Source organism: Bacillus sp. 105MF (genome assembly GCF_000374885.1).
GTDB classification, from domain to species: Bacteria; Bacillota; Bacilli; order Bacillales; family Bacillaceae_G; genus Bacillus_A; species Bacillus_A pseudomycoides.
Genome location: NZ_KB895568.1, coordinates 115,344 through 173,014 on the forward strand (window position 1 = coordinate 115,344; position 57,671 = coordinate 173,014).

50 protein-coding genes are annotated in these 57,671 nt (G+C 37.8%); 37 read left to right on the forward strand and 13 right to left on the reverse strand.

The window, feature by feature from the left end:
- Window positions 1-149: 149 nt before the first annotated feature.
- Complete coding sequence (hemQ, locus tag C564_RS0107415) at window positions 150-893, reverse strand: hydrogen peroxide-dependent heme synthase (protein ID WP_018764886.1); 744 nt, start codon at window positions 891-893, stop codon at window positions 150-152.
- A gap of 380 nt (window positions 894-1,273) precedes the next feature.
- On the opposite strand from hemQ, the gene pta reads away from it, so the two are divergent.
- Window positions 1,274-2,245 (forward strand): phosphate acetyltransferase, encoded by a 972-nt coding sequence (gene pta / locus C564_RS0107420; protein ID WP_018764887.1) that lies wholly within the window; start codon window positions 1,274-1,276, stop codon window positions 2,243-2,245.
- Between the two features lie 32 nt (window positions 2,246-2,277).
- Here pta and C564_RS0107425 read toward each other — a convergent pair whose 3' ends face one another.
- On the reverse strand, window positions 2,278-3,123 hold the full coding sequence (locus tag C564_RS0107425; protein WP_018764888.1) for a lipoate--protein ligase family protein: 846 nt from the start codon (window positions 3,121-3,123) through the stop codon (window positions 2,278-2,280).
- A gap of 65 nt (window positions 3,124-3,188) precedes the next feature.
- Here C564_RS0107425 and C564_RS38400 point away from each other — a divergent pair, with 65 nt between their 5' ends.
- Window positions 3,189-3,338, forward strand: coding sequence for a lipoprotein BA_5634 family protein (locus C564_RS38400; RefSeq protein WP_371410354.1), 150 nt, complete (start codon window positions 3,189-3,191; stop codon window positions 3,336-3,338).
- A 231-nt stretch (window positions 3,339-3,569) separates the two neighbouring features.
- Here the strand turns inward: C564_RS38400 and C564_RS0107435 are convergent, their stop codons facing one another.
- The gene (locus tag C564_RS0107435) at window positions 3,570-4,235 is read right to left on the reverse strand and encodes an RsfA family transcriptional regulator (RefSeq protein ID WP_006096703.1); all 666 of its coding nucleotides are present in this window, start codon (window positions 4,233-4,235) and stop codon (window positions 3,570-3,572) included.
- Window positions 4,236-4,687: 452 nt separating this feature from the next.
- Between C564_RS0107435 and C564_RS0107440 the strand changes: the two genes are divergently transcribed.
- The 6 genes from C564_RS0107440 to C564_RS0107465 all read left to right on the forward strand — a co-directional run bounded on the left by C564_RS0107440 (window position 4,688) and on the right by C564_RS0107465 (window position 10,706).
- The gene (locus C564_RS0107440) at window positions 4,688-4,912 is read left to right on the forward strand and encodes a DUF1450 domain-containing protein (RefSeq protein ID WP_003202417.1); all 225 of its coding nucleotides are present in this window, start codon (window positions 4,688-4,690) and stop codon (window positions 4,910-4,912) included.
- A gap of 324 nt (window positions 4,913-5,236) precedes the next feature.
- Window positions 5,237-6,292, forward strand: coding sequence for a FecCD family ABC transporter permease (locus C564_RS0107445; RefSeq protein ID WP_003202419.1), 1,056 nt, complete (start codon window positions 5,237-5,239; stop codon window positions 6,290-6,292).
- Window positions 6,289-7,305, forward strand: a complete 1,017-nt coding sequence (locus tag C564_RS0107450; protein WP_018764889.1) for a FecCD family ABC transporter permease — start codon at window positions 6,289-6,291, stop codon at window positions 7,303-7,305. The genes C564_RS0107445 and C564_RS0107450 overlap by 4 nt, the downstream gene beginning before the upstream one ends.
- Before the next feature lie 15 nt (window positions 7,306-7,320).
- Window positions 7,321-8,133: an ABC transporter ATP-binding protein gene (locus C564_RS0107455; RefSeq protein ID WP_003202423.1), complete on the forward strand. Its 813-nt coding sequence runs from the start codon at window positions 7,321-7,323 to the stop codon at window positions 8,131-8,133.
- A 200-nt stretch (window positions 8,134-8,333) separates the two neighbouring features.
- Window positions 8,334-9,275, forward strand: coding sequence for an ABC transporter substrate-binding protein (locus tag C564_RS0107460; protein ID WP_018764890.1), 942 nt, complete (start codon window positions 8,334-8,336; stop codon window positions 9,273-9,275).
- Between the two features lie 126 nt (window positions 9,276-9,401).
- Window positions 9,402-10,706: an HD domain-containing protein gene (locus tag C564_RS0107465; RefSeq protein WP_016112734.1), complete on the forward strand. Its 1,305-nt coding sequence runs from the start codon at window positions 9,402-9,404 to the stop codon at window positions 10,704-10,706.
- A 41-nt stretch (window positions 10,707-10,747) separates the two neighbouring features.
- Here the strand turns inward: C564_RS0107465 and C564_RS0107470 are convergent, their stop codons facing one another.
- Complete coding sequence (locus tag C564_RS0107470) at window positions 10,748-10,933, reverse strand: 2-hydroxymuconate tautomerase (protein WP_001147172.1); 186 nt, start codon at window positions 10,931-10,933, stop codon at window positions 10,748-10,750.
- Between the two features lie 112 nt (window positions 10,934-11,045).
- Here C564_RS0107470 and C564_RS0107475 point away from each other — a divergent pair, with 112 nt between their 5' ends.
- Together C564_RS0107475 and C564_RS0107480 are read left to right on the forward strand one after the other, a co-directional pair.
- Window positions 11,046-11,720, forward strand: a complete 675-nt coding sequence (locus tag C564_RS0107475; RefSeq protein WP_003202430.1) for a site-2 protease family protein — start codon at window positions 11,046-11,048, stop codon at window positions 11,718-11,720.
- 25 nt (window positions 11,721-11,745) lie between these two features.
- Window positions 11,746-12,255, forward strand: a complete 510-nt coding sequence (locus tag C564_RS0107480; protein WP_003202432.1) for a YwhD family protein — start codon at window positions 11,746-11,748, stop codon at window positions 12,253-12,255.
- Between the two features lie 142 nt (window positions 12,256-12,397).
- On the opposite strand, the gene C564_RS0107485 is transcribed toward C564_RS0107480, so the two are convergent.
- On the reverse strand, window positions 12,398-14,449 hold the full coding sequence (locus C564_RS0107485) for a transglycosylase domain-containing protein (protein WP_018764891.1): 2,052 nt from the start codon (window positions 14,447-14,449) through the stop codon (window positions 12,398-12,400).
- Window positions 14,450-14,534: 85 nt separating this feature from the next.
- Window positions 14,535-15,260: a glycerophosphodiester phosphodiesterase gene (locus C564_RS0107490; protein ID WP_018764892.1), complete on the reverse strand. Its 726-nt coding sequence runs from the start codon at window positions 15,258-15,260 to the stop codon at window positions 14,535-14,537.
- Window positions 15,261-15,411: 151 nt separating this feature from the next.
- Between C564_RS0107490 and C564_RS0107495 the strand changes: the two genes are divergently transcribed.
- The 4 genes from C564_RS0107495 (at window position 15,412) to speB (ending at window position 19,193) form a co-directional block, all read left to right on the forward strand.
- Window positions 15,412-15,819 carry a MerR family transcriptional regulator gene (locus C564_RS0107495; RefSeq protein WP_018764893.1) on the forward strand — a complete coding sequence of 136 codons (408 nt, stop codon included), beginning with the start codon at window positions 15,412-15,414 and terminating at the stop codon, window positions 15,817-15,819.
- Window positions 15,820-15,824: 5 nt separating this feature from the next.
- Window positions 15,825-16,988: an MFS transporter gene (locus tag C564_RS0107500; RefSeq protein WP_006096692.1), complete on the forward strand. Its 1,164-nt coding sequence runs from the start codon at window positions 15,825-15,827 to the stop codon at window positions 16,986-16,988.
- Between the two features lie 186 nt (window positions 16,989-17,174).
- On the forward strand, window positions 17,175-18,002 hold the full coding sequence (speE, locus tag C564_RS0107505) for a spermidine synthase (RefSeq protein WP_003202439.1): 828 nt from the start codon (window positions 17,175-17,177) through the stop codon (window positions 18,000-18,002).
- 318 nt (window positions 18,003-18,320) lie between these two features.
- Window positions 18,321-19,193, forward strand: coding sequence for an agmatinase (gene speB, locus C564_RS0107510; RefSeq protein ID WP_003209245.1), 873 nt, complete (start codon window positions 18,321-18,323; stop codon window positions 19,191-19,193).
- Window positions 19,194-19,528: 335 nt separating this feature from the next.
- Here speB and C564_RS0107520 read toward each other — a convergent pair whose 3' ends face one another.
- Entirely contained in the window at window positions 19,529-20,566 is a 1,038-nt protein-coding gene (locus C564_RS0107520; protein WP_018764895.1) for a PTS sugar transporter subunit IIC, read from the reverse strand.
- 225 nt (window positions 20,567-20,791) lie between these two features.
- Between C564_RS0107520 and C564_RS0107525 the strand changes: the two genes are divergently transcribed.
- Window positions 20,792-21,154: a YxeA family protein gene (locus tag C564_RS0107525; protein WP_018764896.1), complete on the forward strand. Its 363-nt coding sequence runs from the start codon at window positions 20,792-20,794 to the stop codon at window positions 21,152-21,154.
- 26 nt (window positions 21,155-21,180) lie between these two features.
- On the opposite strand, the gene C564_RS0107530 is transcribed toward C564_RS0107525, so the two are convergent.
- Window positions 21,181-22,167, reverse strand: a complete 987-nt coding sequence (locus tag C564_RS0107530) for a S66 family peptidase (protein ID WP_018764897.1) — start codon at window positions 22,165-22,167, stop codon at window positions 21,181-21,183.
- Window positions 22,168-22,370: 203 nt separating this feature from the next.
- Here C564_RS0107530 and C564_RS0107535 point away from each other — a divergent pair, with 203 nt between their 5' ends.
- The 3 genes from C564_RS0107535 (at window position 22,371) to C564_RS34485 (ending at window position 29,755) form a co-directional block, all read left to right on the forward strand.
- Complete coding sequence (locus C564_RS0107535; RefSeq protein ID WP_016112723.1) at window positions 22,371-22,808, forward strand: DUF1934 domain-containing protein; 438 nt, start codon at window positions 22,371-22,373, stop codon at window positions 22,806-22,808.
- On the forward strand, window positions 22,808-24,478 hold the full coding sequence (argS, locus tag C564_RS0107540) for an arginine--tRNA ligase (protein WP_003202452.1): 1,671 nt from the start codon (window positions 22,808-22,810) through the stop codon (window positions 24,476-24,478). The genes C564_RS0107535 and argS overlap by 1 nt, the downstream gene beginning before the upstream one ends.
- A gap of 1,695 nt (window positions 24,479-26,173) precedes the next feature.
- Complete coding sequence (locus tag C564_RS34485) at window positions 26,174-29,755, forward strand: Cna B-type domain-containing protein (RefSeq protein WP_018764899.1); 3,582 nt, start codon at window positions 26,174-26,176, stop codon at window positions 29,753-29,755.
- A gap of 417 nt (window positions 29,756-30,172) precedes the next feature.
- On the opposite strand, the gene C564_RS0107560 is transcribed toward C564_RS34485, so the two are convergent.
- Both C564_RS0107560 and map read right to left on the reverse strand, forming a co-directional pair.
- Window positions 30,173-31,573, reverse strand: coding sequence for a M28 family metallopeptidase (locus C564_RS0107560; RefSeq protein WP_018764900.1), 1,401 nt, complete (start codon window positions 31,571-31,573; stop codon window positions 30,173-30,175).
- Window positions 31,574-32,012: 439 nt separating this feature from the next.
- Window positions 32,013-32,810, reverse strand: coding sequence for a type I methionyl aminopeptidase (gene map, locus C564_RS0107570; RefSeq protein WP_026008493.1), 798 nt, complete (start codon window positions 32,808-32,810; stop codon window positions 32,013-32,015).
- 171 nt (window positions 32,811-32,981) lie between these two features.
- Here map and C564_RS0107575 point away from each other — a divergent pair, with 171 nt between their 5' ends.
- From C564_RS0107575 to C564_RS0107605, 6 genes are all read left to right on the forward strand, one after another.
- Window positions 32,982-33,884, forward strand: a complete 903-nt coding sequence (locus C564_RS0107575) for an ABC transporter ATP-binding protein (protein ID WP_018764903.1) — start codon at window positions 32,982-32,984, stop codon at window positions 33,882-33,884.
- A complete protein-coding gene (locus tag C564_RS0107580) occupies window positions 33,881-34,615 on the forward strand; it encodes an ABC transporter permease (protein WP_018764904.1) in 735 nt (244 codons plus the stop codon). Before C564_RS0107575 ends, C564_RS0107580 begins: the two co-directional genes overlap by 4 nt.
- Entirely contained in the window at window positions 34,616-35,743 is a 1,128-nt protein-coding gene (locus C564_RS0107585; RefSeq protein WP_018764905.1) for a sensor histidine kinase, read from the forward strand.
- A complete protein-coding gene (locus tag C564_RS0107590) occupies window positions 35,740-36,342 on the forward strand; it encodes a response regulator transcription factor (RefSeq protein WP_018764906.1) in 603 nt (200 codons plus the stop codon). Before C564_RS0107585 ends, C564_RS0107590 begins: the two co-directional genes overlap by 4 nt.
- Window positions 36,343-37,049: 707 nt before the next feature.
- Complete coding sequence (locus C564_RS0107600; RefSeq protein ID WP_018764908.1) at window positions 37,050-37,940, forward strand: helix-turn-helix domain-containing protein; 891 nt, start codon at window positions 37,050-37,052, stop codon at window positions 37,938-37,940.
- 265 nt (window positions 37,941-38,205) lie between these two features.
- Window positions 38,206-38,343, forward strand: a complete 138-nt coding sequence (locus C564_RS0107605) for a quorum-sensing peptide PapR (RefSeq protein ID WP_018764909.1) — start codon at window positions 38,206-38,208, stop codon at window positions 38,341-38,343.
- Between the two features lie 177 nt (window positions 38,344-38,520).
- Here the strand turns inward: C564_RS0107605 and uvsE are convergent, their stop codons facing one another.
- Together uvsE and cls are read right to left on the reverse strand one after the other, a co-directional pair.
- Complete coding sequence (uvsE, locus tag C564_RS0107610; protein WP_018764910.1) at window positions 38,521-39,474, reverse strand: UV DNA damage repair endonuclease UvsE; 954 nt, start codon at window positions 39,472-39,474, stop codon at window positions 38,521-38,523.
- A 45-nt stretch (window positions 39,475-39,519) separates the two neighbouring features.
- Complete coding sequence (gene cls, locus C564_RS0107615) at window positions 39,520-40,713, reverse strand: cardiolipin synthase (protein WP_018764911.1); 1,194 nt, start codon at window positions 40,711-40,713, stop codon at window positions 39,520-39,522.
- Window positions 40,714-40,917: 204 nt separating this feature from the next.
- Here cls and C564_RS0107620 point away from each other — a divergent pair, with 204 nt between their 5' ends.
- The 8 genes from C564_RS0107620 to pyrG all read left to right on the forward strand — a co-directional run bounded on the left by C564_RS0107620 (window position 40,918) and on the right by pyrG (window position 50,976).
- A complete protein-coding gene (locus C564_RS0107620) occupies window positions 40,918-43,029 on the forward strand; it encodes a (Fe-S)-binding protein (RefSeq protein WP_018764912.1) in 2,112 nt (703 codons plus the stop codon).
- 9 nt (window positions 43,030-43,038) lie between these two features.
- A complete protein-coding gene (locus C564_RS0107625) occupies window positions 43,039-44,322 on the forward strand; it encodes an acetyl-CoA C-acetyltransferase (protein WP_026008494.1) in 1,284 nt (427 codons plus the stop codon).
- An 18-nt stretch (window positions 44,323-44,340) separates the two neighbouring features.
- Window positions 44,341-45,192, forward strand: coding sequence for a 3-hydroxybutyryl-CoA dehydrogenase (locus tag C564_RS0107630; protein ID WP_006096674.1), 852 nt, complete (start codon window positions 44,341-44,343; stop codon window positions 45,190-45,192).
- A gap of 89 nt (window positions 45,193-45,281) precedes the next feature.
- Window positions 45,282-46,412, forward strand: a complete 1,131-nt coding sequence (locus C564_RS0107635; RefSeq protein ID WP_018764913.1) for an acyl-CoA dehydrogenase — start codon at window positions 45,282-45,284, stop codon at window positions 46,410-46,412.
- A gap of 27 nt (window positions 46,413-46,439) precedes the next feature.
- Window positions 46,440-47,579, forward strand: coding sequence for an acyl-CoA dehydrogenase AcdA (gene acdA, locus C564_RS0107640; RefSeq protein WP_018764914.1), 1,140 nt, complete (start codon window positions 46,440-46,442; stop codon window positions 47,577-47,579).
- A gap of 63 nt (window positions 47,580-47,642) precedes the next feature.
- Window positions 47,643-48,272 (forward strand): TetR/AcrR family transcriptional regulator, encoded by a 630-nt coding sequence (locus C564_RS0107645; RefSeq protein WP_018764915.1) that lies wholly within the window; start codon window positions 47,643-47,645, stop codon window positions 48,270-48,272.
- A 323-nt stretch (window positions 48,273-48,595) separates the two neighbouring features.
- On the forward strand, window positions 48,596-49,111 hold the full coding sequence (rpoE, locus tag C564_RS0107650) for a DNA-directed RNA polymerase subunit delta (RefSeq protein ID WP_018764916.1): 516 nt from the start codon (window positions 48,596-48,598) through the stop codon (window positions 49,109-49,111).
- A 257-nt stretch (window positions 49,112-49,368) separates the two neighbouring features.
- Window positions 49,369-50,976: a CTP synthase gene (pyrG, locus tag C564_RS0107655; RefSeq protein ID WP_003202338.1), complete on the forward strand. Its 1,608-nt coding sequence runs from the start codon at window positions 49,369-49,371 to the stop codon at window positions 50,974-50,976.
- A 35-nt stretch (window positions 50,977-51,011) separates the two neighbouring features.
- On the opposite strand, the gene C564_RS0107660 is transcribed toward pyrG, so the two are convergent.
- Window positions 51,012-51,539, reverse strand: a complete 528-nt coding sequence (locus C564_RS0107660; protein ID WP_018764917.1) for a DUF2529 domain-containing protein — start codon at window positions 51,537-51,539, stop codon at window positions 51,012-51,014.
- Window positions 51,540-51,744: 205 nt separating this feature from the next.
- On the opposite strand from C564_RS0107660, the gene spo0F reads away from it, so the two are divergent.
- The 5 genes from spo0F (at window position 51,745) to rho (ending at window position 57,503) form a co-directional block, all read left to right on the forward strand.
- Window positions 51,745-52,113 carry a sporulation initiation phosphotransferase Spo0F gene (gene spo0F, locus C564_RS0107665; protein WP_000398590.1) on the forward strand — a complete coding sequence of 123 codons (369 nt, stop codon included), beginning with the start codon at window positions 51,745-51,747 and terminating at the stop codon, window positions 52,111-52,113.
- Window positions 52,114-52,323: 210 nt separating this feature from the next.
- Entirely contained in the window at window positions 52,324-53,181 is an 858-nt protein-coding gene (locus C564_RS0107670) for a class II fructose-bisphosphate aldolase (RefSeq protein ID WP_018764918.1), read from the forward strand.
- Window positions 53,182-53,569: 388 nt separating this feature from the next.
- A complete protein-coding gene (gene murA, locus C564_RS0107675; protein WP_018764919.1) occupies window positions 53,570-54,859 on the forward strand; it encodes a UDP-N-acetylglucosamine 1-carboxyvinyltransferase in 1,290 nt (429 codons plus the stop codon).
- 189 nt (window positions 54,860-55,048) lie between these two features.
- Window positions 55,049-56,014: a class II fructose-bisphosphatase gene (gene glpX, locus C564_RS0107680; protein WP_003209232.1), complete on the forward strand. Its 966-nt coding sequence runs from the start codon at window positions 55,049-55,051 to the stop codon at window positions 56,012-56,014.
- A gap of 217 nt (window positions 56,015-56,231) precedes the next feature.
- On the forward strand, window positions 56,232-57,503 hold the full coding sequence (rho, locus tag C564_RS0107685; RefSeq protein WP_003202242.1) for a transcription termination factor Rho: 1,272 nt from the start codon (window positions 56,232-56,234) through the stop codon (window positions 57,501-57,503).
- Window positions 57,504-57,671: the final 168 nt, after the last annotated feature.

Sequence of the window (57,671 nt, forward strand, 5' to 3'; positions counted from 1 at the left end):
GCATAATTTTGAATATAAGAAAGTTATAATTTAACAGGGAATTTGACGATTTCTTGTCTAATATTGTTTGAATTTGACGAAAAAAGAGGATTTTGAAGAGTTTTGATAGGATATTAAGAAAAAGGAACGAATTTCGTTCCTTTTTTGTACTATACGTATAAAAATTTTGCTACTTTTTCGCGTGGTAAGATGTTACCAACAAAGAATGTTCCGAATTCACCATAGCGAGCACTTACTTCATCAAAGCGCATTTCATATACAAGCTTTTTAAATTGAAGGATGTCGTCAGCGAATAGCGTTACACCCCACTCGTAATCGTCAAAGCCGACAGAACCTGTAATAACTTGACGTACCTTACCTGCATATTGACGACCAATTTTACCATGGCTGTACATAAGTTTTTTGCGTTCTTCCATTGGAAGCATGTACCAGTTATCATCACCTTGACGACGCTTGTCCATTGGATAGAAACAAATATGATTTGCTTCTGGTAATTCAGGGTATAAGCGTGCTAGGATTTGAGGGTTTTGGTATGGATCTTCATCAGCTGGAAGGTAGTTACTTAACTCAACAACAGATACGTAAGAGTATGCAGGAACCATATATTCAGCTAATGTTGTTTTATTTAATTCTGTTTCAATTTCATTTAATTCTTCCATTGTTGGACGTAAAATCATAAACATAATATCCGCCTTTTGACCAACGACTGTATACATTGCATGACTACCTTGTTTTGAGGATGCGACCTTGTTCCATTTTTCGATGACGTTTAAAAATTCAAACATTGCTTGTCCGCGTTCGTCACTAGATAATGTTTTCCAAGCTGACCAGTCGATAGAACGTAAATCATGTAAACAATACCAACCATCTAACGTTTTTGCTGCTTCACTCATTCTATTCACCTCAGTTAATGATATTTTACACGTTAACTATAGCATATATAGGTTTAAAGTTACCTGTGTAAAGCTTAGGTGCATAAAATTGTCACATTTTAAAAATGCTAGGAAGAGAATATGTATAAATCCATTTTGTTTTCACTTGGCATGGGGTGGAAAAATTTCCTGATTGCTTCTATGCATAGCCGGATGCTCTCTCCCATCTAAAAAGAAAGGTTTTTCATCAATGTTTTATAACAAATTAACCATGCTGAATTTTATGAAAATATAATCATTTTTATTTTATCTATTTTTTAGGAGCTATAAGTTTAAAATATAGATGAAAAGAAGTATTCTTAAAAGTAGAGTTTTTTTAACATTTGTAGGAGGGTTTATTCGTGAGCGATTTATTTACAGCAGTAAAAGAAAAAGTTCAAGGAAAAGGTATTTCTATCGTACTTCCTGAAGGAACTGATGAAAGAATTTTAGGCGCTGCAGAGCGTTTAGCAAAAGAAGGGTTAGTAAAGCCAATCTTAGTTGGGAATAAAGAAGAAATTAGCGCAAAAGCTGCTAGCATGAACTTAACATTAGCAGGTGTTGATATTTATGACCCAGCTACATATGAAGAAATGGATGCAATGGTAGCATCTTTCGTTGAACGCCGTAAAGGGAAAGCGACAGAAGAAGATGCACGTAAAATCCTTAAAGACGAAAACTACTTCGGTACAATGCTTATATACATGGGTAAAGCACACGGTTTAGTAAGTGGTGCAGCTCATTCTACAGCTGACACAGTTCGTCCAGCACTTCAAATCATTAAAACAAAACCAGGTGTTACAAAAACTTCAGGCGTATTCATCATGGTACGTGAAGATGAGAAGTATGTATTCGCTGATTGTGCAATCAATATTGCACCAAACAGCCAAGATTTAGCTGAAATTGGTATTGAAAGTGCGAAAACTGCTGAGTTATTCGGCATCGATCCACGTGTTGCAATGTTAAGCTTCTCTACAAAAGGTTCTGCGAAATCTCCAGAAACAGAAAAAGTTGTAGAAGCAACTCGCATTGCGAAAGAAATGGCTCCTGAATTAACATTAGACGGTGAGTTCCAATTTGACGCTGCATTCGTACCATCTGTAGCTGAGAAAAAAGCACCAGGTTCTGTTATTAAAGGTGATGCTAACGTATTTGTATTCCCAAGCTTAGAAGCTGGTAATATCGGTTACAAAATTGCACAACGCCTAGGTAATTTTGAAGCAGTGGGACCAATCTTACAAGGCTTAAACATGCCAGTAAACGATTTATCTCGCGGTTGTAACGAAGAAGAAGTGTACAAGCTAGCTTTAATTACAGCAGCTCAAGCACTATAATTAAAAAGCCCCGCTATATAGCGGGGCTTTTATTACTTTTCGAGATCAAGTGCTTTATTATTGCGATCGATGATACGTTGTAAATTCATTTCGTACAAAGGAACTTCATCAACTGTTAATTGTGATGGTGTTAATTTGGGTGCGAAATGCTGTAATGTTTTTAACAGGCGCATCATTAAGTCTTGAACGGTAATCGTTTCACCAAGTAGTTCAGACAATGAGGCCATTGTACTTGGAACAATTTCAGGATACGTGAATCTTGTTTCTTTTCCTTGAATTGCTAAGTTGTAGAAATCACGAACAAGTGCCGCGCGTTCGGAGCCACTGCCTGTAGCACATAAATAAATTTGTACGGCAATCCCTCCGCGAATGCGGCGCTGTGAAATACCTGCGAATTTTTGATCGCGAATACTTAAATCATAGCTACCTGGACAATAAGAGCCAACGATTTCTTTTGCCTCGATATCGACATCGTAATCTTTTAACATTTCCTTAATTAAATGCCACATCGTATCGTATCCAAGATCGATATCAATTCCTTTTTCTGTTTCTTGGAATAGAAGTGATATATTTAAAACCCCTTCATCAAGTACGACTGCAAGACCACCTGAATTGCGGACAATGACATGGAAGTCGTTCTTTTTTAAAAAGGAAATCCCCTCATTTAAATGAGGAAGGCGAGAATCTTGAATGCCAAGAACAATTGTATTGTGATGAACCCAAGAGCGCATTGCTGAAGCAGATGTACCATTTCCGATTGTTGTACATAGCGTATCATCCATTGCAAATGACTGTAGAGCATGAAAAGTCTGGCCTAAACTAGACTGATCTACGATACGCCACTCTGGTTGAGATAAAATCGAACGGGAATTGCTCATATAACTAACCCCTTATCTATAAAATGACAATCTTTATTATAGCAAACATGGAGCAAAATGATGTAGTGGTTGACGGAAAGAAAATGAAATATGAAGGTAATGTAATTATTGGCGATGCACGTAAATATGCAGATATGTACACAATCGTAAGCGATGTATCATATCAAACAATTAGTCAGTCAGTCAGTAAAAACAATTGGGGTAGTAGCATGTAAAGGAAATCCGAAAAAAAGAGATTTCCCAGATATAAAGAGAGAGTCTAAAATATATAAATTCATTTTGATTTTTCAACATATAAGTCGCTGCCTCGAAGAATAAAAGGTGACCTGCACTTGCTCTCTCTCACCTAAAGATTAGGTTTTATGTCGGTTTTTCAATTTGTACTTATATAGAAGAAGCTTATATGATTGAATCAAAATAAAAAGGATGCGTTCATCGCATCCTTTTTATTCTGCAATTTTTTCTAAATTACCGTTTCGATCCATGCGAAATGAGGTTTGCGTTTGCTCTTCATCATCCATTAATGCTAATTTACGAGCACGGTTCATAATATTCATGAGCGTTTCGTAGTCTTCTTGTACTGTATTAGATTGTTGTTCTAGCTTTTCTAGTTTCTTCTCTAATTCTTCATTTCGAAGCATTTGCGCCTTAATTTCTTGTTTCAATCTCACATTCTCATTTTCAAGAGCTGTTACTTTTACGCTTGAAGACCCTACCGTTTGTAAAAAGTAAATTACATCTTGCATTGTTATAGAGGTACTAGATACAGCTGGTTCCGAACGTGGAACGGTGTTATTTACGACTGGCTCTTCATCGACTGTAATTACTGCTGAAGCTGATGGCGTATAAAGCAGGCGTTTTTTCGCATGTTCACCACTAGCAGCTCTCATTTTATCTTTTCGATGTCTTTTTGCTAGTTGCAGCGCCTGTTCATAGCTATAACGAACGACAGCATTCCAACGAAAACCACAAGCAGCTGATGTGCGATTTAACTGATCGCCAACTTCTTCAAATGCATTTAATTGTGTACTTCCTTCTCGAACATGACGTAGTACGGTTTCAGCGAGTAATAAATCATCTTCGTCTGTCCAAGCATCTTGTCTTACTTTCATAGATTCAACTCCCTTTCTTTTTATAAACTTCCTATTTTTATAATGGACAAAAGAAATTGCTTTTATACAAAGCTTTTAAAAATATGGTAGATTTTGATAAAGAAGAATTTCTATACAAATCCATTTTGATTTTCCAACATAAAAGTCGCGGTTATGAAGATGCACTCGTTTTCTCTCTTTGTTTTTACTTGGCATGGGGCAGGAGACCGCGCCTATGCATGGCCGGATGCTTTCTCCTACCTAAAAAGAAAGGTTTTTATATGGTTTTTTTAATTTGTACTTATATATGTGGATGAATTGTGCTTATAAAGAGAGGGATAACGAGAAAATATTAGAAATGAATCGTACAGAGGAAAACTTGCATCAACCTTCAAAGAGCGGTAAAATACCATTTAGTGTTTATTTTTAAATGTACTTGTGAAAAGTTGAAAATAGAGGAAGTGTTATATAGAATGGGAAATGAATTTCGTGTGTGTGATGATTGTCAGGCAACGAATATTAAGACGCTGATACCACGACTCAAAAAGGTAGATTCATGTGCAAATATCGAAGTTGGATGTCAATCATATTGTGGACCGGGACGTAAAAAGTCGTTCGCTTTTGTTAATAATCGTCCAGTTGCAGCACCAAATGAAGATGAACTGATTAAAAAAATTGAAGCAAAACTAAATAAATAAGAAAAAGAAGAGTAAACAATCTACTCTTCTTTTTTATGTTCTAAAAAAGAAAAATTATTTTTAAATAAGGAAAGGTAGAGGACTGTTATTGGGTCATTTACTAGTGGATAAACTTCCTATTATGATATCGGTTTCGTATGAACTACATTAGTTTTATATAGCAAAATAATGGTTGACAGCCTTTTGTAATGGTAGGTAGAATAGAAAATGTGATTCTGATAATCATTATCAAAAAGGGTGGATACACCCAATTTTCTTTTTGCTGTTTCTTGAGAATAAATCTCATTTTGTTAAATATATGTTGTTGGTTAGGATGGTTGAGGGATGGAAGCTAGTGCGAGGAGTATAGAACAACAAGAAGTAAATGTGAAAGAGATTAAGAGCAGACCGCTTATTGCTTCTATTATTTTAATAGCGGGAACAATTTTATTAGCTTTAAGTATGGCAACTTCAATTTCATTTGGTGCAGCGGATATTAGTTTAAAGACTGTATGGCAAGCTGTCTTTCAGTTTGATGGTTCTTTGACGCATCATAATGTGATTTGGGAGCTGCGCATGCCTAGAGCAATTGGCGGTGTTGTTGCTGGTGCGTTTTTAGCGGTATCCGGTGCCATTATGCAAGGAATGACGCGAAACCCGCTCGCATCTCCATCATTAATGGGGATTACTGATGGGGCTGTGTTTGGAATTGCAATTATGTATGCGTTTTTTCCAAATTCACCGTATTTAATGTTTGTTATCGCTTCTTTTGTTGGAGCAGCATTTGGTGCAAGTATTGTATACGGCATTGGAGCTTCTTCACCAGGAGGATTAACACCTGTTAAGTTAGCGTTAGCTGGAGCGGCAATTAGTGCTTTACTTGGGGCTATTTCATCTGGAATCGCTTTGTATTTCAATCTTGCTCAAGAGGTGAGTATGTGGAATGCAGGCGGTGTTGCTGGTGTGAAGTGGCAAAGCATTGATATGTTATTGCCGATTGGACTTATTTGTCTCGTTATTGCGATTATGATGTCCAGGTACATTACAATCTTAAGTTTCGGTGAAGAAATTGCGATTGGACTTGGACAAAATACAACATTAATTAAATTTATCGGAACTGTACTTGTTCTTGTTTTAACAGGTTCAGCCGTATCTATGGCAGGATCCGTTGGGTTTGTTGGGCTTGTAATCCCCCATATGACACGTTTTCTTGTCGGTTCAGATTATAGATGGGTTATTCCATGTTCTGCTATATTAGGCGGATTGTTAATTGAATGTGCGGATATGTTATCTCGTATTATTAATCCGCCGTTTGAAACACCAATCGGTGCGATTACAGCACTAATTGGCGTTCCATTCTTCCTCTACTTAGCACGTAATGAAGGGAGAGGAAAAATGTGAGAACAAGCGTCTTAACAAAAAAGAACATTTCAATTGTAACGATTTTGGCTGGATTAATCTTTTCAGTATTCCTTATTAGTTTAAATACAGGAACGTTTAAAATTCCACCAATGGATGTGTTAAAGTCATTGGTCGGGCTAGGAGCAGAAGATCAGTCCGTTATTTTATTCGAATTTCGTATGCCACGTATGGTTATTGCCATCTTAGTTGGTTCAGCATTAGCGGTATCCGGTGCCATTATGCAAGGATTATCACGAAATCCACTTGCTGATCCTGGAATTATTGGTATTAATGCCGGGGCGGGATTGACAGTTGTTGTTTTCGTATATTTCTTTTTTGGAAAAGTCGGGACGGGTACACTTCTATCTGTATTCATTCTTCCATTCTTTGCATTAGTTGGTGCAGTGTTAGCAGCAGTTATCATTTATGCACTGGCATGGAAGGACGGCGTTTCATCAACTCGTTTAATACTTGTCGGTATTGCAGTAGCAGCTGGGTTTAGCGCTGTTAGCTTAATTTTTTCAATGAAAATGACATCGAATGATTTCCGTTTTGCAACGATTTGGTTAGCGGGAAGTTTATGGGGAACAGATTGGAAATTCGTATTAAGCGTACTTCCATGGATGCTCATCTTTTTACCAATTGCGATTCGGAAAGCGCATGTGTTAAATGTAATGAATTTAGGAGATGCAGCGGCAGTTGGACTTGGTGTAAACGTAGAGAAAGAAAGACGCAAATTATTATTCATTGCTGTTTGTTTAGCGGGAGCATCTGTTGCGGTTGCTGGTGGAATTGGTTTTATTGGTTTAATGGCACCGCATTTAGCAAGGCGACTCGTTGGCGGAAAGCATCAAATTATGTTGCCTACAGCGGCATTAATTGGAACGCTCTTGCTGTTATTTGCAGATTTAATTTCACGAAGTGTGTTAACGACATCAGAAATACCGGTCGGTCTTGTTATTTCTGTAATTGGTGCACCGTATTTCATTTATTTACTTATGAGAACAAAATAAAGGGAGGCATTTTGTATGGCAACTTTAGCGGTTGATTCGGTATCTGTTGGTTATAATGAAGGATTAATTATTGATGGATTGTCAGTTGAAATTCCAGAAGGGAAAATTACAACAATTATTGGGCCGAATGGATGCGGAAAATCCACATTGTTAAAAACAGCTTCTCGTATTTTGAAAGCAAAACGAGGTACTGTTTACCTAGATGGAAAAGCAATTGAGAAACAGCCAACAAAAGAAATCGCAAAGAAAATGGCGATTTTGCCACAAACTGCAGAAGTGCCAACTGGTCTTACTGTGTTTGAACTTGTTTCTTATGGCCGTTTCCCTCATCAAAAAGGGTTTGGCACGTTGAAGGAAGAAGATTATCGCTACATCCACTGGGCACTTGAGGTAACAGGGATGACAGAATTTGCGAATCGTTCAGCAGAAGCCTTATCGGGTGGTCAACGTCAACGCGTTTGGATTGCAATGGCTCTTGCGCAAGGTACGGATTTACTCGTACTAGACGAACCAACTACATACTTAGATATGGCTCACCAACTGGAAGTATTAAATTTATTAAAAAAATTAAATCAAGAAGAAGGCCGCACAATTGTCATGGTTATTCATGATTTAAACCATGCTTCTCGTTTTTCAGATCATATGGTTGCTTTGAAAGCTGGTAAGTTAATGAAGCAAGGGACACCAGATGAAGTAATGACAAGTGAAACGCTTCGCAATGTGTTTGAAATAGAAGCACAAATTGTTCCATGTCCTGTAAACTGTAAACCAATTTGTTTAACATACGATTTAATGATGATTAATAATCAGTTACGTGAGAAAGCATAGATGGAATCTTCCCCTTTTACTTTGATAGAGGGGAGGGATTCTAATGGACGTTGAGCTTCTCATTCGAGCTGGGAAGTTGAACGCCCGTTAGAACGGGTTATATATAACGATTAATAAATATATAGTAATAAATTGTTGGTTGTAGTTTCTTATAGTGATATGTAGCTTATAAGAGAAATACATCCAGAAGGAGTGGGAATATGAAGAAATTCAAAGCGACGTTACTAGCAATGGTACTAGTAGTTACTTCTGTACTATTTGCAGCTTGTTCTTCTGATAAGAAAGAAGAAAAGAAAGCAGATGCGAAAGTTGAAGAGCGCACTGTACAACATGCAAAAGGGGAAATTAAAATTCCTGCAAATCCAAAGAAAATTGCTGACCTTAGTGGTTCAACAGAAGAATTATTAATCTTTGGAATGAAACCAATCATTACTGCAAATACGTCTCAAGAGAAAATCGATGCACATATTGCAGATAAATTAAAAGATGTAAAACCAGTTGGCTCTGCATGGGGCGATAAAATTAACATTGAAGCAGTAGCTGCTACAAAACCAGATTTAATTCTTGTGAACAACCGCCAGGAAAAAATTTATGATCAATTATCTAAAATTGCACCAACAGTTATGTTAAAAACTCCATTAGATCAATGGCGTCCAAAGTTTGAAGAACTAGGTAAAATCTTCGGTAAAGAAAAAGAAACAACTGCATGGTTCAAGGAATATGATGAAAAAGCAAGTAAATTACACGATAAAATCGTTGCAAAAACTGGTGATGCGAAGTTCATGAAGATGGCTGCATATCCAAATGCATTCCGTGTATATGGTGACTACGGTTACGGTAGCGTACTCTTTAAAGATTTAAAATTATCAGCTGTTCAAGGTACACCAACTGATAAACCGCTAGTACAAGTACAAAAAGAAGCTTTAATTGATTACAACCCAGACTACTTATTCGTATTTACAACTGGTGATGGTTCTCAGCGCTTAAAAGAATTCCAAGAAGAAACAATTTGGAAAAACATGAACGCTGTTAAGAACAACCACGTATTCACAATCAAAAACGAAGACCTAAACAAAGGGTACTTCCCACTTGGTAAAGAAATGATCTTAGACGAAATTGCTGAGTTTGTTTTAGGAAAATAATATATACAGAAAAATCACTTTCGTTTTGGCGAAGGTGATTTTCTGTATATAGGGGAATTTTATGCATTTCTATAGTCTTTCGTTTATAATAAAGATAAGAATGTAGTAAGGAAGGAGGGTGTCGATATGGTATATTTAAACGACAAACTCAGCGAAACAAAAGTGTTTAAAGACCCAGTACATAAATATGTACACGTGCGTGATCGCGTAATTTGGGATTTAATCGGAACGAAGGAATTTCAACGTTTGCGCCGTATTAAGCAGCTTGGAACGACATTTTTTACATTTCATGGTGCGGAACATAGTCGCTTTACTCATTCATTAGGTGTATATGAGATTATTCGTCGTATGATTGATGATGTGTTTGATGGCAGACCAAATTGGAATGCAGAAGATAGATTATTATGTTTATGTGCAGCGCTCTTGCATGATGTTGGACATGGTCCGTTCTCACACTCCTTTGAAAAAGTTTTTTCATTAGATCATGAGAAGTTCACACAAAAAATTATTGTTGGTGATACGGAAATCAATGATGTACTCGGCCGCGTAGACCGAGAGTTTCCACAAAAAGTAGCAGATGTTATTGCGAAAACGTCTGATAATAAATTAGCAATTAGTATGATCTCTAGTCAAATTGATGCAGATCGTATGGATTATTTATTAAGAGATGCCTATTTTACTGGTGTGAAGTACGGGAATTTTGATATGGAGCGTATATTGCGTGTCATGCGCCCATACGGAAATCAAGTAGTAATTAAAAATAGCGGTATGCACGCTGTTGAGCATTATATTATGAGTCGCTATCAAATGTACTGGCAAGTGTATTTCCATCCGGTAACGCGCAGTGCAGAAGTTATTTTAACAAAGATTTTACACCGTGCGAAAACATTGCATGAGCAGTATTATACATTTAAGTATCATCCTGTTCATTTCTATTCTTTATTTGAAGAAGAGGTAACAGTAGAGGATTATTTAAAGCTAGACGAGAATGTAATGTATTATTATTTCCAGGTATGGCAAGATGAAGATGACCAAATTCTAAGTGATTTATGTCGCCGTTTTATGAATCGAAATCTCTTTAAATATGTAGAATTTACAGAGAATCATGGTTTAGATAATTGGATGGAATTAAGTAGTTTATTTAAAAAGATTGGACTCGATCCAGAGTACTATTTAGTTGTTGATTCAACATCGGACTTACCGTATGACTTTTATCGTGCCGGAGAAGAAGAAGAGCGGCTTCCAATCTTGCTTCTTATGCCAAATGGAGATCTCAGAGAGCTTTCGCGTGAATCTGATATTGTAGAAGCGATTACTGGTAAGAAGAGAAGGGATCAAAAACTTTTCTATCCGCATGATTTAATCTATGAAGATGGAAGAAAAGGAAAATATAAAGAGAAAATTATTGAGTTATTAGAAGGAAAGAAATAAGAAGCAGTCATAGGACTGCTTCTTAGTAAAGAAAACTGAAATTATTTGTCGCTTAAGCGTTTTCCGCCAACTGCATAATGATTTTTAGACATTTCTTCGATGAAAACAACGATGTTTTCTTCTGGAGCACCAGTTGTTTCGCTTACTGCTGTTGTTACTTTCTCAGCAAGAGCTTTCTTTTGTTCTTCTGTGCGTCCTTCTAGCATTTTCACTGTTACGTATGGCATGTACAATCGCTCCTTTTATGTAAGTTACAATCTTATTATAACGGATTATGAAGAAGAACAATCGGGAAAACAAATATTTTCTTTTTTTGACATAATGAAGAGGAGATGAAGTATGGATCAGTTATTTAGATATCCACTGCACCAAATTCCACTGGTAGCAATGGCTATTATTATCGCATTGTCTATGCATGAATTTGCACATGCATATGTTGCATATAAGTTTGGTGATGATACAGCGAAAAGGCAGGGGCGTTTAACTTTATCACCAATGTCTCATTTAGACCCGATCGGAATGATTGCAGTATTAATTCTTGGGTTCGGTTGGGCACGTCCGGTACCTGTTAACCCTTATAACTTTAAAAGACCACGTCTTGCTGGTGTACTAGTTTCTATTGCAGGACCGATTAGTAACCTAATCTTAAGTGCTATCGGTTTAATCATTTGGTACAGTTTGTTAAGGTTTGGAGTACTAGATGCCATCCCATTTGCGGTGGCGGATACATTAGGTCAATTCTTCCAAATTTTTATTGTTCTTAATATCGTTTTATTTGTTTTCAACTTATTACCGATTCCACCGCTGGATGGATATCGTGTAATTGAAGACTTAGCACCGGCAAATGTTCGTGCGAAAATGACGCAATATGAGAAATATGGAGCAATTGCTTTATTGATTCTTGTTATTACACCGCTTGACCGTTATACAATTCAACCAATTTTCAGTGTAGTAATCCCGCACGTACTAGGATTTTTACAAAGTATTATTGCACCTATATTTGGGCTAATGTAATACATGAGTGAGGAGGAGTTTACATATGACAGAGAAAAAGAAAAAAATCGGTTTTAATATTGTGAAGAATGATTCAACAGATGGGCATGGTGGCTTTGGTGTTGGGGCGTTAAGTTTAGAAAATATTTCACCTGTTTTTGTAGATGTATTAGAGCAAACTGCATTTGTTGATATTGGTGCGATGCATGCGCGTAGTACTGTGGAAAAAGGGATTAAGTTTTTAACAAATAAAGATGAAGTTCCAAATGGAAAACCGTATTGGCTTGTGTGGGTAACAATTGAGAGAACGGCAAAAGGTGCTTACTATGCAGGTGTAACAGCTTGTGAGATGACAGTTGATCGTGAAATTCGCCGTGGTTATAAATCACTTCCAGAGCATGTAAACAAGATGGATAAATCATTAAAACGTTACATCATGGTTGACCATATGGATGAACCATCTAAGAAGGTGCTTGGTACATTCTTAAAAGAGCATAATGAAGCAATTTGGAACGAGTCTAGTGAAGAATTGCGTCATGCATTATTAGGAGAATAATTTTAAGGCTACCGGGAGAAATTCTGGTAGCCTTTGGTGTTTTTGGGGTATGGTAGTATTTCTCTTTATGTCGTATATTGTCGGAACGTCGATATGTTGTGTCGAAGCACCGATATATTGATGCTACAAATAAGATAAGTATTTACCATGGAAAGTATTTTTTCCACCAGCTCTCTTTTTTCTTCTCTTTGCTAGCCTTCTCGAATTCTTCTTTATCATCAATATGATCCATGCAGTATTCAGTCGGTTCTGTTCCTTTTGCAAAATACATTTTCACGGAAACTGGACAGCCTTTCGTTGCGATTTTTCCATTTTCAGGATTGATATTTACAGCAATAATATCACTTGGTTGCTTGAATTCCTTTTTAGGCTGACCCTCTAGTCCTTTTTCCATCGTATCGGCCCATATTTTTTTTGCGTAGCCTTGTTCTGCTGGGTTTGTGATGGATTTTGGCTGATCGTATCCGACCCATACACCTGTTACTATTTGCGGAGTGAAGCCGATCATCCAGCTATCTGTTTCTGTGGAACCAGATTTTCCTGCATACGTACGTGATAGTTTTGGAAGCAGGGATTGTCCTGTAACAGAAGCATACCCACTTAGTTTTTTATTGAACATTCCTGTCATCATTTCTTCCATTACAAACGTATTATTTTTATCGAGCACTTGTTTACTTTCTAAATGTGCATCATATAAAATATTCCCTTCATGATCGACAACGCGGCGAATAAAGGTTGGTTTTACTTGTTTTCCCCCATTGGCAAACATACTGTACGCACCTACCATTTCAATTGGTTTTACAGGAGACGTACCAAGGGCAAGGGATGGTACATCTTTTAATGAACTTATAATCCCAAATTGCTTAGCGGTTTTTGCTAAAGAGTCCTCTCCTAAAAATAAATGTGTTTTCACGGCATATACGTTATCTGATACAGCAAGGGCTTGCGCCATCGTCACAAAATCATCGGCATAGTAGTCTTTATAATTTTTCGGTTTATATTTAGAAACACCGTCTCCTAATGTAAATACTGTATATTCGCTTTTTAAGCGAGTCGCTGGTGTAAATCCTTTTTCGAGTGCAGCATAATATAAAAAAGGTTTAAAGGTGGATCCTGGTTGGCGAGATGCCTGAATCGCTCGGTTAAATTGACTTTCTTTATAATCTTTTCCACCAATAAGAGCTGCTACTTCTCCTGTTTTCGGATTCATTGAGACAAGAGCCGTTTGTATATTAGTTGTTTCTGGAATCGTATCTTTTACAGATTGCTCGGCTATTGTTTGTAGTTTTGGGTCTAGTGTTGTGTAAATATGGAATCCACCGCGCTGTAATGTTTGCTCATCGAGTCCAATATCATGCAGGAGAGAGGAGTGTACAGCGTGTTGGAAATAAGGTGCTATTTCTGCGACTTCTTTTGTTTCTAATGAAGCAAATGTAAGCTTTTTCTTTTTGGCAGAGGAAGATTGCCCTTTCGTAATATAGCCCTGCTCTACCATTTCATCTAAAATGATTGATTGTCTTGTTTTTGCTCGTTCCTCCTTTAAATAGGGAGAATATACGCTAGGGCCTTTTGGGATACCAGCTAACATACTAGCCTCTGCTAATGTCAAGTCACTAGCAGATTTATTAAAGTAAAGACGGGAAGCGGCTTCAATACCATAAGCGCCGTGTCCGTAATAAATCGTATTTAAATATCCTTCTAAAATATGATTCTTGCTGTAATTAACCTCAAGACGAATGGTATATATTGCTTCTAACGCTTTTCGTTTCCAAGTTTTATCATGATCTAAATATAGATTGCGGGCATATTGCTGCGTAATCGTACTAGCACCTTGGACCTTTGCCATTGCTTTTATATCTGCAATGATTGCACCAGCAATTCTTTTTATATCGAAGCCATGGTGATCATAGAATCGTTGGTCTTCAATAGAGAGTGTCGCTTCTCTCACATAAGGAGAGATTTGGTCGAGAGATACGTTATAGCGCTTTTGCATCCCGTTGCTTTGTCCTATTACAGTATCATCATTGGCATAAAAGGTGCTCGTTTGCGGGACAGCGATGGGAGGCGGCCCCATAATCTTTGCTACTATGATGATGATAAAAAACGAAAAAACGAAAAAAAGAATGCATGAAAAAAGTGCGGTGAAGAAAAGACGTTTATATTTTTTCAGTTTTGGATTCACAGTTTGATCCATCTTTTTCATCCCCTCATCGTATACTTTTATTAGTATTGAGGGTTTTTTCGTATTTTAAACACAAAATGAAAAAGAGCCCTTTCAATTAAGAAAGAAGCTCAAAAGCGCGCATTGGCCAATCCGTAATAATTACATCTACACCGTAATCGATCATTGTTTGTAAGTCTTTATTTTCATTGATTGTATAGGGACGGAAAACATAGCCTTGCTGCTGTGCAGTTTGCACAAATTCTTTTGTTAGTAACTGAAAATTTGGGTGTAATCCGGACGCCTCCCTTTTCTTGGCTTCAGCAATTGGATCACTGAGTGGTTCATCGTATAAAATAGCTCTTGGAATTTCAGGTGCAATTTCCGCGAGTAGGGAAACGGAATCATGGTTAAAAGATGAGAATATAATTTGGTTTGAAAGATGATATTCACGAACGAGGTCGACAACCTTTTCTTCGATACCTGGATAGTGGATTACGTCTGTTTTTAATTCAATATTAAGTTGTAAATTTGTCGTAGAGAGCCAAATGAATACTTCGCGTAAGGTTGGAATCTTTGCTTCATGAAAAGAAGGGCTTTTATGGCTACCGGCATCAAGAGACTGTAATTCCACTACTGTTTGTTCAGAAACAAGTCCAATTCCACTTGTTGTGCGATCAACAGTTTCATCGTGAATCACAACAATCTCACCATCTTTCGAAAGGTGAACATCAAGTTCAATGCCATGGGCACCAACACGCTCTGCTTCTTGGAAAGCAATCATTGTATTCTCCGGATGTGTTCCTTTAACTCCGCGATGGGCAAAAATAAGTGGTTTTTTCATCTGAAAATCTCCTTATGAGTTCATTTCTTCCATTATGAAACTGCGGCGAGAAAAATACAATCTATATGCCAAACATTTACAAAAGTATACCACTTGCATAAAAGTTAACGTTAACGTAAAATGTAATAACGTGATGAGGGGAGGAATAAACATGTATAAGATTGATGAGGTAACGAAGCAAGTTGGATTAACAAAACGTACACTTCGTTATTATGAGGAAATTGGTTTAATTTATCCGCCGGAGCGTAGCGAAGGGAATATTCGTCTTTATACAGATGAAGATATTGTACGTATTAAAAAGATTGTAGAAGCGAAAGAAGTATTAGGAATCACACTTCAAGAAATGCAGCATTTCTTATCATTAAAAGAACGCATGGAACAAAGACGAAATAGTGACAATCCACGTGACCGTGAAGTGATTCAAGAAATTAAGGATATGCTTGAGAACCAAGTGCAAACGCTAGATACAAAAATGAAACAAATGGAGCGCGTGAAAGCAGAATTAGAGAATAGTTTAGGGCGTGCACGTAAATTCTTGGAGGACACAAAAGGAGAGTAATGAATATGGAGAGCAAACAAAAGTTGGGGAGATTGATTACAGTACTGGCTACGTTTCTTGCCTTTTCAGGCATCGGAGTAGTCGATCCTATTTTGCCGATTATCGCTGAGAAGATAGGGGCAACGCATTGGCAAGTGGAGATGTTATTTACAGCTTATATTTTAACGATGGCAATTATGATGCTACCGGCTGGTTTATTCGCAGCACGGTTTGGTGATAAGAGAATGATGACAATTGGTTTATCAATTGTAACTGTATTTGCTTTTATATGTGGTATATCACAAACGATTGCCCAGTTATCTCTTTTCCGTGCTGGCTGGGGGCTAGGTAATGCGATGTTTTTCGCAACAGCGATGACATTATTAATTGCTCTTAGTAAAGAAGTACATGAAGCGGTTGGTTTATATGAAGCTGCGATTGGTTTAGGGATGGCCGGTGGACCATTATTAGGAGGACTACTAGGTGGACATTCTTGGCGTTACCCATTTTTTGCGACAAGTCTTTTAATTTTATTAGCATTTATTCTTGTTTTCTTTTTTGTAAAAGAGCCGGAGCGAAAAGTACAGCGAAAAGCAGCTGGAGTGGGGGAATTACTTAACCTTATTAAGTATAAACCGTTTATGCAAGGTGCAATTTCAGGTATGTTATATTATTACGGATTTTTCGTTGTATTAGCATATTCACCACTTATTATGCATTTATCGGCAATTCAGTTAGGTTTCGTATTTTGCGGTTGGGGACTTGCTTTAGCATATGGATCTGCAATATTAGCGCATAAATTAGAAGGGAAATATGAACCGAAAGCATTGTTACGATTTAGCTTACTTGTATTTGCAATTCTGCTAATCGCATTATTTTTTGTTAAAGTTATGTGGTTACAAATTGTTCTTATCGTCTTATCTGGATTAGCATCGGGACTAAATAACGCTTTATATACAAGCTATGTCATGGATATTTCACCTTATGAAAGATCTATTACGTCCGGTGTATACAATTTCGTTCGTTGGCTTGGCGGGGCAATTGCACCAATTTTATCAGGAATTATCGGCCATGCGATTTCACCGCAAAGTCCATTTTTAGTTGGGGGAATTGTTGTATTAGTTGGTTGTGTTATGATTTTGATTCCTGTTCGAGAAGGTTCTAAATTAGAATCAGAAACCCTTTCTTAAGAAAGGGTTTTCTTTGTTGTTAAATATAGTGTTTAAATAATATATGAATAAAAATACTTTTACCAAAATATATTTTCGGTATTTTTGTACTTTTAACTATACATTTTGTATGTTTTGTTTTATTTTTGTTAGGGGACATTAATGATGTCCCTATTATAAATTTGCAATGAAAGGCGTGATTGTACGATGGAACTATGGTTCACTGAAAAACAAACAAAACATTTTGGAATTACGGCGCGTATTAACCGCACATTACATACGGAGCAAACAGAATTTCAAAAGCTTGATATGGTTGAGACAGAAGAGTTCGGAAACATGCTTATTTTAGATGGCATGGTTATGACAACAGAGAAGGACGAGTTTGTGTATCACGAAATGGTGGCACACGTACCTTTATTTACACATCCAAACCCTGAGAACGTATTAGTTGTTGGCGGTGGTGATGGTGGTGTAATCCGTGAAGTATTAAAGCACCCAAGCGTAAAGAAAGCAACACTTGTTGAAATCGACGGTAAAGTAATCGAGTACTCTAAACAGTACTTACCATCAATTGCAGGTGCGTTAGATAACGAGCGTGTTGAAGTAAAAGTAGGAGACGGTTTCCTACACATCGCAGAAAGCGAAAATGAGTACGATGTAATTATGGTTGACTCTACAGAGCCAGTAGGACCAGCAGTAAACTTATTTACAAAAGGATTCTACGCTGGAATTTCAAAAGCGTTAAAAGCAGATGGGATTTTCGTTGCTCAAACGGATAACCCTTGGTTTACACCAGAATTAATTTCAACTGTGTTTAAAGACGTAAAAGAAATCTTCCCAATTACACGTTTATACACAGCAAATATCCCAACATACCCAAGTGGAATGTGGACATTTACAATTGGATCTAAAGAATATGACCCATTAGAAGTAAGCGAAGAACGTTTCCACGAAATCGAAACGAAATATTACACAAAAGAACTGCATAAAGCAGCATTCGTATTACCGAAGTTTGTTGGAGACTTAATTAAATAATAATTAAAAGCGGAAGCGGCTCGTTCAGAATGGGAGGGGGATGGAGCTTCAGACGTAGAGGCGTCTTTTGCCCTCGTAGGAAGAAGCGAAGCCACCGAGCGTTCTAGCCGCTGTAGCTGGACAAAAGAAAAGCGGAAGCAGCTCATTCAAGGTGTGCGATAGAACGGACATGCTAGTTGCTGACGCTATTATAATAAAATAATCTTCTATCGCTAAAAGAAGATTGAGGTAAATCGAGAAAGAGGAGTGTAGCACTCCAAATTTGAGAAATAATGAAAGGTTGGGATACCTTAAGTTCCACATAAGGAGGAAAAGAATATGCGTTTTGATGAAGCTTATTCAGGTAAAGTATTTATTAAAAGTCATCCGAGTTTTGAAGATGCAGAGGCAGTAATTTATGGGATGCCAATGGATTGGACAGTAAGTTACCGTCCAGGCTCTCGTTTTGGTCCTGCACGTATTCGTGAAGTATCGATTGGACTAGAAGAGTACAGTCCATATTTAGATCGTGAACTAGAAGATGTAAAATATTTTGATGCTGGTGATATTCCGCTACCATTCGGAAATCCACAACGCAGTATAGACATGATTGAAGAATATGTAACAAAACTATTAGATGCCGGTAAGTTTCCACTAGGTCTTGGCGGTGAGCACCTAGTGTCTTGGCCAATTTTTAAGGCAATGGCAAAAAAATATCCGGATTTAGCAATCATTCATATGGATGCTCATACTGATTTGCGTGAGTCATATGAAGGGGAGCCTTTATCTCACTCTACACCCATCCGTAAAGTGTGCGATTTAATTGGTCCGGAAAACGTATATTCTTTCGGAATTCGTTCTGGAATGAAAGAAGAATTCGAATGGGCAAAAGAAGTGGGCATGAACCTATACAAATTTGACGTATTAGAACCTTTGAAAGAAGTATTACCAAAGCTTGCAGGACGCCCAGTTTATGTCACAATTGACATTGACGTGTTAGATCCAGCACATGCTCCTGGAACAGGAACACTAGAAGCTGGTGGTATCACATCTAAAGAATTATTAGATTCCATCGTAGCAATTGCAAATTCAAATATAAAAGTAGTTGGAGCAGACTTAGTAGAAGTAGCTCCAGTCTATGATCATAGTGATCAAACACCAATCGCAGCAAGCAAATTCGTGCGGGAAATGCTTCTTGGTTGGGTGAAGTAAAAGCGGAGGCAGTTTGCTCAGAATCGCAGGTCATTGGAGCACTCGACCGAGAGTGTGAAATGGCCAGAGATTCTAGCTGGCGCAGCTGGATGAAGTAAAAGCGGAAGCGGCTCGTTCAGAATGGGAGGGGATGGAGCTTCTGACGTAGAGGCATTTTTGCCTCGTAGGAAGAAGCGAAGCCACCGAGCATTCTAGCCGCTGTAGCTGGATAAAGTAAAAGCGGAAGCCGGCTCGCAGCATCCATATATCGACGCTTCTGCAAAATTCGACATCCGTTTACAAAACGTATAAGAAAAAAGGAGCTAGTCCCACCTGATGGAACTAGCTCCTTTTTCTTATGCAACTTTTTCTTCCGAAGCGATTCCGCGAATTTCATCAGCGGAACGAATTGGATACTTACGGAAAATAATTGTTCCGATATAACCAATAATTGTGGTCACGATTCCACATAATATAGCTGCAATGGCTACTTTCATTACATCGTTGAACCCAAAGAGAACAAGGAGTCCTGGAATTGGTGATGCTGTACCGGGGGCATTGTTCACAAGTTGGAATAAGGATGTAATAATACCAGCAAGTGCACCACCAACGAAGTTTGTCGTATAGATTGGAATGGGATTTGCTGCTACGACATCGGCCTGTGTTAATGGTTCAATTGCTACAGCAATTGTATCTTTCTTTGAACAGATCTTTAAACGTTTAAAGAAAATAAAATTCATTGGAGCAGAGGCTGCTACTGCAAGACTACCAATAGCCATTGGTAAACCTGTTAATCCAAGCATAGCAGTTAGCGCCATGGAGCTTAATGGAGATGTAGAAATAACTGTTATGAGTCCGCCAAGCATAATTCCCATAATAATTGGGTTTTCTGTGGTTGCGATTGAAATAATAGAGCCGATTTTTCCAAGTGTAGCATTTACAACGGGGTCCATAAGCATAGCCATTCCGCGAGAAAGTGGTGCTGCAACGAATAAAATGGCGAGAAATTCCACACCAGCTGGCAATTTCTTTTCTAGAAATTTAACGACAAAGGCGCATACATATCCAGCAAAAAATCCTGGTAAAATACCAAATCCACTAGTGGCGATACCGATTAAAACAGCATATACAGGAGATACACCAATTGCGAGTGCTACTAAAATAGCAGCCGCGACACCGCTCATACTACCGGAAGCTTGTCCAACCGATTGTAAAAAGTTGTTATGAAACATTTCGCCGCCGATATATCGATGAAATGCTTCAATAAGAAAGCTTGCGATTGCAGCATTGGCCAGGGCCCCCATTGCTTTCATTCCGTAAGGAGCACGAAAGCTAAACAGTGTAAAAAGAAAAAGTACAACGAGTAGTAGTGCTAAACCTTGCAAGATAGCCATTTGAAAAATGTCCCCTTTTTAATTTTGTTTATAAAAATTTGTATTATTCAATAATAATACAAAAGTTGTTTAAACGGAAAATTTTTTTATTGGGAAAATACTGCGAGCGCTTTCCTTACAATAGTGTAAGGAAAGTGTAATACATTTCAATAGTATATAGTATGCCCTTATCTGTATAATACAGATATAAATATGTGACTGATAAGAATAAACAGGAGGCCATATATGAAATTGGTAATAAAAGTGTTAGTCGTCTTTGCCATTCTTTTAGGTGGTACGGCATATTATTTACAATCAAAAACAGAAGGTGTAGAGGCTTTTGTCGATAACTTCTTTTCAAATAAAGAAATACAAGATTATTACGCAGTTATAAATAAGGGTGAGAAAATAGACGATGAATATTTGTATACATTCAAAGGGTATACAGAGGATGGAAAGCAACAAACGATTAAAAAGATCATGAATCGTCAGCTACATTCAGGTGCTTTTATAAAAATTTATGCTAAGGGCATGCAAGGAAAAGGCTGGGCTGAAATTTCAAAAGAAGAAATTCCAGAAAAAGCCTTAAAACAATTACAGAAAGTGTAAAAGGAGCGAATTGTTCGCTCCTTTTTTTAATGTTTTAAAATTGTAATCGATGTGTTTGTTTGAGTAGAAACAATTTCTACACGTCCGCCAATTGGGAAAGTGAAGATTGGAGTTGTATGACCAAAGTTGGCATTTGCAATTACAGGAATGTGGGAAAGCTCTTGTTTTGAATAAATCATTTCTTGAATATCTTCTATGACAGCTTCAGAACCTTTTTGTAGTCTTCCAATTACAATGCCTTTTATATGTTCAAAATCTGGTTGTTGGATGAGAGAGTGTAAGTAACGATCAAAAGTCTTAACTGTAGCTTTTCCTGTAAGAGCATCTTCTTCTAAAAATAATATTTTATCTCGTAAGCTCGGCATATATGTTGTGCCTTGTAGTAAATTAAAGGTACTCATATTACCGCCAATAATTTCGCCAACTATTTCACCTTCATGTAAGGAAATATAACCTTCATTTTGGAAGAAAGTGCGATTTTCTTGGTCCATATACCAAGAGTCATCGCTCCACGTTTCAGCAGGTTGTATTTCTATTGGCTCTTCAGAAGTCATGCATTTTAAAAAGTAATCTATCGTATAATCGAGCCCTTTCTCCATTCCAAAAGAAGAAAAGTGAGGACCTGAATATGTAATAAGACCAGTCTTTGCATAAATTGCATTGCCTAGAGCTGTAATATCAGAATAACCACATAAAATTTTTGGATTGCTACGAATTAAGTCGTAATTTATATGCTTTAGTAGCCCATTGGAATTATATCCTCCAAGTGTTGTTAAGATTGCTTTTACATTGGAGTCTGCGAAAGCTTCATGGAGGTCTTGAACTCGAGAAGAAACGGAAGAAGAAGCAAAACGATCAATTTCTTCAGCGTTTTTTGAAAATGTAACACGAAATCCCATATCTGCTATTCGTTTCATAGCAAGCTCACGATTATAATTTGAGACAATACTTAAACTACAAGAAGGTGAAATGACTCGAATTTCATCACCTTGTTTTAACTTTGGTGGTATCATTTGGAGCACTCCTTTTAATGAAAGAAAATTTAGATTTAAAAGATATTTTATCATAAGAGATAGATCTTTATAAATTGTTTTTTCGAAACAGGGTTTTCCTGATTTTTCAGCAGACAGACATAGGTTTTTTTTGATATGATAGGAAAAGTGATTTATTATAAAGTTTATTTAATATCTATAACATATTGAAAGGTGTGCAAGACGTGGAGAAACAACTTGCAGGCTTGCCAGTACACGTTCATTTCGTAACAGAAATCCGTGAAGGGGCACGAAAGGAGACCGTTGCTTTTGAGGCAAATGGTCAATACTATGTAAAAGGTCAAGGTACATATGTAACGTTTCAAGAGCCGAACGAACAAGGCGAAGTAAAGACAATCATTAAAATTCAAGGTGAACAAGTTCTCATTATGCGTTCAGGTGCTGTTTCTATGCGTCAGACGCATGCGAAAGGTGAATGGACAACTGGTACGTATACGAGTGAACTTGGTACGTTTGCATTGCAAACGAAAACTGATAACGTTCTTTTTAAATGGTCGGACGAGAAGAAAAAAGGACAACTCTTTTTAACGTACGCATTGCTTCTAAGTGAACAAGAAGCGGGCCGATATACAATTACGATTAATTTGAAGGAGGCAAAATAATGAACTCTTTAGAACAAGTAAAAGAATTGATTAAAGAAGAAATTAAAGCTGCCGTATTAAAAGCAGAGTTAGCAACAGAAGAACAAATTCCAAACGTTGTATTAGAATCTCCAAAAGATAAAACGCATGGTGATTTCTCTACAAACATGGCGATGCAGCTTGCACGCGTAGCAAAAAAAGCTCCTCGTATGATTGCAGAGGAATTAATTGCAAACTTCGATAAAGCAAAAGCTTCTATTGAAAAGATTGAAATTGCTGGTCCTGGTTTTATTAACTTCTATATGGATAATAGCTATTTAACAGACTTAATTCCGGTAATTGTTACAGCTGGCACGAATTATGGTGAAACAAACACTGGTAAAGGTGAAAAAGTACAAGTTGAGTTCGTATCTGCAAACCCAACAGGTGACCTTCACTTAGGACATGCACGTGGTGCGGCAGTAGGTGACACATTATGCAACGTATTAGCAAAAGCGGGATACGATGTATCTCGTGAATACTACATTAATGACGCTGGTAACCAAATTCATAATTTAGCGCTTTCTGTCGAAGCTCGTTACATGCAAGCATTAGGGCTAGAAAAAGAAATGCCAGAAGATGGATACCATGGTGCGGATATCATCGGAATCGGACAACGCTTAGCTGAAGAGTTTGGCGATCGTTATGCAAAAGCTGATGAGAAAGAAAGCTATGAATTCTACCGTGAGTACGGTTTGAAATACGAATTAGCAAAACTTCAAAAAGACTTAGAAAGCTTCCGTGTTAAGTTTGACGTATGGTTCTCTGAAACATCACTATACAAAAATGGAAAAATTGATCAAGCTCTTGCGGTATTAAAAGAGCGCGATGAAATATTTGAAGAAGACGGAGCAACTTGGTTCCGTTCTATGACTTATGGTGATGATAAAAACCGCGTATTAATTAAAAATGATGGTTCTTACACATACTTAACGCCAGATATCGCGTATCACCGTGATAAATTAGAGCGTGGATTTGATAAATTAATCAACATTTGGGGCGCTGACCACCACGGTTACATTCCTCGTATGAAAGCAGCGATTCAAGCGCTTGGTTACGATAAAGAGACGTTAGAAGTAGAAATCATCCAAATGGTACAACTATACCAAAACGGTGAAAAAGTAAAAATGAGTAAGCGTACAGGTAAAGCTGTTACACTTCGTGAGCTAATGGAAGAAGTAGGCGTGGACGCAATGCGTTACTTCTTTGCAATGCGCAGCGGTGACTCTCACTTAGACTTTGATATGGATTTAGCGGTATCAAAATCTAACGAAAACCCTGTATACTATGCACAATATGCTCATGCACGTGTATGCAGTATCCTTCGTCAAGGTGAAGAACTTGGATTAACTGCAGGTGGAGATATCAATTACAAACTTGTTGCTTCTGAAAAAGAAGTAGACTTACTGAAAAAACTGGGTGAATTCCCAGCAGCAGTTGCAGAAGCAGCGCAAAAACGTCTGCCACACCGCATTACAAACTATGCGTTTGAATTAGCAGCAGCGCTTCATAGCTTCTACAATGCAGAAAAAGTATTAAACCCAGATAACTTAGAATTAAGTAAAGCTCGTTACGACTTAATGCGTGCAGTACGCATTACACTTCAAAATGCATTAGCATTAGTTGGTGTATCTGCACCTGAGAAAATGTAATAGGCAAAAGAAAAGATGCTTATTTTTGTTTAAAAGTGATATACAGGTTGATATAAAAACATCTGATCAGTCTATAGACTGATTAGATGGCAAAGAAAGCAGACCATCGAAAAGCCGTATGGGGGAGAACCTCACGTACGGCTTGATGAGAGAAAGCTGGGCAGAAAAAGAGATAGCAAAGCTATCTCTTTTTCTGTTTCAGTTTTCTACTCTAAATATATGTTATGGTGATGAAGTGAAAATAGAAAAACATCAATTAACTATTGATTTTTTAGAACAATTCTAGAATAATAGGTTGTCGGGGGTAAAATTATCAAAAAGCTATACATGTAGTATTAGTAGATGAAATGTTACCAGTAAATGGTGTGATTGTTGTAAATGATGTTGTTACAACTATGCCAAATACTAAACTAACACTTCATTTAACCAAGTATCTACACAATTAGTAATTAATCTTGAAAACTTCCAACCTAGTCAAAAAACTAGGGATTTTATGTCTAAAATAGTACATATAGTCCAACTAAAGTTTTCATGATTTGATAAAAATAATGAAAGGATATAAATCTCTCGATTTTGATATTATCATCACTTATATATATAAATCTCTCGATATTAAAATGTAATGTCGCCCTAGAAAAGCTAACTCTTCTTAGCGAGTAAGTGAAATGTATGTATAAGTTCATTTTAATTCTTCGACATAGCCATAGATCCATTAGGCAAATTACTTTTTCTCAACACTCATTTATAGACTCCAAAAATGAAAAGGCTGAATTTCATATTTCTGCACGATTCATATGAAATTAGTTGCCAATCACACTCTTTTTTATTTACCCCCAAATTTGTTCCACTGTATTCAGATTTGGAGAATATGACTTTCATCTTCATAGGCAAACAATACTTCATCCGGAGCACTTTTAATTATATAGCGCTGACATTGGAACGCTTCTTATTTTTCTTGTCTACTTGTTTCGATGTGTAGGTCGGTTGTGTACCTAAATACAAAACGTTTTAACATATGGCCGATTTCACCTCAACTCATGATGACAGAAAACGTATCTTCAATGACATCCTTTAGAATACGAGTATCCTAGCATGTGTCACAGCTATAACCTTCTTCGGCTGGTGTGCTAAATTCGATTATACGCTGTACTTCTTGTTATTCTTTATGAGGATAATTATGGGAGTTGATCAAATGCATATTTGCTGTGAAATAGCTCGTCTATACTTGCTCAAACTGAATTTTTTTGCGTATGGAGCAATCGTTTGCGCTAGATATGAAGAAATTTAGGAAACTCTACGGCATAATAAGACGAATGACTGTCATGAGTTTTATTGTGAATGCTTTTTGAATTGTCTTCTCCTGACTCTGAAGTTGTTCTATGGCCCATTCATGTGTATTTGTAATTGGAATTCCTTTATCAAAATTTGTTCTTTCCCTTATTTGTTTTTGTTAAACAATATAGACCAGAAATACCACAGTTTAGATATGTCGGAGAAATTAGAGGAATCTATATAAAAGTCAAATTTCAAGTTTCTGAGCAATAGAAGGGTTGAGAAAAGAGAAAAAGATGATAATAGCTATCAAACATATTTAAGTAAAATAGCTTAATGACATTGAATAATAGAATCTTTGTCATAGTATGTTTGTACCAGAATCTAGAAACATTTAATTTTATAGGGAGGATAACAGAAAGCATGTATTTAAAAAGAATAACTTCGATTTTTTCGATTATAATGATTTTTATGTTTACTATAGGTCAGAGTTTGCTGCCTATAATAGCAAATGCACAAGAGTTAAATACAGCGGGACTTGTGGATAGTTTTAAGATTGATAAAACAAATCTACAGACCACAGAACGGACTAAAGTAACTGTAAACTTCAGTGAAAAAAATGGACTTAGGCTGAAGCCTGGAGACACACTAACATTAACGCTGCCTCCAGAATTAAAAGGATTAGATAGAGAGTTTCCATTAGATGACTATGGTACTTGTAAAGTCACTGCAGGTACTGTGGTATGTACATTTAATGATAGAGTGAGTACACATCAAAATATTAAAGGGTATTTAAACTTTTACGTGGAAGCTGCTAATGTAGGAACGGATCAAAAGAAAGAGATTGAAACCAATTTCGGTACAAATGTAGATAAGCAATCTGTAACAATTACCGGCCCAAGCGGTGGTGGTGGTACAGATCCTGGAAAGTCACCGTTTTTTTATAAAACTGGTGATATGAACTCAGGTAAGGACAATGAAGTACGTTGGTTCTTGAATATAAACTTAAATAAAGAAGAGTTAAGTCGCGATATTGTTGTGACTGATAATTTACAGGAAGGTCAAACACTTAATAAGGATAGTTTCTATATAATTATTGATGATTATCTAGGTCGTCGATCTTTAACGCTACAAGAGTTTGAAAAGCAACGTTACGGAACGATTACCTTTACTGGTGACAGATCATTTAAAGTTGTGCTTTATAAGGATAAAGCACGTCTTGCCTCCTTTTCGATTGGTTATACATCTACTATAACGGAAGCCGGAAAGAAGCAAGAGTTTTTTAAGAATGATTATACGATTGATTACCAAGTTTTTCACAAAGACCCAGTTACTGAATCGGGTAGTTACCCAGTCGAAAATATGACAGCTGGCGGTGGTGCTGAAGGTAACGAGGTTCCAAAAGGAACGCTAAAAATTGTTAAACATATTGAAGGAAATAAAGAAAAAGTAATCCCAAATGTTTCGTTTAAGTTGTATAAAGAGTCGGGTGAACAAGTTGGGGGCGAATATAAAACAAATAACGACGGGATAATTGAAATTCCTAACTTACAACCGGGTAAATATTATATGCAAGAGGTTTCTGCTCCAGACTATGTTGATTTCGATCCTCAAGCAAAAGTAAGTTTCGAGGTTAAATCAGGTGATGTAAATGGAGTGGAGCTGCCAATTCCGAATAAAGTGAAAACTACATCTGTTACAGGAACAAAGACGTGGAAAGGCGATAATGCGAAAGATCGTCCGACGATGATTAAGGTAGACTTACTACAAAATGGTAAAGTGATCGCAACACAAGAAGTAACAGAAGCAACAGGCTGGAAATATGAATTCAAAGACTTAGCGGCATATGATACAGACGGAAAAGCATATAAGTATGAAGTAAAAGAACAACCGGTAGATGGATATCAAACAGAAGTAAAAGGTTATGACATTACAAATACAAAAGTGGTACAAACCACAAAAGTAGAAGGAAAGAAGACGTGGAAGGACGGAAACGCAACAAATCGTCCAGCAATGATCAAAGTAGACTTACTACAAAATGGCCAAGTGATCGCAACACAAGAAGTAAGCGAAGCAACAGGCTGGAAGTATGAATTTAAAGATTTAGTGGTAAACGATGCAGACGGAAAAGCATATAAATATGAAGTGAAAGAACAACCGGTAGATGGATATCAAACAGAAGTAAAAGGTTATGACATCACGAATACAAAAGTAGGCAAGACATCAGTTTCAGGAAAGAAGACTTGGAACGATAACAATGCATCAGATCGCCCAGAGTCAATCAAAGTGAAATTACTACAAAATGGCAAAGAGATTGACACGAAAGAAGTAAGCAAAGCAACAGAGTGGAAGTATGAGTTTAAAGATTTAGTGGCATATGATGAAAATGGAGTAGCTTACAAGTATGAAGTGAAAGAACAACCAGTAGACGGATACGAATCAAAAGTAAAAGGTTATGACATCACGAATACAAAAGTAGGTAAGACATCAGTTTCAGGAACGAAGACCTGGAAAGGTGGCACAGAGGAAGAGCATAAAGCCATCAAAGTAGACTTACTACAAAACGGTACAGTGATTGCGACACAAGAAGTAAGCAAAGAAATAGGCTGGAAGTATGAATTTAAAGATTTAGAAGCGTTTGATGAAAATGGAGCAGCTTACAAGTATGAAGTGAAAGAACAACCGGTAGACGGATACAAATCTGAGGTGAAAGGTTATGACATCACAAATACAAAAGTAGGCGAAACGAAAGTAGAAGGAACAAAGACTTGGAACGATAACAACGCAACAGATCGTCCAAGCACGATTAAAGTAGATTTACTACAAAACGGTAAAGTAGTAGACACAAAAGAAGTAACAGCAGCAACAAATTGGAAGTACGCATTTGAAAACCTACAAGCATATGATGAAAACGGAGTAGCTTACGAGTATACAGTGAAAGAACAACCAGTAAAAGGATATAAATCGGAAGTCAAAGGTTATGACATTACGAATACAAAAGTAAGCCAAACAAAAGTGGAAGGAACAAAAATGTGGAAAGACGATAATGCGAAAGATCGTCCGAAAGCAATTAAAGTGGACTTACTACAAAATGGCCAAGTGATTGCGACGCAAGAAGTAAGCAAAGCAACAGGTTGGAAATATGCATTTACAGACTTAGCGGCATATGATGACGAAGGTAAGACATATAAGTATGAAGTGAAAGAACAACCGGTAGATGGATATCAATCCGAAGTAAAAGGTTATGACATCACGAATACAAAAGTAAGCCAAACAAAAGTAGAAGGAACGAAGACATGGAAAGACGATAATGCGAAAGATCGTCCGGCAATGATCAAAGTAGACTTACTACAAAATGGCAAAGTGCTTGCGACACAAGAAGTAAGTGAAGCAAGCGGTTGGAAGTATGAATTCAAAGATTTAGCGGCATACGATGCCGAAGGTAAGGCATACAAGTATGAAGTGAAAGAACAACCGGTAGATGGATATCAACCGGAAGTAAAAGGTTATGACATCACGAATACAAAAGTAAGCCAAACAAAAGTAGAAGGAACGAAGACATGGAAAGACGATAATGCGAAAGATCGTCCGGCAATGATCAAAGTAGACCTACTACAAAATGGTAAAGTGATTGCAACGCAAGAAGTAAGCGAAGCAAGCGGTTGGAAATATGCATTTACAGACTTAGCGGCATATGATGCCGAAGGTAAGGCATATAAGTATGAAGTGAAAGAACAACCGGTAAATGGATATGAATCCGAAGTAAAAGGTTATGACATCACGAATACAAAAATCAAAGACGAAACAGGTGTAGATCCAAAAGATCCAAGTACAGATCCAAACACAAATAACGATTCAAAAGTTCCACCTACTGAAGAAAATGATAAGCCGACATCAATGCTTCCTAATACAGGAGGAACATCAGCGGAAATGATTTCAATCGTTGCAGGTATGATATTATTCGTTTTAGGTGGAATTCTATTCACTCGACAACGAATAAAATAATAAAAAAGCTTTAGATTATTGATTACACTGTAATCTGAGTAGCAGACAAATTAAAAAATTACTATTGATATTACTCCCTTTAGGTAGATATTCAAAAAAACTTCACGATAAAGTGAAAGGAAGAATGCAACCTGAAGGGGGTTTTTCTATGGAGAAATTAGAAATAGTATTTTGTAAAGCTTTGTTCTTGAATGGTTGCAGCAGTAGCTCCTGTCCAGCAAAAGTTAATATACCTACAAGAATCGTTTTTTTATAATAGAAATGCCTTCTTATCAAGTATAATCATTATTGTTATATTTGATTATTGTTATATTTAGTATTATAACATGATAATACCTTGAAATAAATATGCTTTTATGCATATTTATTTTTTAAACAAAAAAGCCATCACTTTGGAGTGAGTGGCTTTGGTGATAATTAAGCAGCTTTCTGCCCTGTTTGTACTGCCGGTTTTTGCAGAACATCATAAACACCAGTGCCAATGACATCTAAAGCCATTTTCATACGTTCAGGTGAGATGTTTTCTAGAACGTTATCTTGCGGCGTATGGTATACCTTTTCAATATGATAGATGAGTGGATCCCAACTATCTACTCCCATCCAGATGAATAGAGCGGCAGGGATGCCAGCGTAAGCGAATGGCACATGGTCACTAGAACCAAACTTTCCTTGCAGAACAAGATCATTATTTAATTGTTTTCCAGCATTTAATGCTGCGTCTGTTACAAGATTCGTAGAACCATCTGGCGTCATTGCATATAAATTTTTTGCTTTATCATAGTTTGTAGCAACCATATCAGCATTAAAAACGCCTAGAATACGATCGCGTTCTTTTTGAGATAAGTTGTCAACGTAGTGCTCTGAACCAAGCAACCCCATTTCCTCTGAACCGAAAGCAATAAATCGGATTTCTTTGTCAGTTTCTACATTTTGAAATGCGCGAGCTAGTTCTAATACTAACCCTGTTCCAGAAGCATTATCATTTGCTCCTGGTGCTCCAGCAACGCTGTCATAATGTGAACTTACAATAACAGCTTTTTCATTTCCAGTGCTCTTTTTCGGTTTCTTTTTCGCGATAACATTTAGAGATTGTAAGTTTGATTCATGTCGTGCTTTTAAAGAAAGGATTGTACTTCCCTTTTTTGCTAATTCTTCTTTGAAGGCATTACCTTGTGCATAAGCAAGACCAAATACAGGGATGGACTGTTTTTTCGTTAATCTTGGATTGAAGGTTTGGCCATAGTTGCCGCGGCCGCCAATTAGGCTATATAAGAGAACGCCTTTTGCACCTTTTGCAACGGCATTTTCTACTTGTTTGTTGTAGTCTGCTACTGTTGCACCTCTTTCAAATAAGACAATTTTTCCGTTTACTTCATTTGGAATTTCCTCTAATTTTGTCCCATTCGGCACAAAAATAAGAGGAGCGGTGACAGCCTCAGTAGAAATTAAAGCATTTGGGGCGGCGCCTGCTTGCCAATTTTTTGAACGTGATAAAGGAGAATCAATAAATCCTACATATTGATCGGGTACAGCAAATGGCTGATATTCTACTTCATATCCCATTGACTGTAATTGCATCCCAACATAGCGAGAAGCCCATTTTTCTGATTGTGTTCCACCAGGGCGCGGGCCAATTGTTTCTGATAAAAAACGGACGTGTTCGATTGCACGGTTAGCATTAACTTGCCCTGTAATAGGTGGAGTTTTGATCGTTTCTGGCGGGGAATCAGCTTTTGCTTGTCCAATTGGAGCTAAGCTGACAGCGAGTGTTGCAGCAAGCAAAGAGCTTACTATTTTTTGTTTCAATGTTCTCTTCATATATTCCTCTCCTATTCTTCTATTCTATCTGACTGACAAAAGAAGACGGATAACGACTCTATTCTATCTCCTGCTTTTTGTATTTTCAATTAATTCAAGTTGAGAAATAAAAGTAGAATCATTTCATATGCATATATGCATATTTTTAGAGAGGATGTATGTGCTATTATTTTAGACAAAGGTTCGCTTTCTTGTTTTGAAAGCCCCTAAATTGCATGTCTAGTGTACCCAAGCTTTAGAATATGTAGAGAAAAAGAAATCCATGGTGAGATTTCTTTTTCTCATGCTTGAACCTTTTGAACATGATAATTGTCATGTTTCCACATTTCATGATAATTATCATTAGATGTAAGGCATCCATATGAAAAGAAGAGAAATCAGTGTGATTTCTCTTTTTTTTGTATAGAAAAAGGAATGCCACTTGCATTCCTTTTATCCCTTACAGTTCAGTTAAAATAATCGGCTCACCGCGTGTTACGACGACTGTATGTTCACATTGTGCAACAAGGCTTTTATCTGGTGTTACAAATGTCCAACCGTCATCGCCGCGTTCAATAATATGGTCAGCCTTCATAGAAATGAAAGGTTCTACAGCGATAACAAGACCATCTTTAAGAAGTGCATTATCCATTGGATCGTAGTAGCTTAGAATGTGATTTGGTGCTTCGTGTAAGCTAAGACCGATGCCATGCCCTGTTAAGTTTTGGATAACGGCATAGCCATTTTTATGAGCAAAGTTAGAAACTGCACGACCGATTTGGTTTTGTTTCGAACCAGCTTTTACTTTTTTCATTGCTGCCCAAAATGCATCTACTGCTGCTTGGCAAAGTTTTTCTTTTTCTTCATCTTGCCCAAGAACAAAAGAGATACCTGTATCTGCATAATAACCGTCAAGTGCCGCAGATACATCAACATTTACTAAGTCGCCTTCTTTTAATACTTGATCTTTTGGAATACCGTGTGCAACTTCTTCATTTACACTAATACAAGTTACACCTGGGAAATCATATTCTTTTTCAGGTGCAGAAATAGCACCGTGCTCATCTAATACTTTTTTACCGATCAAATCAAGCTCTTTCGTTGTCATACCTGGCTTTGCTTGTTTTTTCATCTCTTCGCGTGCAAGCGCAACAACGCGGCCGATTTTTCGTAAACCTTCTAAATCCTTCTCATTACGGATGATCATAAAAAAAACCACTGTCCTTCCTCGAATATATATCTTACACGATTGTATCATGTTTATTTTTGTCCTGCTACTGGCGTACGGTTAGTATACTTTTTAAGGCATCTTGACGGGTTTCATAGGAACTTCATGACAATTGTCATATTCATATCATGACGTATTTTACTGTTTTCCAGCTCTTCCAATTTATACAATGTAAATATAAGGAACAGTGGAGGTGGCAAGATGGAAAAGATTATTGAAGTAAATGGTGTTTCAAAAACATTTAAACATAAAAAGGCTGTAAATAATGTTTCATTTCATGTGGAGAAGGGGCAGATTGTTGCACTTCTTGGGCCAAACGGTGCAGGGAAAACAACAACAATCTCAATGATGCTTGGATTAAAGGATCCATCAGAAGGAAGTGTTTCTATATTTGGAAAGAGTCCCAAGCAGCGAGCAGTTCGTAATCGCCTCGGTGCAATGCTACAAGAGGTGAGTGTTATCGATAGTATATCAGTGGAGGAAGCAATTGATCTATTTCGCAGCTATTATACGAATCCAGTTGCAAAAGAAACATTACTTCAGTTATCAAATTTAGAATCGGAAAAAAGGCAGCGTTGTGAAAAATTATCAGGTGGTCAAAAAAGAAGATTAAACTTTGCACTCGCACTTGCTGGAAACCCAGATTTATTATTTTTAGATGAACCGACTGTAGGAATGGACATTACATCTAGAAAGGCTTTCTGGGAAACGATTCGAAAGCTAGCGAGTGAAGGGAAAACGATTATTTTGACAACGCATTATTTAGAAGAAGCAGATGCGTTAGCAGATCGAATTTTACTATTTGCAAACGGAGAAATCATTGCTGATGGAACTCCGGAGGAAATGAAAGCAACGATTTCTCGAAAAACCATTTCATTTTACACAAAAGAAAAAATTCCAACAGACTTGCTGAAGGGGTTACCGCATGTTACAGCAGTACAGTTTCATGAACCGCGTGTTATTCTCACAACAGATGATACGGATGCTACGTTGCAAGCAATTTATAAAGAGAATTTACCTGTTACAGATATCTCAGTTGAACGAGGAAGTCTTGATGAAGCGTTTGAACAGTTTGTCGCAAATCAGAAGGAGGGAATTGCATGAAAGCCTTATGGATGCAATGTAAAATAGAAATCTTACGTACGTTTCGCAATAAATTATTTATCTTTTTCTCATTATTAATGCCAGTTCTGTTTTATTACATTTTTACAAATGTCATTCAAGTACCGCAGAACGGAGATGCTTGGAAAGCGCACTATTTAATTTCGATGGCTACTTTCAGTATTGTAGGAACAGCACTTTTTAGTTTTGGTGTGAGACTTTCTCAAGAAAAAGGGCAAGGATGGACACATCTTTTAAAAATTACACCACTTCCAGAGGGAGCATATTTAACAGCTAAAATTATTTCTCAAACAGTGGTAAATGCTTTTTCAATACTTGTGATCTTTATTGCAGGTATGCTAATCAATAACGTGGAATTAACGATCGGGCAATGGATTGGTGCTGGATTATGGCTATTAATAGGTGTGACGCCGTTTTTAGCACTTGGAACGATTGTAGGTTCAATTAAGAAAGCAGATGCAGCTTCTGGTCTCGCAAACATTTTAAATATGAGTTTAGCAGTACTAGGCGGTTTATGGATGCCGATTGAAGTGTTTCCGAAAGTGCTAAGAACAATTGGAGAGTGGACACCAACATATCACTTCGGAAGCGGGGCATGGGATATTGTAGCGGGGAAATCTATAGGCTGGGAGAATATCGCGATTTTAGGAGGTTATTTCCTTATATTTGTTGTAATATCAATATATATAAGAAAAAGACAGGAAGCGGTATAAATGATAGAGAAGAAGTTTGAGATTTTTCCGAAACATATGGGATTCTTCCCGTATATATGGCTTGTATATTTAGCGTTTCCAATCTACACATTACTACAAGAAACTGGTTGGAAACTATTGTTAGGAAGCGGTATGCTAGTAATCTTTGTTTTGGCATACCGACAACTTTATTTTGTGCAAAAGACATTTATGATGTGGGCATGTATACAAATGATCATCGCATTTGTGTTAGGTTTTTTTTATAATCCATATCTTATTTATTTAGGCTTTTTTACTGCAAATGCAATAGCATTTGCACCTACAAAGAAATCATTCCGAATACTATTTTCTTTATTAGTACTAACCGTTATCACATTCATATTTGTATACAGAAATGATTTTTCGTTGACATCTTTTTTAGGTGCTGTACCAATGTTTATTATGATGCTTCTGATGCCTTTTGCTATGCGTAGTTTTAATCAAAAAAAGGTGTTAAGGAACCAGTTAAGTGAAGCAAACGAACAAATTAAAGATCTAGTAAAACGTGAAGAACGTCAGCGAATCGCCAGAGACCTTCACGATACTTTAGGACATACGTTATCCCTCATTACTTTAAAAAGCCAGCTTGTTGAGAAGCTGATTGTAAAAAATCCAGAGCGTGCAAGTATAGAAGCGAAGGAGATTACGCAAACATCGCGCACAGCCTTAAAGCAATTGCGTGAATTGATTTCCGATATGCGGATGATTACTGTGGAAGAAGAGCTTGAGCAAATAAAGGCTATCCTGCAAGCTGCTAATATTTCACTAGAGGTAAAGCAGAAAGCAAGTTCTGGTGCATTATCACCACTTGAGCAAAATATTGTAGGTATGTGCTTGCGAGAAGCGGTAACGAACGTTGTAAAGCATAGTAAGGCGACGGAATGTATGGTTTCCTTATTTGAAACGCAAGGAGAACTGATTTTGCAGGTGAAAGATAATGGAGTGGGATTACAAGCACAAAGTCATGATGGGAATGGCATTTTAGGTATGAAAGAACGGCTTGCACTTATTGATGGAGCACTTGAACTAGATGAAACGCATCCTGGGACGATGTTAACGGTGAAGGTTCCAATTGTAATTAGAACAGGAAAGGATGAGGTGAGAGCATGATTAGAATCATCATTGCTGAGGATCAACGAATGCTTAGGGGAGCGCTCGGAGCTCTGCTTGATTTAGAAGATGACATTGAAGTGGTAGGGCAGGCGGAGAATGGTGAAGAAGCTTTAAAATTAATTGAAAAGTTGCAGCCAGATATAAGTATTATGGATATTGAAATGCCGATTCAAAGTGGTTTAGATGTTGCAGAGAAATTGCAAAAGAAAAAATTACTATGCAAAGTAATGATTTTAACAACATTCGCACGTCCAGGTTATTTTGAAAGAGCAATGAAAGCAGGAGTTCATGGATATTTATTAAAGGACAGCCCAAGTGAAGATTTAGCGGCAGCGATTCGCAATGTGATGCAAGGGAAACGAGAGATTTCCCCTGAATTAATGTTTGGACTATGGCAAGAGCAAAATCCGTTATCAGATCGTGAGAAAGAAGTACTTTTGTTAGCGAAAGAAGGAAAAACAGCAAATGAAATTGCCAAGACACTGTATCTTTCATCTGGTACTGTACGGAATTATATTTCAGATGTGTTAACAAAATTAAATGCGAAAAACCGAATTGAAGCAATTGCGATTGCGGAAGAAAAGGGCTGGATATGAAAAAAGATGTTTACCGGTTATAGTGGTAAACATCTTTTTATTCTTTTTTTTTGAACCTCTATCACTAAAATGTAAAGTCTATGACATAATATAGATTTTACTTCATTTTTCGACAAAAAATTTGTTATAGTAAGATTAGGTTGCTGTTCTAGATTTTGGGTAAATTTACCGCTAATTGTCTTAATTACCCCATGTTTATCTACTTGAGCAATGATGTCTTGGTCATATATTTCATCATTTTTATATGATTGGGAAAGACATACTTCGGTTTGATTTTCTTGTAGGTTGAAATTCAACATCTTTTCAGTGGTAACTTGTTTTTGTTACGCGTTAACCTCTTGTACTTCATCTTTTAAGTATTTTTAGCAATATTTCCTATTGTTACGTTTTGTGGTTCAGTTTATTTACTAATTATCAAGCTAGGTTGAGTAACTTCAATGTTCACTTCATTGTTATCAATTTTTGGGGCACGATAATTGCTGCTACATGATAAGGGATAGAACAGAAGTAAGGAATATACTAGCAACTTTTATATTATTCATCTCTAACATTTGGAGTCTTGTATTTGTATAAGATGATTTATAAGAAAAGTGTGCTAAATGATATATATTATGCAATATTTCATGTCTAAAAGTGCCGGAAAACTATTATTGTAGTGGTATGACAACTTGAAAAGTTAGATTTCTGTAATGGGATGGTGAGCTATTATGCACGCAGAAAAGCTGGGAGCTGAAATAAAGAAAATTAGAATGTTAAGAGGTTTAACACAAAAGCAGTTGTCTGAGAATATATGTCATCAATCAGAAGTAAGCAGGATTGAGTCAGGAACGGTATATCCAAGTATGGATATACTGCAAGGGATTGCAGCAAAGCTAAGGGTTCCCATTATTCATTTTTATGAGGTTCTTAGTTATTCTGACCTCGAAAGAAAGAAAAAGTTTAAGAAGCAAATTCAATTATTGTGTAAGAAGAAGCAGTATGATGAAATTCATAAAATTGTTTCAGAGGAACTTAAGAAAGAAGAGAGTCATCCTGAATTTAAGCAATTTCTTCTATGGTATTATCATTTATCTTCTTATGCTTTAAAGAAAGTTAATTTTGAATACTGCATCTCAGAGCTGAAAAATATAATCCATCAGCAATATGGTGGGGTAGATGTGTTTCAAAATTTATATATCGAAAATTCGATTGCTATTATTTATGCAGAAAATAACCATTTAGAAAAAGCTATTACATTATTTCAAGATATTTTACAACAGCTGGAGTCATTACAGAGTGATCAAGATTTTGTTGTTAAGGTTCGATATAATTATGCGAAAGCTTTATGTTTAAATAATGAATATGCAAAGTCGCTTCAGCAAGTAGACAAAGCAATTGAAACGTCGCGACTTATTGGGAGTATGAATCTTCTTGGGCAACTGTACTATCAAAAGGGAGAGTGCTTAGAGAAATTAATTTATCCGCCAAGTGAAATTACAGTTGTTTATGAAAAGGCTTTATTATTTTTTGATTTACTAGATTTACATTCTCACAAAGAGATATTATTAGCAGAAAAGGGATTAACCGATCGTAATGAACAGACAATATTCTCTAGCTAATTAAATTTATCCCGCTATTCGTGGGCAGTAATTCCCCACTTCAAGATTAAGAGAGAAAAGAGAAAGATAGGTGGAGGATAACTGCCCGTAAAAGCCCAATCGGTGAGAGCTAACAATCAGTGTGGAATGAAGATTACTCCCACTGATGGAAGTTTCATTCTATATTTTTCAATAATGAAACCATAAGAGAATATGCATAATTGCATTTTTTAAAGAAATTATTTCATGATATATTTAAAGAAAATAGAGCATAGGGTGATGAGTGATGAAAAAAATTCTTGCATACGGTTTAATGGCAATGGCAATGCTAGCTGGTGTTGCATTCGGAGTGAGTCAAGATCACGCATTAACAAATCAACAGGAACAAGTACAATTAGCTGCAGGTCTACCATTTGAACATTAAGATAAAAAAGAACCCAAGTGAGGGTTCTTTATTTTTGTTAGGGATAAAAGTGTTAGATAATTCAAAGCTCTTGAATGTAGTCAAAGGTTTAGGTATGTAAGAATGACTATTATTTCTTGGCCTTAACACCTTCGGCAATCACACTGAAGAGAAGAGAATCGTGAAACAGCGTTACGATTACCATTGTAGCGTTGCACTGCTTATTCGTTTCATTCCTCTTATAGAAGCAAGTTCATCTACTAACTGAAAAAGTGCTAAATCTTTTTGCTTACTCTCAATCATAATGTCAAAATCTTGATTTACTGCTTTGGCAATATGTAAAAAGGAATTTATAAATGCAGTATCAATATAATTAGCGTGGGATCTGAATTCCTTTTCTGACCTTGGTGAAGAAATATGGACTTTAGGAACTGTATGTGTATGATTCCACGTTTCGAAAATAGCTGGTAGTAGTTCCTCTAACGGTTCATCACAAAGATTTGCCATGTGATGATGATAATCAAATACAAAAGGGATTCTTTCTTGCTTACAAACGGCTAATGTTTCAGAAGCTGTATATGTTTTATCATCATTTTCAAGTGTCATTTGCTGCTTGATATGGAAAGGGAGCTTTTTTAAGTTTTCATGAAAGCGTAGTAAAGTTTTCTCTTTGTTACCGTATGCACCTCCAATATGGATATTAATGTAGGAAGAGTCTGCTAATCCCATTGCATCTAATACGTTATAGTGATATGTCATATCTAAAACCGCATTATCTGTAATATGAGGTTTTTCACTTGTAAATAATGTGAACTGATTTGGATGAAAGCTGACTCGTAAGTTATGCTCTCGAATTAATTTCCCCATCTTACGCCAAAAGGGTGTAAATATATCGATATAATCAAAATCAACTTCAGGATGGGTTGCGAGCGGGACGATAGAAGATGATAATCGGTATAATGGAATTTCATGTGCGATATTGTAATGCAGGGTACGTAATGTATGCATAAGGTTTTGCATTGTAATATTATATAATTTTTCTTCTCGTTCCTGTTTCCCAAGCTTTTTCCACGTTGTAAATGTCATTGTTTTAGCAGGGGAGCAGTCCCACAAAGCGACTGCATGTGAGACATACCCAAAGCGCATAATCATCTGTCCTACCCCCGTTATTTATTATTTAATTATAAAAGTTTCATTTCATAAGAAAAACGCTAGTAACGTCCCAATCCATTCTTTTCCTTTATCGACAAGGGAGAGAGAGGAAACATCTTTCCAAGTAAGCAATGTAGACCCCTCAATATCTTTGCTAATGTGCACCTTAATTTCTTGTATAAAAGCCCGATCATATAGGAGACAATTTATTTCATGATTGATGTATATACTTCTCATATCAAAATTAGCTGTTCCGATATCACAAATATGATTATCTACCATAATAATTTTCGCGTGAAAAAATCCTTGTTGAAATTCATAAATATGACACCCTGCCCTCATCAATTTCCGGCAGTATGGTAATTTAGCTTCGCGAACGAGTGGGTGATCTGCTTTTTTAGGAACGAGAATCGTAATGCGAACACCTCGTTTTTTTGCTTGTAATAATGCATTCATTACTATTTTTCCCGGAATGAAATAGGGTGTCCCAATATATAATTCCTCTTTTGCACTTTCAATAAGTGATACAAATGTTTCCTGTAAATAGGCACCGTCTGTTGGGATAAAGCGGTGTAGCATAGGGCCTGGAAACTGTTTAGGAAAAAATGATGCTTCTTCTAATAAATCTTCATTTGTATCATCGCGCCAATCGTGCAAAAATTGTTTTTGTAAATCTTGTACGCCTTCGCCGGTCAGGCGTAAATGATAATCACGCCAAAGGCCCAATTCAGGATCATGCCCCAAATATTCTTCTCCGATGTTGAAACCTCCAATATAGCCAATTTTCCCATCGATAATCGTAATTTTTCTATGATTTCTTTGGTTTGCAGAAAAAAAGAGAAAAGGGATCTTGATTTTATGGCAATATGAAAAAGATACACCGTGTTTCCTGAGTGAGCGAATGGTTTCATCTGATAAACGATGGCTTCCTATACGATCGAGAAGGAGGCGTACTTCTATACCTTGTTTGGCTTTTTCAGTGAGAAGCTGTAAAAAAGTTTGACTAACTTCATCATTTTTGACAATGAAAAATAAAATATGTATATGATGCTTTGCCCCCTTTATATCCAGAAATAAATCATTGTATAAATTTGTTCCCCATGTATACAATTTAAAATTGCTACGTCGTAAGGGAAAAGGGCGGGACTTTATTTTTTTTAAATGATGTTTTCTTCCAAGTAAAAAGTCGAGTGAGACCCATATGACTAAGCATGTTAGTAAAAGAGATAAAAAGACCATTATCAAATTACCTCCTGAGAATTCATTCTTATAGTTTCACCTAAATAAACAGCTTTATGAAAAAATGTTGTGTTGTATAACAAAAAACTGTTGACTGAATGCTCACTCATTATATAATGGGGATAGGGGATATAATTCAGAAAATTATTTATTTTCGAAGATTCTAAAAGAAAGAGGGCTTACAAAGAGAGGGGTATCATAAAAATGAATAGTTTACTGATCATTAATTGGCTGGCTGCCATTGCTGTTATTGCTTATGCTGGATATTTGTTTGTATATTTGATACGAACAAGGATGGCCTACATACAATTAGGAAAAAAAGTAGAATTTGATCGCCGCTTTAAAGAGAGGTGGGATATTCTTAAGGTTAACGTTTTCGGTCAAAAAAAATTGCTGAAAGATAAGAAAAGCGGTATCATGCACGTTATGTTTTTTTACGGATTTATTCTTGTCCAATTTGGAGCAATTGACTTCGTTTGGAAAGGATTAGCACCAGGATCACATCTTCCATTTGGACCACTATACCCTGCATTTACATTCTTCCAGGAAATTATCACACTTATGATTTTAATCGCAGTTTTTTGGGCTTTTCATAGAAGATACGTTGAAAAACTTGTTCGTTTAAAACGTAATTTTAAATCAGGCCTTGTTCTTATTTTTATCGGAGGCTTAATGCTTTCTGTACTACTTGGTAACGGAATGGGCATTATATGGCACGGCGAAGAGCTTTCGTGGAGCGAACCAATCGCTTCTGGAATCGCTTACGTTTTCTCAGGAATAAATGAAACCGCAGCTATTTCTGTGTTCTATTTCTCTTGGTGGGTGCATCTACTTATTTTGTTAACGTTTTTAGTTTATGTACCACAATCAAAACACGCACATTTAATTGCCGGACCTGCTAATGTATTCTTTACTCGCCTTTCTAATCCAGGGAAACTTGAAAAAATTGATTTTGAAGATGAGACACAAGAAACATTCGGCGTTGGGAAAATTGAGGATTTCAAACAGACGCAGCTTATTGATTTATACGCTTGTGTAGAGTGCGGGCGCTGTACAAATATGTGCCCGGCAACAGGAACGGGCAAAATGTTGTCACCAATGGATTTAATTTTAAAACTTCGCGATCACTTAACGGATAAGGGGGCAGCGGTAACATCACGGGCTCCATGGGTTCCGGCGGTTGCGTTTAACAATACACAAGGAAATCAGTTAGCGATGATGGCAGCAGGGCAAGGGCAACAAGAATCGGCTGCTACAGCACTTGCTTATGATCCAAGTTTAATCGGAGACGTCATTACAGAAGAAGAGATTTGGGCATGTACAACGTGCCGTAGCTGTGAAGATCAATGCCCAGTTATGAATGAACACGTTGACAAAGTTATTGATTTACGTCGTTATCTCGTTTTAACAGAAGGAAAAATGGATCCAGAAGCGCAGCGTGCGATGACAAATATTGAGCGCCAAGGGAATCCGTGGGGGCTGAACCGTAAAGAGCGTGAAACGTGGCGCCAAGGCGATGATGAAGTAACCGTTCCAACTGTGAAAGAGAAAACAAAGGCTGGCGAAGAGTTCGAATATTTATTCTGGGTAGGATCAATGGGATCTTATGATAATCGCAGTCAGAAAATTGCGATATCATTTGCGAAGCTGATGAATAAAGCGGGCATTTCCTTTGCGATTCTTGGTAATAAAGAAAAGAACTCGGGAGATACGCCGCGCCGCCTTGGAAACGAATTTGTATTCCAAGAGATGGCCACAAAGAACATTGAAGAATTTGAAAAAGCAGGCGTGAAGAAAATCGTTACGATTGATCCGCATGCCTATAACACATTTAAAAATGAGTATCCAGACTTTGGTCTACAAGCAGAAGTCTATCACCATACAGAATTATTAGCACAGTGGGTGAAAGAAGGACGATTAGAGCCGGTTCACCGTATTGAAGAGACGATTACGTATCATGACTCCTGTTATTTAGGAAGATACAACGAAGTATATGAAGCACCGCGCAGTATTTTAAAAGCAATTCCAGGTGTGAAAGTTGTTGAAATGGAGCGTAATCGTGAAACAGGCATGTGCTGCGGTGCAGGCGGCGGACTTATGTGGATGGAAGAAACAACAGGTTCGCGCATTAACGTTGCACGTACAGAACAAGCACTTGCTGTGAAACCGTCAATCATTGGTACGGGATGCCCGTACTGCCTAACGATGATTAGTGACGGTACGAAAGCAAAAGAAGTAGAAGAGCAAGTTCAGACACTTGATGTAACAGAGATTTTAGAACGCTCTGTAATTGGGTCTAAAAAAGAAGTTATGTAATACGTAAGAATCCATACAACTTTAGAAAGAGGTGCAAGATTTGCACCTCTTCTCAGCGTAGGAGTATCGAGCGGGCGCTCAGCGCCCAAAAAAGAAATGGGGGAAATAAACGTGGTAAGAACAGTTATTTTAAGTGCTGCAAGAACGCCGGTTGGAAAGTTTGGGGGATCTTTAAAGGATGTAAAAGCAACGGAACTTGGAGGAATTGCGATTAAAGCTGCGCTTGAGCGAGCGGATGTTGCTGCAAATGATGTTGAAGAAGTTATATTCGGAGCGGTGATTCAAGGAGGACAGGGGCAAATTCCTTCGCGCCAAGCGGCGAGAGAAGCTGGACTTCCCTGGGAAACTCGTACAGAAACAGTGAATAAAGTTTGTGCATCTGGTCTTCGTGCTGTAACAATGGCTGATCAAATTATTCGTACTGGAGATCAAACGCTTATTGTAGCAGGCGGAATGGAATCAATGAGCAATAGTCCTTATATTTTACAAGGTGCACGATGGGGATACCGGATGGGACATAATCAAGTTGCCGATCTAAATGTAGTAGATGGCTTAACGTGTTCATTTTCTGGCGTACATATGGGTGTGTATGGCGGAGAAGTCGCGAAGGAGGACGGAATCTCTCGCGAAGTGCAAGATGAATGGGCATATCGCAGTCATCAGCGTGCAGTTTCTGCGCAGAAGGAAGGTCGATTTGAAGAGGAAATCGTACCAGTATCTGTACCGCAGCGAAAAGGTGAGCCGATTGTTGTTACAAAAGATGAAGCGCCGCGCGAAGATACAACAGTTGAAAAGCTAGCAAAGCTAAAGCCTGTATTTGATAAAACAGCGGCAGTAACGGCTGGAAATGCACCAGGGTTAAATGATGGCGGCGCGGCGCTTGTATTAATGAGCGAGGACAGAGCGCAGCAAGAAGGAAGAAAACCGTTAGCGACGATTTTAGCACATACAGCAATTGCGGTAGAAGCGAAAGATTTCCCAAGAACACCAGGGTATGCGATTAATGAGCTTTTGAAGAAAACAGGTAAGACAGTGGATGAGATTGACTTATTTGAGATTAACGAAGCCTTTGCAGCAGTTGCAATTGCGAGTGCAAATATTGCAGGAATTGATCCGGAAAAAATTAACGTAAACGGTGGCGCGGTTGCGATGGGACATCCAATTGGAGCAAGCGGGGCACGGATTATTGTAACGCTTATTCATGCACTGAAGCAACGCGGCGGCGGCATTGGAATTGCATCGATTTGCAGCGGCGGTGGCCAAGGCGACGCGATTATGATTGAAGTTCATTAATAAAAAGGGGGAGAAAAAATGAGTGTGCAAAAAATTGTTGTAATCGGTGCGGGGCAAATGGGTTCAGGTATTGCACAAGTATGTGCGATGGCAGGATATGACGTATATATGCAGGATTTGAAACAAGAGCAATTAGATCGGGGATTATCCATTATTACAAAAAACTTAGCACGCCAAGTAGAAAAAGGACGCATGGATGAAGAGTCAAAGGAAGCAACTTTAAATCGTCTTACAGCGACGCTTGAATTAAATTGTGTAAAAGAAGCAGATCTTGTTATTGAGGCAGCCGTTGAGAAAATGGATATTAAAAAGAAAATTTTCGCGAATTTAGATGAAATTGCACCAGAACATGCGATTTTGGCGACAAATACATCGTCTTTACCAATTACAGAAATTGCAGCGGTAACGAAAAGACCAGAGAAAGTAATTGGGATGCACTTTATGAATCCAGTTCCGGTTATGAAGCTTGTTGAAATCATTCGGGGTCTTGCAACAGATGATGCAGTATACGAAACAATCGAAGACATTACAAAGAAAATCGGAAAAGTACCAGTTGAAGTAAATGATTTCCCTGGATTTGTTTCCAACCGTATTTTATTACCGATGATTAATGAAGCGATTTATACGCTATATGAAGGCGTCGCAACAAAAGAAGCAATTGATGAAGTGATGAAGCTCGGTATGAATCATCCAATGGGGCCGTTAACATTAGCAGATTTTATTGGTCTAGATACGTGTTTATACATTATGGAGGTTCTGCATGAAGGACTAGGAGATAGTAAGTATCGCCCATGTCCGTTATTACGTAAATATGTAAATGCTGGTTGGTTAGGTCGAAAAACAGGTCGTGGTTTCTACGTATACGAATAGAAAGCAAGGGTAGGTCTCCCTCTTTTTTACAAAGTAGTGGTCTTACCAGGTGGTTGAAAAAAGATATATCGCAAATGGGGGCGGGGCATATGAATTTTCGTTTTACAGAAGAGCAGCAGATGATGAGGAAAATGGTTCGAGATTTTGCACAAAAGGAAATCGCTCCCTTTGTTCCAGAGATGGAACAAGGGGTGTTTCCTAGAGAGATTTTGAAGAAAATGGGTGAACTTGGACTTATGGGGATTCCAGCACCAGCGAAATATGGCGGTGCGGAAATGGATTTCATTTCTTACATTTTAGCTATTGAGGAATTATCAAAGGTGAGCGCGACAATTGGTGTTATTTTGGCGGTACACACATCGGTTGGAACAAACCCAATTTTATATTTTGGAACAGAAGAACAAAAGCAAAAATATGTTTCTAAACTAGCGACGGGTGAATACTTAGGTGCATTTGCTTTAACTGAGCCAAATGCGGGATCAGATGCAGGTAGCTTAAAATCAAGAGCCGTAAAGCAAGGTGATTACTATGTCATTAACGGTTCGAAAGTATTTATTACAAACGGTGGCGAGGCGGATACATATATCGTGTTTGCTTCTACGAATCCAGATGCAGGGAAGAGCGGAATTTCTGCGTTTATTGTAGAGAAAGATACACCAGGCTTAATCGTTGGAAAAGACGAACATAAGATGGGACTGCTTGGTTCTCGTACAGTGCAATTAACATTTGAAGATATGAAAGTACCAGTAGAAAACCTGCTCGGTGAAGAAGGACAAGGTTTTAAAGTAGCGATGGCGAATTTAGATGTTGGTCGCATTGGTATTGGAGCACAGGCACTTGGCATCGCCGAGGCAGCGCTAGCATGTGCAGTGGATTATGCGAAGGAGCGTCAGCAATTTGGAAAACCAATTGCCGCGCAGCAAGGACTGGGCTTTAAACTGGCGGATATGGCTACGAGCGTAGAAGCTGCGAGGTTACTTGTATATAGAGCGGCATCGCTTAGGGCACAGGGACTTCCTTGCGGGAAGGAAGCATCTATCGCAAAGCTGTTTGCTTCGAAAACAGCGGTCGATGTCGCAATTGAAGCGGTACAAGTATTTGGCGGTTACGGCTATACGAAAGATTATCCAGTTGAGCGATTTTTCCGTGATGCAAAAATTTGTGAGATTTATGAAGGAACGAGTGAAATACAGCGGCTTGTTATTAGCCGAGCATTATAAAGAGAAGAGAGAGTGAGGGGAAGGAACATGGATTTTAAATTATCAGAAGAGCATGAAATGATACGAAAAATGGTTCGAGATTTTGCGAGAAATGAAGTGGCGCCGACAGCAGCGGAGCGAGATGAAGAAGAACGATTTGACCGCGCTTTATTTGACCAAATGGCGAACCTTGGTTTAACAGGAATTCCATGGCCTGAAGAATACGGCGGGATTGGAAGCGATTACTTAGCGTATGTGATTGCTGTAGAAGAGTTATCTCGTGTTTGCGCTTCGACAGGTGTCACGTTATCTGCTCATACTTCGCTTGCTGGTTGGCCCATTTTTAAATTTGGAACAGAGGAACAAAAACAAAAGTTTTTACGCCCGATGGCGGAAGGGAAGAAAATTGGTGCATATGGTTTAACAGAGCCAGGTTCTGGTTCAGATGCAGGCGGAATGAGAACGACAGCGAAGCGAGATGGCGATCACTACATTTTAAATGGTTCTAAGATTTTTATTACAAATGGCGGCATTGCTGATATTTATGTTGTCTTTGCATTGACTGATCCAGAATCAAAGCAGCGCGGCACAAGTGCATTCATTGTAGAAAGCGATGCGCTAGGATTTTCAGTTGGTAAGAAAGAGAGCAAGCTTGGGATTCGCTCTTCACCAACAACAGAAATCATGTTTGAAGACTGCCGTATTCCTGCTGAAAATTTACTTGGCGAAGAAGGACAAGGGTTCAAAATTGCAATGCAGACGCTAGACGGTGGTCGTAACGGTATTGCGGCGCAAGCTGTTGGTATTGCGCAAGGAGCTTTAGATGCTTCTGTGGAGTATGCAAGAGAACGGCATCAGTTTGGAAAGCCAATTGCTGCGCAGCAAGGAATTGGTTTTAAATTAGCAGATATGGCGACAAGTGTAGAGGCAGCACGCCTATTAACATACCAAGCTGCTTGGCTAGAATCAGAAGGACTTCCGTACGGAAAAGAATCAGCGATGTCGAAGGTGTTTGCTGGGGATACAGCGATGAAAGTAACGACGGAAGCAGTACAAGTATTTGGTGGTTACGGTTATACGAAAGATTACCCGGTAGAACGGTTCATGCGTGATGCAAAGATTACGCAAATTTATGAGGGAACACAAGAGATTCAAAGGCTTGTAATTTCTCGCATGTTAACGAAATAAGAGAAAAAGCGTAGGTATTTTCCTACGCTTTTTCCTTCCAAATGGTAGAGAGAGGTGAAGAGGATGGTTAAGCACAATGTGCATGCGTCTGTAAAGGATGAGAAATTGGTTGCACTAAGGCGCGAGCAGATGATTAAAGGAGCGGTGCAGCTCTTTAAGCAAAAGGGATTTCCTCGTACAACAACGAGGGAAATTGCAAAAGCGGCCGGGTTTAGTATTGGGACACTTTACGAATATATCCGTACGAAAGATGATGTGTTGTATTTAGTATGTGATAGTATTTATGAACATGTAAAAGAACGATTAGAAGAAGTGGTCTGCACGGAAAAAGGAAGCGTTGAAAGTTTAAGGGTAGCCATTACGAATTATTTTAAAGTAATGGATGAGTTGCAAGAAGAAGTATTAATTATGTATCAAGAAGTTCGTTTTTTACCGAAAGAGTCTCTTCCATATGTACTAGAAAAAGAGTTTCAAATGGTGGGAATGTTTGAAAATATTTTAGAACAGTGTACGAAAAATGGCACATTTACATTAACGAAAAAGGAAATTCAACTGCTGGCTCATAATATTTTCATTCAAGGACAAATGTGGGGATTTAGACGCTGGGCCCTGCAAAAACTTTATACATTAGAGGAATATACAGAAATGCAGATTAGGTATGTATTACATGGCGCGCATATGCTTCCGAAATAAAACGATATCCCCCTCTTTTAGGCGGGAGAGAGCATCTAGCCATGCATAGAAGCGGCCAGTGCCTTTTTTAGCTCCATGCCGAGTGAGACCAGAAGGAGAAAATGAGAGGAAATCCCCACTGATTAAAGTTTCACTTTATATAGTCCCTACAGGTTAATCTTGTAAATACTGGTCTGTAATCACTTTTATCGATTGCTCGTGAAAGTTTCCCGTTTTTTTTTGTAGCATATTTGTTGGAGTTTTGTTTATAATGAATAGTATGGATTTTTTTAAACAGGCCGTTATATATAGGATTATATTTTAAGAAAGGAAGTGCCGCATAAGTGGATTTTAAGAAATATTCACCAGAAGAGCTAAAAGAATTATCCATGATTGAAGTTGTACATAGTGTTTTAGAGGATAAAAGACAGGCAACGTCATTCCATGATTTAGTTCAGGAAATCGCTCAAGTGCTGGGACTATCTCAAGAACAAGTTGCTGCGAAGATCGCACAATTCTATACAGATTTAAATATCGATGGACGTTTCATCAATTTAGGAGAAAACCGTTGGGGGATACGCAGTTGGTACCCATACGAGCAAATTGATGAAGAAATCTTACCTCAGCCAAAGCCTAAGAAAAAACGTAAGGTTGAAGAGGAAGAAGATTTTGATGACTACATTGAAGAAGACGAAGACGACTTCGACGGTGATGACGAAGAAGATGATGTAGAAGATTTGGACAAGGTTCTTGACGAAGACGATGATCTTGATGATTTAGATGAAGATGATGAAGAGGAAGAATTCGCTGACGAAGAACTTGAGTATGATGAAACAGAAGAAGAAGAGGAAGAAGTGTAGTTCTTGACTTTTTATTATCGTCCATGTAGAATCATTTTTGGGCTCTTTAAAACAGGACGATAATACTTTTAAAGTGTAAATATAAAAGAAAATTGCTCCCTACTTATTACTTTTCGTGATGAGGGGAGCAATTTTCTTTTTTGTTTTTTGTTTAGAAAATAAAAAGAGTCTAACAATAAGATAGATAAGGTGTTATCTACATACGTTGCGCTTTGCAACGGTGATTATATAACAACAAAGTAGAAGGGAGTACTTTTATGACTAAGTATATTTTCGTAACAGGCGGTGTAGTATCTTCTTTAGGGAAAGGGATTACAGCAGCATCTCTTGGAAGACTTTTAAAAAATCGTGGTTTAAACGTAACAATCCAAAAGTTTGACCCATACATTAACGTAGACCCAGGGACAATGAGCCCATACCAACACGGTGAGGTATTCGTAACAGATGATGGCGCAGAAACAGACTTAGACCTTGGTCACTATGAGCGTTTCATTGACATTAACTTAAACAAATACAGCAACGTAACAACAGGTAAAATTTACTCTTCTGTTCTTCAAAAAGAGCGTCGTGGTGAATATTTAGGAGGAACAGTTCAAGTTATTCCTCACATTACAAATGAAATTAAAGAGCGTGTATATCGTTCAGGCCGCGAAACAAATGCGGACGTTGTTATTACAGAAATCGGGGGAACTGTTGGTGACATCGAGTCTCTACCATTCCTAGAAGCAATTCGCCAAATTAAGAGCGATATTGGTCGTGACAACGTAATGTATATTCACTGTACATTAATCCCGTACTTAAAAGCAGCGGGTGAAATGAAAACAAAACCAACGCAACATAGCGTTAAAGAACTTCGTAGCTTAGGTATTCAGCCAAATATTATCGTTGTTCGTACAGAATTGCCTGTTTCTCAAGATATGAAAGACAAACTTGCTTTATTCTGTGACATCGATACAAAAGCAGTTATCGAAGCGCGTGATGCAGATACGTTATATGCAGTTCCATTATCGCTTCAAGAGCAAAATATGGACCAAATCGTTTGCGATCACTTAAAACTAGACAATCCAGCTGCAGATATGACAGAGTGGACTGCATTAGTTGAAAAAGTACGTAACCTATCTAAGAAAACAAAAATCGCTCTTGTTGGTAAATATGTAGAACTTCAAGATGCATACATTTCTGTTGTAGAAGCACTTCGCCATGCAGGATATTCATTTGATACAGATGTAGAAGTGAAATGGGTAAATGCTGAGCACGTAACAGCAGAAAACGTAAAAGAATTAGTTGGCGACACAGACGGTATCCTTGTACCAGGTGGCTTCGGCGATCGCGGTGTAGAAGGAAAAGTCGCTGCAATTCAATATGCACGTGAAAATAAAGTTCCATTCTTAGGAATTTGCTTAGGAATGCAACTTGCATCAATCGAATTTGCACGTAACGTATTAGGATTAGAAGGGGCTAACTCTTCTGAAATTAATCCTGACACGCCTTATGCAATTATTGACTTATTACCAGAACAAAAAGATGTAGAAGACTTAGGTGGCACACTTCGTCTTGGTCTATACCCATGTAAGCTTACTCCAGAAACAAATGCTTACAATGCGTATAATGAACCAGTTGTATACGAGCGTCATCGTCATCGTTATGAGTTCAACAACGAATTCCGTAAAGACATGGAAGGCGCTGGATTTATCTTCTCTGGTACAAGCCCAGATGGTCGTTTAGTAGAGATCATTGAATTACAAGATCACCCTTGGTTCGTGGCAGCACAGTTCCACCCAGAACTTGTATCTCGTCCAAACCGTCCACAACCATTGTTCCATGATTTCGTAAAAGCTTCTATTACGAATAAAGAAAGCAAGTAATAAAAAAGGCGTCCAAATTTGGACGCCTTTTTCTTTTACTCATATTCGTTTATCATTTCATCAATTGTAAATTTTAATCCGTGATAAGCAAATAGAGATAAGATTAAACTTGGGAACCCATAACGGTTGCCTTCATCATCCGGGATTAAACCTTTTAGCAATTTTGTATCAATATGTACATCTGTGAATTGTTCTAGTGAGACTTCGCCATTTTGGATGGCTGAAATACCAACAATGGAGTGTCCTTCTTCTTGTAGCTGCTTCGCTAATGAAATAATATTTTCATCTGTTGAAAAACGACTGATAAGAAGTACGCGGTCTGCGGATGTCACTTCTGCTTTTGTACCATTTTCGATTAAGCGCTTTGCATGTTTTAGCGGCTCTGCGCCGTGTAATGCTTCCGAAACAACGCCGTCCATTTCGTTTGTACCGTGTAAATAAACGATGCCATCACCAACTAACGCTTGCGCAAGTAGACGGGCACTATCTTCTATATTCATCTCTTCTTTTTGAGAAATCTTTGTGAAATAGCCGCTTAGCTGAGTAGAAAAAATTTTTAACATTGTATTGCTCCTTTCGATTGTGTTAAGGCGGCTTTCATTATAGCTTATTTTTTTAGAAAGGCGAAGTAATAGAGGTAGCATAACAAAATAGTAGGCGGTAAAATAAGAAAGAAATGGGAAGGAATTTGGTAAAGAATAGCGAAAATAAATCGAATAAGATATAAGAAGCTTTTAATCTTGTATTTACACAGAAAGGTTGGGGACTATGGAAGGGAAAATTTTAATCGTTGATGATCAATACGGCATTCGTGTGTTATTGCATGAAGTGTTCCAAAAAGAAGGTTATCAAACGTTCCAAGCAGCAAATGGATTTCAAGCTTTAGATATTGTGAAAAAGGATAATCCAGATTTAGTTATTCTAGATATGAAAATTCCAGGTATGGATGGTATAGAGATTTTAAAACATGTGAAAGAAATTAACGAAGATATTAAAGTTATTTTAATGACTGCTTATGGGGAGTTGGATATGATCCAAGAAGCAAAAGATTTAGGAGCTTTAATGCACTTTGCTAAGCCGTTTGATATTGATGAAATTCGCCAAGCAGTACGAAATGAAATCGCTGTAGAGGCTTAAAAATGAATTTTTTATAAAAAATATGAAAAAAAGCGTTTACATGGACTGATGAGCAGGTGAATACAGTTGAGTTTTTGAGTACAAGTTGTTATCCTATTGAGTGTAGAAAAAAGTCCGGTATGTAGATATACATATTTTACCTTATTCTGGTCATACTACCAGCGATAAGAACTTATCGGATACAAAAAACGTTTTTTAGGAGGATTCATCATGCCTTTAGTTTCCATGAAAGAAATGCTAAACAAAGCACTAGAAGGAAAATACGCAGTTGGTCAATTCAACATGAACAACTTAGAGTGGACTCAAGCTATCTTAGCTGCTGCGGAAGAAGAAAAATCTCCTGTAATCTTAGGTGTATCTGAGGGTGCAGCTCGTCATATGACTGGTTTCAAAACAGTTGTAGCTATGGTTAGAGCTTTAATCGAAGAAATGAACATCACTGTTCCTGTAGCGATTCACCTTGACCATGGTTCAAGCTTCGAAAAATGTAAAGAAGCAATCGATGCAGGTTTCACATCTGTAATGATCGACGCTTCTCACCACCCATTCGAAGAAAACGTTGAAACTACTAAAAAAGTAGTAGAATACGCACACGCTCGTAACGTATCTGTAGAAGCTGAGCTTGGTACAGTTGGCGGACAAGAAGACGATGTAATCGCTGAAGGCGTTATCTATGCTAATCCTGAAGAGTGTAAACACCTTGTTGAAGCAACAGGTATCGATTGCCTAGCTCCAGCTTTAGGTTCTGTACACGGCCCTTACAAAGGTGAGCCTAACTTAGGATTTAAAGAAATGGAACAAGTTCGCGACTTCACTGGTGTACCTTTAGTACTTCACGGTGGTACTGGTATCCCAACTGCTGATATCGTAAAAGCTATTTCTTTAGGTACTTCAAAAATCAACGTAAACACTGAGAACCAAATCGAGTTTACAAAAGCTGTTCGTGAAGTATTAAACAAAGATCAAGAAGTTTACGATCCTCGTAAATTTATCGGACCTGGCCGCGAAGCTATCAAAGCAACTGTTATTGGTAAAATTCGTGAATTCGGTTCTAACGGTAAAGCGTAAGAATAAAATTCCGTTTTGGAAACCGTCTAGTCTTTTAGACGGTTTCCTTTCGTTGTATAATGAAAGCGTGAACAAGTCTTAAGATTAAATGAATTGCCAATTTATTCACATAAACTGTAAGGAAATGTGAAAATGGAAAATGGTGTGAATGATTCTATTAATAAACGTTATCATGTATCTAAGATGAATTGACGAGTATAGCTTGACGGGCAGTTAGTCTTCATCTACTCGCCTAAAGCCTACCTATTCTAAGGTGAGGGCTTACCACTTGTTAAGTTGAGGAAAGGGAAAAGTCAAAAATGATTGGCTCTTTTGTTTTTCTTGATAGTATGCTGAACAAATGAGATTCTTAAGGAAAATAAATACATTCATAAGAAGGGAGCTCAACATGGAAAAGTTGCTGATTGAAGGTGGAAGACCTTTAAACGGATCAATTCGCGTGAGCGGTGCAAAGAACAGTGCTGTTGCTCTAATTCCAGCGACCATTTTAGCTGATACTCCAGTGACCATCGGTGGTGTACCTAATATTTCAGATGTGAAGATGTTAGGAGACCTATTAGAGGAAATTGGAGGAGCTGTAACGTACAATCAGGAGGAAGAGATGACGGTTGATCCTTCCAAAATGGTTGCTATGCCCTTGCCGAACGGGAAGGTAAAAAAATTACGTGCTTCTTATTACTTGATGGGCGCTATGCTTGGCCGCTTTAACAAAGCTGTAATTGGGCTTCCTGGTGGATGTCACTTAGGGCCAAGACCAATTGATCAGCACATTAAAGGATTTGAAGCATTAGGTGCACATGTGACAAATGAGCAAGGTGCAATCTATTTAAGAGCGGATGAATTACGAGGAGCTCGTATTTATTTAGATGTTGTTAGTGTAGGAGCAACGATTAACATTATGCTAGCAGCTGTGCGTGCAAAAGGTAGAACGGTGATTGAAAACGCTGCGAAAGAACCAGAAATTATTGATGTAGCAACATTACTAACAAGTATGGGGGCACGAATTAAAGGTGCTGGTACAGATGTGATTCGTATTGATGGTGTGAATTCTCTGCACGGTTGTCACCATTCTATTATTCCAGACCGAATTGAAGCGGGTACGTACATGATTTTAGGAGCGGCGTCTGGTGGAGAAATAACAGTTGATAATGTAATCCCGCAACATTTAGAGTCAATCACTGCAAAATTACGAGAAGCTGGTGTACAAGTTGAGACGAACGATGATCAAATTAAGGTAAATGGGGATCGTAAATTAAAGATTGTTGATATAAAAACACTTGTGTATCCAGGATTTCCGACAGATTTACAACAACCTTTTACAACTCTTTTAACAAAGGCGCATGGAACGGGAGTTGTAACGGATACGATTTACGGTGCTCGTTTTAAACATATTGATGAATTGCGCCGGATGAATGCACAAATTAAGGTAGAAGGCCGTTCTGCTATTGTGACAGGACCTGTTGCTTTGCAAGGAGCAAAGGTAAAAGCGAGCGATTTACGGGCGGGTGCTGCACTTGTAATTGCAGGATTAATGGCTGAAGGGATTACAGAAGTGACAGGGCTTGAACATATTGACCGAGGTTATGAAAATATAGTAGACAAGCTTAAAGGTCTTGGTGCGAACATTTGGCGAGAACAAATGACGCGGCAAGAGATTGAAGAAATGAAAAATGCATAATTTGCAATGATTGTTGGCAATGTACTCTTGATATGGAGTTTTGCTTATTATTGCAAGATGAAGATGAAGTGGTGGTGCTTCCGTTAATGGGGGATGAAGAATTACTGCTGACGAAAGCTACACTTTATAGAAGGAACCGGTTCACAAAATGCGGCATAAATATTAAGACTTAAAAGGAGAGGGATTATTGTGGAAAGAAGTTTATCTATGGAGTTAGTACGTGTAACAGAGGCTGCAGCATTATCATCAGCGCGTTGGATGGGACGCGGAAAAAAAGATGAAGCAGACGGTGCAGCAACATCAGCAATGCGCGATGTGTTCGATACAATTCCGATGAAAGGTACAGTTGTAATTGGTGAAGGGGAAATGGATGAAGCGCCAATGCTATACATCGGGGAAAAATTAGGTACAGGATACGGACCGCGCGTCGATGTTGCAGTTGATCCGTTAGAAGGAACGAATATCGTAGCAGCTGGAGGTTGGAATGCACTTGCTGTTATTGCGATTGCGGATCACGGTAATTTGTTACATGCTCCTGACATGTACATGGATAAAATTGCAGTTGGACCAGAAGCAGTTGGTGCAGTTGATATTGACGCACCTATTATTGATAACTTACGCGCTGTTGCAAAAGCGAAAAATAAAGATATTGAAGATGTTGTAGCAACAGTTCTAAACCGCCCGCGTCACCAAGCGATTATTGAAGAAATTCGCAAAGCTGGCGCTCGTATTAAATTGATTAATGATGGCGATGTAGCTGGAGCAATTAATACAGCATTTGATCGTACAGGTGTTGATATTTTATTCGGTTCTGGTGGTGCACCTGAAGGCGTTCTTGCAGCAGTTGCATTAAAATGTTTGGGCGGGGAAATTCACGGGAAGCTTCTTCCTCAAAATGAAGCAGAATTAGCTCGTTGTAAAAAAATGGGTATTGAAGATATAAATCGTATCCTTCGTATGGAAGACTTAGTGAAAGGTGACGACGCAATCTTTGCAGCAACAGGCGTAACAGATGGTGAATTACTACGTGGTGTTCAATTTAAAGGCAGTGTTGGTACAACAGAATCCCTTGTTATGCGTGCAAAATCCGGAACAGTTCGTTTCGTTGACGGACGCCATAGCTTAAATAAAAAACCAAATTTAGTAATTAAATAAAGAGAAAACAGAAGCAATATAAAAAGCGGAGGCAAATTTTCTTGTCTTCGCTTCTTGTATTTGTGTTACAACGTATTGATTAAAACTGGATAAAAGGGTTACAATAGTGAATATTACCCTACTTGAACTTATTGCCTTTCATTATTATGTATTTGCCTTCCGTATATTTTCCCTTTACCCATGTGAAAAGAGAATAATGTCAAAGTGTGGTGTCTGAATGAATTTGTCAATTGCAGCATTAGAAAACATGAAATTAAAAGAGTTATACGAGCATGCGAAAGAATTTAAGATTTCGTATTACAGCAAATTAACAAAGAAAGAGTTAATTTTTGCTATATTAAAAGCTCGTGCAGAAAAAGAAGGTTTCTTCTTCATGGAAGGTGTACTCGAAATTATTCAATCAGAAGGATTTGGGTTCCTACGTCCAATCAACTATTCTCCAAGCTCAGAAGATATTTATATTTCAGCTTCGCAAATTCGTCGTTTTGATTTGCGTAATGGAGATAAGGTTTCTGGTAAAGTACGCCCGCCGAAAGAAAACGAACGCTATTTTGGATTGCTGCAAGTCGAAGCAGTAAATGGTGATGATCCAGAATCAGCAAAAGAGCGTGTGCATTTCCCTGCATTAACACCGTTATATCCAAATCGTCAAATGAAATTGGAGACGGAGCCGAAGAAACTATCAACACGCATCATGGATTTAATTGCACCAGTTGGATTTGGACAACGTGGTTTAATTGTCGCGCCTCCAAAGGCTGGTAAAACGATACTATTAAAAGAAATTGCTCATAGTGTCACAACAAATCATCCAGAAGCAGAATTAATCGTACTTTTAATTGACGAACGTCCAGAGGAAGTAACGGATATTGAACGTTCTGTTAAAGGTGATGTTGTAAGTTCTACGTTCGATGAAGTACCGGAAAACCACATTAAGGTGGCTGAGCTTGTATTAGAACGTGCGATGCGTCTTGTAGAACATAAAAAAGACGTTATCATTTTAATGGATAGTATTACCCGTTTAGCACGTGCTTACAATCTTGTTATTCCACCAAGTGGACGTACGTTATCGGGTGGTATTGACCCAGCTGCGTTCCATAGACCAAAACGATTTTTCGGGGCAGCTCGTAACATTGAAGAGGGCGGTAGCTTAACGATTTTAGCAACAGCACTTGTTGATACAGGGTCTCGTATGGATGATGTTATTTACGAGGAGTTTAAAGGAACAGGTAATATGGAACTTCATTTGGATCGCTCGTTAGCTGAGCGTCGTATCTTCCCAGCGATTGATATTCGCCGTTCTGGTACGCGTAAAGAAGATCTATTAATTCCGAAAGAACATTTAGACAAGCTATGGGGCATTCGCAAAACAATGCGTGATACACCAGACTTTGTTGAAAGTTTCTTACGCAAGATGCGTCAAATGAAAACAAATGAAGAATTTTTACAAAACATTGTTGCAGATTCCAAAAGATATGTAACAACGAAGTAAAGGGAAACGGTGATGACTCGCTTATTTTTATGCTAAGCGAGTTTTTTCATGCCTTTTTGTGGAGAAGTTTAGCTGGTTAGAGTTAAATGAGCCGTCTCCGCTTTTAGGTATATCCAGTTTCAGCGGCAAGAATGGTCGGTGGCTTCGCTTCTTCCTCTCATTCTGAAC

What these genes read in the sequence shown, in the direction of transcription:
- C564_RS0107575 (WP_018764903.1), top strand. Translation starts at nt 32,982, where the DNA reads ATGGAAAAGATTATTGAAGTAAATGGTGTTTCAAAAACATTTAAACAT.
- C564_RS0107635 (WP_018764913.1), top strand. Translation starts at nt 45,282, where the DNA reads ATGAATTTTCGTTTTACAGAAGAGCAGCAGATGATGAGGAAAATGGTT.
- acdA (WP_018764914.1), top strand. Translation starts at nt 46,440, where the DNA reads ATGGATTTTAAATTATCAGAAGAGCATGAAATGATACGAAAAATGGTT.
- C564_RS0107600 (WP_018764908.1), top strand. Translation starts at nt 37,050, where the DNA reads ATGCACGCAGAAAAGCTGGGAGCTGAAATAAAGAAAATTAGAATGTTA.
- uvsE (WP_018764910.1), bottom strand. Translation starts at nt 39,474, where the DNA reads ATGATTATGCGCTTTGGGTATGTCTCACATGCAGTCGCTTTGTGGGAC.
- C564_RS0107435 (WP_006096703.1), bottom strand. Translation starts at nt 4,235, where the DNA reads ATGAAAGTAAGACAAGATGCTTGGACAGACGAAGATGATTTATTACTC.
- map (WP_026008493.1), bottom strand. Translation starts at nt 32,810, where the DNA reads ATGATACAATCGTGTAAGATATATATTCGAGGAAGGACAGTGGTTTTT.
- argS (WP_003202452.1), top strand. Translation starts at nt 22,808, where the DNA reads ATGAACTCTTTAGAACAAGTAAAAGAATTGATTAAAGAAGAAATTAAA.
- C564_RS0107470 (WP_001147172.1), bottom strand. Translation starts at nt 10,933, where the DNA reads ATGCCATACGTAACAGTGAAAATGCTAGAAGGACGCACAGAAGAACAA.
- C564_RS0107500 (WP_006096692.1), top strand. Translation starts at nt 15,825, where the DNA reads ATGGAGAGCAAACAAAAGTTGGGGAGATTGATTACAGTACTGGCTACG.
- C564_RS0107475 (WP_003202430.1), top strand. Translation starts at nt 11,046, where the DNA reads ATGGATCAGTTATTTAGATATCCACTGCACCAAATTCCACTGGTAGCA.
- C564_RS0107585 (WP_018764905.1), top strand. Translation starts at nt 34,616, where the DNA reads ATGATAGAGAAGAAGTTTGAGATTTTTCCGAAACATATGGGATTCTTC.
- spo0F (WP_000398590.1), top strand. Translation starts at nt 51,745, where the DNA reads ATGGAAGGGAAAATTTTAATCGTTGATGATCAATACGGCATTCGTGTG.
- C564_RS0107465 (WP_016112734.1), top strand. Translation starts at nt 9,402, where the DNA reads ATGGTATATTTAAACGACAAACTCAGCGAAACAAAAGTGTTTAAAGAC.
- C564_RS34485 (WP_018764899.1), top strand. Translation starts at nt 26,174, where the DNA reads ATGTATTTAAAAAGAATAACTTCGATTTTTTCGATTATAATGATTTTT.
- C564_RS0107445 (WP_003202419.1), top strand. Translation starts at nt 5,237, where the DNA reads ATGGAAGCTAGTGCGAGGAGTATAGAACAACAAGAAGTAAATGTGAAA.
- hemQ (WP_018764886.1), bottom strand. Translation starts at nt 893, where the DNA reads ATGAGTGAAGCAGCAAAAACGTTAGATGGTTGGTATTGTTTACATGAT.
- C564_RS0107485 (WP_018764891.1), bottom strand. Translation starts at nt 14,449, where the DNA reads ATGGATCAAACTGTGAATCCAAAACTGAAAAAATATAAACGTCTTTTC.
- speE (WP_003202439.1), top strand. Translation starts at nt 17,175, where the DNA reads ATGGAACTATGGTTCACTGAAAAACAAACAAAACATTTTGGAATTACG.
- C564_RS0107630 (WP_006096674.1), top strand. Translation starts at nt 44,341, where the DNA reads ATGAGTGTGCAAAAAATTGTTGTAATCGGTGCGGGGCAAATGGGTTCA.
- C564_RS0107440 (WP_003202417.1), top strand. Translation starts at nt 4,688, where the DNA reads ATGGGAAATGAATTTCGTGTGTGTGATGATTGTCAGGCAACGAATATT.
- murA (WP_018764919.1), top strand. Translation starts at nt 53,570, where the DNA reads ATGGAAAAGTTGCTGATTGAAGGTGGAAGACCTTTAAACGGATCAATT.
- rho (WP_003202242.1), top strand. Translation starts at nt 56,232, where the DNA reads ATGAATTTGTCAATTGCAGCATTAGAAAACATGAAATTAAAAGAGTTA.
- C564_RS0107670 (WP_018764918.1), top strand. Translation starts at nt 52,324, where the DNA reads ATGCCTTTAGTTTCCATGAAAGAAATGCTAAACAAAGCACTAGAAGGA.
- C564_RS0107480 (WP_003202432.1), top strand. Translation starts at nt 11,746, where the DNA reads ATGACAGAGAAAAAGAAAAAAATCGGTTTTAATATTGTGAAGAATGAT.
- pyrG (WP_003202338.1), top strand. Translation starts at nt 49,369, where the DNA reads ATGACTAAGTATATTTTCGTAACAGGCGGTGTAGTATCTTCTTTAGGG.
- C564_RS0107520 (WP_018764895.1), bottom strand. Translation starts at nt 20,566, where the DNA reads ATGGCTATCTTGCAAGGTTTAGCACTACTACTCGTTGTACTTTTTCTT.
- C564_RS0107525 (WP_018764896.1), top strand. Translation starts at nt 20,792, where the DNA reads ATGAAATTGGTAATAAAAGTGTTAGTCGTCTTTGCCATTCTTTTAGGT.
- C564_RS0107620 (WP_018764912.1), top strand. Translation starts at nt 40,918, where the DNA reads ATGAATAGTTTACTGATCATTAATTGGCTGGCTGCCATTGCTGTTATT.
- C564_RS0107455 (WP_003202423.1), top strand. Translation starts at nt 7,321, where the DNA reads ATGGCAACTTTAGCGGTTGATTCGGTATCTGTTGGTTATAATGAAGGA.
- C564_RS0107490 (WP_018764892.1), bottom strand. Translation starts at nt 15,260, where the DNA reads ATGAAAAAACCACTTATTTTTGCCCATCGCGGAGTTAAAGGAACACAT.
- C564_RS0107590 (WP_018764906.1), top strand. Translation starts at nt 35,740, where the DNA reads ATGATTAGAATCATCATTGCTGAGGATCAACGAATGCTTAGGGGAGCG.
- cls (WP_018764911.1), bottom strand. Translation starts at nt 40,713, where the DNA reads ATGGTCTTTTTATCTCTTTTACTAACATGCTTAGTCATATGGGTCTCA.
- C564_RS0107560 (WP_018764900.1), bottom strand. Translation starts at nt 31,573, where the DNA reads ATGAAGAGAACATTGAAACAAAAAATAGTAAGCTCTTTGCTTGCTGCA.
- C564_RS0107660 (WP_018764917.1), bottom strand. Translation starts at nt 51,539, where the DNA reads ATGTTAAAAATTTTTTCTACTCAGCTAAGCGGCTATTTCACAAAGATT.
- C564_RS0107425 (WP_018764888.1), bottom strand. Translation starts at nt 3,123, where the DNA reads ATGAGCAATTCCCGTTCGATTTTATCTCAACCAGAGTGGCGTATCGTA.
- C564_RS0107530 (WP_018764897.1), bottom strand. Translation starts at nt 22,167, where the DNA reads ATGATACCACCAAAGTTAAAACAAGGTGATGAAATTCGAGTCATTTCA.
- C564_RS0107605 (WP_018764909.1), top strand. Translation starts at nt 38,206, where the DNA reads ATGAAAAAAATTCTTGCATACGGTTTAATGGCAATGGCAATGCTAGCT.
- C564_RS0107645 (WP_018764915.1), top strand. Translation starts at nt 47,643, where the DNA reads ATGGTTAAGCACAATGTGCATGCGTCTGTAAAGGATGAGAAATTGGTT.
- C564_RS0107580 (WP_018764904.1), top strand. Translation starts at nt 33,881, where the DNA reads ATGAAAGCCTTATGGATGCAATGTAAAATAGAAATCTTACGTACGTTT.
- C564_RS0107460 (WP_018764890.1), top strand. Translation starts at nt 8,334, where the DNA reads ATGAAGAAATTCAAAGCGACGTTACTAGCAATGGTACTAGTAGTTACT.
- C564_RS0107495 (WP_018764893.1), top strand. Translation starts at nt 15,412, where the DNA reads ATGTATAAGATTGATGAGGTAACGAAGCAAGTTGGATTAACAAAACGT.
- speB (WP_003209245.1), top strand. Translation starts at nt 18,321, where the DNA reads ATGCGTTTTGATGAAGCTTATTCAGGTAAAGTATTTATTAAAAGTCAT.